This is a genomic window from uncultured Psychrobacillus sp., from assembly GCF_938022135.1.
Classification (GTDB): domain Bacteria; phylum Bacillota; class Bacilli; order Bacillales_A; family Planococcaceae; genus Psychrobacillus.
In genome coordinates this window covers 1-49,808 of record NZ_CALIED010000065.1, presented here as the reverse complement: position 1 = coordinate 49,808, position 49,808 = coordinate 1, and the positions used below count along the sequence as shown (strand labels likewise).

General features: G+C 38.3%; 56 protein-coding genes. 50 read left to right on the top strand and 6 right to left on the bottom strand.

Annotated elements, in window-relative coordinates:
- The first annotated feature begins 193 nt into the window (after positions 1 to 193).
- From Q0371_RS12450 to Q0371_RS12290, 33 genes are all read left to right on the top strand, one after another.
- Positions 194 to 772: a thymidine kinase gene (locus tag Q0371_RS12450; protein ID WP_169359456.1), complete on the top strand. Its 579-nt coding sequence runs from the start codon at positions 194 to 196 to the stop codon at positions 770 to 772.
- Positions 773 to 1,165: 393 nt separating this feature from the next.
- A complete protein-coding gene (gene prfA / locus Q0371_RS12445; RefSeq protein ID WP_169359458.1) occupies positions 1,166 to 2,245 on the top strand; it encodes a peptide chain release factor 1 in 1,080 nt (359 codons plus the stop codon).
- Complete coding sequence (gene prmC, locus Q0371_RS12440; protein WP_366518590.1) at positions 2,238 to 3,095, top strand: peptide chain release factor N(5)-glutamine methyltransferase; 858 nt, start codon at positions 2,238 to 2,240, stop codon at positions 3,093 to 3,095. The genes prfA and prmC overlap by 8 nt, the downstream gene beginning before the upstream one ends.
- A 45-nt stretch (positions 3,096 to 3,140) precedes the next feature.
- On the top strand, positions 3,141 to 3,671 hold the full coding sequence (locus Q0371_RS12435; RefSeq protein WP_298471549.1) for a stage II sporulation protein R: 531 nt from the start codon (positions 3,141 to 3,143) through the stop codon (positions 3,669 to 3,671).
- Between the two features lie 67 nt (positions 3,672 to 3,738).
- Positions 3,739 to 4,770, top strand: coding sequence for an L-threonylcarbamoyladenylate synthase (locus Q0371_RS12430; RefSeq protein WP_298471546.1), 1,032 nt, complete (start codon positions 3,739 to 3,741; stop codon positions 4,768 to 4,770).
- An 88-nt stretch (positions 4,771 to 4,858) separates the two neighbouring features.
- Complete coding sequence (locus Q0371_RS12425; protein ID WP_169359462.1) at positions 4,859 to 5,362, top strand: manganese efflux pump; 504 nt, start codon at positions 4,859 to 4,861, stop codon at positions 5,360 to 5,362.
- 45 nt (positions 5,363 to 5,407) lie between these two features.
- Entirely contained in the window at positions 5,408 to 5,854 is a 447-nt protein-coding gene (locus Q0371_RS12420) for a low molecular weight protein arginine phosphatase (RefSeq protein ID WP_298471542.1), read from the top strand.
- Positions 5,851 to 7,161, top strand: coding sequence for a HAMP domain-containing methyl-accepting chemotaxis protein (locus tag Q0371_RS12415; RefSeq protein ID WP_298471538.1), 1,311 nt, complete (start codon positions 5,851 to 5,853; stop codon positions 7,159 to 7,161). Before Q0371_RS12420 ends, Q0371_RS12415 begins: the two co-directional genes overlap by 4 nt.
- Before the next feature lie 115 nt (positions 7,162 to 7,276).
- Positions 7,277 to 7,714, top strand: a complete 438-nt coding sequence (gene rpiB, locus Q0371_RS12410) for a ribose 5-phosphate isomerase B (RefSeq protein ID WP_298471536.1) — start codon at positions 7,277 to 7,279, stop codon at positions 7,712 to 7,714.
- A gap of 21 nt (positions 7,715 to 7,735) precedes the next feature.
- A complete protein-coding gene (locus tag Q0371_RS12405; protein ID WP_251552366.1) occupies positions 7,736 to 8,281 on the top strand; it encodes a TIGR01440 family protein in 546 nt (181 codons plus the stop codon).
- On the top strand, positions 8,278 to 9,537 hold the full coding sequence (glyA, locus tag Q0371_RS12400) for a serine hydroxymethyltransferase (protein ID WP_205964045.1): 1,260 nt from the start codon (positions 8,278 to 8,280) through the stop codon (positions 9,535 to 9,537). Before Q0371_RS12405 ends, glyA begins: the two co-directional genes overlap by 4 nt.
- A gap of 341 nt (positions 9,538 to 9,878) precedes the next feature.
- Positions 9,879 to 10,508 (top strand): uracil phosphoribosyltransferase, encoded by a 630-nt coding sequence (gene upp, locus Q0371_RS12395; protein WP_169359468.1) that lies wholly within the window; start codon positions 9,879 to 9,881, stop codon positions 10,506 to 10,508.
- Between the two features lie 602 nt (positions 10,509 to 11,110).
- Complete coding sequence (locus Q0371_RS12390; protein ID WP_169359469.1) at positions 11,111 to 11,482, top strand: ATP synthase subunit I; 372 nt, start codon at positions 11,111 to 11,113, stop codon at positions 11,480 to 11,482.
- 26 nt (positions 11,483 to 11,508) lie between these two features.
- Positions 11,509 to 12,222 carry a F0F1 ATP synthase subunit A gene (gene atpB / locus Q0371_RS12385; protein ID WP_298471529.1) on the top strand — a complete coding sequence of 238 codons (714 nt, stop codon included), beginning with the start codon at positions 11,509 to 11,511 and terminating at the stop codon, positions 12,220 to 12,222.
- A 65-nt stretch (positions 12,223 to 12,287) separates the two neighbouring features.
- Positions 12,288 to 12,512 carry a F0F1 ATP synthase subunit C gene (atpE, locus tag Q0371_RS12380; RefSeq protein WP_144540512.1) on the top strand — a complete coding sequence of 75 codons (225 nt, stop codon included), beginning with the start codon at positions 12,288 to 12,290 and terminating at the stop codon, positions 12,510 to 12,512.
- A 142-nt stretch (positions 12,513 to 12,654) separates the two neighbouring features.
- Positions 12,655 to 13,182: a F0F1 ATP synthase subunit B gene (atpF, locus tag Q0371_RS12375; protein WP_298471522.1), complete on the top strand. Its 528-nt coding sequence runs from the start codon at positions 12,655 to 12,657 to the stop codon at positions 13,180 to 13,182.
- On the top strand, positions 13,179 to 13,715 hold the full coding sequence (locus Q0371_RS12370; protein WP_251552381.1) for a F0F1 ATP synthase subunit delta: 537 nt from the start codon (positions 13,179 to 13,181) through the stop codon (positions 13,713 to 13,715). The genes atpF and Q0371_RS12370 overlap by 4 nt, the downstream gene beginning before the upstream one ends.
- Before the next feature lie 27 nt (positions 13,716 to 13,742).
- Entirely contained in the window at positions 13,743 to 15,251 is a 1,509-nt protein-coding gene (gene atpA / locus Q0371_RS12365; protein ID WP_169359473.1) for a F0F1 ATP synthase subunit alpha, read from the top strand.
- A gap of 44 nt (positions 15,252 to 15,295) precedes the next feature.
- Positions 15,296 to 16,162 carry a F0F1 ATP synthase subunit gamma gene (locus Q0371_RS12360; protein WP_169359474.1) on the top strand — a complete coding sequence of 289 codons (867 nt, stop codon included), beginning with the start codon at positions 15,296 to 15,298 and terminating at the stop codon, positions 16,160 to 16,162.
- A 28-nt stretch (positions 16,163 to 16,190) separates the two neighbouring features.
- On the top strand, positions 16,191 to 17,606 hold the full coding sequence (gene atpD / locus Q0371_RS12355) for a F0F1 ATP synthase subunit beta (RefSeq protein WP_169359475.1): 1,416 nt from the start codon (positions 16,191 to 16,193) through the stop codon (positions 17,604 to 17,606).
- A gap of 24 nt (positions 17,607 to 17,630) precedes the next feature.
- On the top strand, positions 17,631 to 18,035 hold the full coding sequence (locus Q0371_RS12350; RefSeq protein ID WP_169359476.1) for a F0F1 ATP synthase subunit epsilon: 405 nt from the start codon (positions 17,631 to 17,633) through the stop codon (positions 18,033 to 18,035).
- Between the two features lie 359 nt (positions 18,036 to 18,394).
- A complete protein-coding gene (locus Q0371_RS12345; protein WP_169359477.1) occupies positions 18,395 to 18,628 on the top strand; it encodes a DUF1146 family protein in 234 nt (77 codons plus the stop codon).
- Between the two features lie 326 nt (positions 18,629 to 18,954).
- Positions 18,955 to 20,250 (top strand): UDP-N-acetylglucosamine 1-carboxyvinyltransferase, encoded by a 1,296-nt coding sequence (gene murA / locus Q0371_RS12340; protein ID WP_251552410.1) that lies wholly within the window; start codon positions 18,955 to 18,957, stop codon positions 20,248 to 20,250.
- 514 nt (positions 20,251 to 20,764) lie between these two features.
- Positions 20,765 to 21,646, top strand: coding sequence for a stage II sporulation protein D (gene spoIID, locus Q0371_RS12335; RefSeq protein ID WP_169359517.1), 882 nt, complete (start codon positions 20,765 to 20,767; stop codon positions 21,644 to 21,646).
- Between the two features lie 31 nt (positions 21,647 to 21,677).
- Positions 21,678 to 22,337, top strand: coding sequence for a M23 family metallopeptidase (locus Q0371_RS12330; RefSeq protein WP_169359479.1), 660 nt, complete (start codon positions 21,678 to 21,680; stop codon positions 22,335 to 22,337).
- 66 nt (positions 22,338 to 22,403) lie between these two features.
- Positions 22,404 to 22,664 carry a sporulation transcriptional regulator SpoIIID gene (locus Q0371_RS12325; RefSeq protein ID WP_169359480.1) on the top strand — a complete coding sequence of 87 codons (261 nt, stop codon included), beginning with the start codon at positions 22,404 to 22,406 and terminating at the stop codon, positions 22,662 to 22,664.
- Positions 22,665 to 22,823: 159 nt separating this feature from the next.
- Complete coding sequence (locus Q0371_RS12320; protein WP_298471511.1) at positions 22,824 to 23,246, top strand: hypothetical protein; 423 nt, start codon at positions 22,824 to 22,826, stop codon at positions 23,244 to 23,246.
- A 531-nt stretch (positions 23,247 to 23,777) separates the two neighbouring features.
- Positions 23,778 to 24,770 (top strand): rod shape-determining protein, encoded by a 993-nt coding sequence (locus Q0371_RS12315; protein ID WP_169359482.1) that lies wholly within the window; start codon positions 23,778 to 23,780, stop codon positions 24,768 to 24,770.
- A 16-nt stretch (positions 24,771 to 24,786) separates the two neighbouring features.
- Entirely contained in the window at positions 24,787 to 25,623 is an 837-nt protein-coding gene (locus Q0371_RS12310) for a flagellar hook-basal body protein (protein WP_298471508.1), read from the top strand.
- A gap of 21 nt (positions 25,624 to 25,644) precedes the next feature.
- The gene (locus Q0371_RS12305; RefSeq protein WP_298471505.1) at positions 25,645 to 26,484 is read left to right on the top strand and encodes a flagellar hook-basal body protein; all 840 of its coding nucleotides are present in this window, start codon (positions 25,645 to 25,647) and stop codon (positions 26,482 to 26,484) included.
- 15 nt (positions 26,485 to 26,499) lie between these two features.
- Positions 26,500 to 26,796, top strand: a complete 297-nt coding sequence (locus Q0371_RS12300; RefSeq protein ID WP_298471502.1) for a DNA-directed RNA polymerase subunit beta — start codon at positions 26,500 to 26,502, stop codon at positions 26,794 to 26,796.
- Positions 26,797 to 26,811: 15 nt separating this feature from the next.
- Positions 26,812 to 27,252 (top strand): 3-hydroxyacyl-ACP dehydratase FabZ, encoded by a 441-nt coding sequence (gene fabZ, locus Q0371_RS12295; RefSeq protein WP_169359486.1) that lies wholly within the window; start codon positions 26,812 to 26,814, stop codon positions 27,250 to 27,252.
- Positions 27,253 to 27,583: 331 nt separating this feature from the next.
- Positions 27,584 to 27,952: a hypothetical protein gene (locus Q0371_RS12290; RefSeq protein ID WP_251552441.1), complete on the top strand. Its 369-nt coding sequence runs from the start codon at positions 27,584 to 27,586 to the stop codon at positions 27,950 to 27,952.
- Positions 27,953 to 27,992: 40 nt separating this feature from the next.
- Here the strand turns inward: Q0371_RS12290 and Q0371_RS12285 are convergent, their stop codons facing one another.
- Positions 27,993 to 28,427: a YwpF family protein gene (locus Q0371_RS12285; protein WP_169359488.1), complete on the bottom strand. Its 435-nt coding sequence runs from the start codon at positions 28,425 to 28,427 to the stop codon at positions 27,993 to 27,995.
- 247 nt (positions 28,428 to 28,674) lie between these two features.
- Between Q0371_RS12285 and ssb the strand changes: the two genes are divergently transcribed.
- Positions 28,675 to 29,073, top strand: coding sequence for a single-stranded DNA-binding protein (gene ssb / locus Q0371_RS12280; RefSeq protein WP_298471496.1), 399 nt, complete (start codon positions 28,675 to 28,677; stop codon positions 29,071 to 29,073).
- An 84-nt stretch (positions 29,074 to 29,157) separates the two neighbouring features.
- On the opposite strand, the gene Q0371_RS12275 is transcribed toward ssb, so the two are convergent.
- The 3 genes from Q0371_RS12275 to Q0371_RS12265 form a co-directional block, all read right to left on the bottom strand.
- Entirely contained in the window at positions 29,158 to 31,869 is a 2,712-nt protein-coding gene (locus Q0371_RS12275; protein ID WP_298471493.1) for a DEAD/DEAH box helicase, read from the bottom strand.
- Positions 31,866 to 33,446: a hypothetical protein gene (locus Q0371_RS12270; protein WP_298471490.1), complete on the bottom strand. Its 1,581-nt coding sequence runs from the start codon at positions 33,444 to 33,446 to the stop codon at positions 31,866 to 31,868. The genes Q0371_RS12275 and Q0371_RS12270 overlap by 4 nt, the downstream gene beginning before the upstream one ends.
- A gap of 142 nt (positions 33,447 to 33,588) precedes the next feature.
- Positions 33,589 to 33,984, bottom strand: coding sequence for a helix-turn-helix transcriptional regulator (locus Q0371_RS12265; RefSeq protein ID WP_298471488.1), 396 nt, complete (start codon positions 33,982 to 33,984; stop codon positions 33,589 to 33,591).
- Positions 33,985 to 34,627: 643 nt separating this feature from the next.
- Here Q0371_RS12265 and Q0371_RS12260 point away from each other — a divergent pair.
- The 4 genes from Q0371_RS12260 (at position 34,628) to Q0371_RS12245 (ending at position 39,414) form a co-directional block, all read left to right on the top strand.
- On the top strand, positions 34,628 to 35,089 hold the full coding sequence (locus tag Q0371_RS12260; protein ID WP_169359493.1) for a transcriptional regulator: 462 nt from the start codon (positions 34,628 to 34,630) through the stop codon (positions 35,087 to 35,089).
- Between the two features lie 568 nt (positions 35,090 to 35,657).
- Positions 35,658 to 36,017 (top strand): metalloregulator ArsR/SmtB family transcription factor, encoded by a 360-nt coding sequence (locus Q0371_RS12255; RefSeq protein ID WP_298471483.1) that lies wholly within the window; start codon positions 35,658 to 35,660, stop codon positions 36,015 to 36,017.
- Positions 36,014 to 38,140 (top strand): heavy metal translocating P-type ATPase, encoded by a 2,127-nt coding sequence (locus tag Q0371_RS12250; RefSeq protein ID WP_298471480.1) that lies wholly within the window; start codon positions 36,014 to 36,016, stop codon positions 38,138 to 38,140. The genes Q0371_RS12255 and Q0371_RS12250 overlap by 4 nt, the downstream gene beginning before the upstream one ends.
- Before the next feature lie 164 nt (positions 38,141 to 38,304).
- The gene (locus Q0371_RS12245) at positions 38,305 to 39,414 is read left to right on the top strand and encodes a GNAT family N-acetyltransferase (RefSeq protein ID WP_298471477.1); all 1,110 of its coding nucleotides are present in this window, start codon (positions 38,305 to 38,307) and stop codon (positions 39,412 to 39,414) included.
- A 27-nt stretch (positions 39,415 to 39,441) separates the two neighbouring features.
- Here Q0371_RS12245 and Q0371_RS12240 read toward each other — a convergent pair whose 3' ends face one another.
- Positions 39,442 to 39,597, bottom strand: a complete 156-nt coding sequence (locus Q0371_RS12240; protein WP_169361363.1) for a lmo0937 family membrane protein — start codon at positions 39,595 to 39,597, stop codon at positions 39,442 to 39,444.
- Between the two features lie 116 nt (positions 39,598 to 39,713).
- Here Q0371_RS12240 and Q0371_RS12235 point away from each other — a divergent pair, with 116 nt between their 5' ends.
- The 7 genes from Q0371_RS12235 (at position 39,714) to Q0371_RS12205 (ending at position 45,380) form a co-directional block, all read left to right on the top strand.
- Entirely contained in the window at positions 39,714 to 39,980 is a 267-nt protein-coding gene (locus Q0371_RS12235) for a late competence development ComFB family protein (RefSeq protein ID WP_340881746.1), read from the top strand.
- Positions 39,981 to 40,517: 537 nt separating this feature from the next.
- A complete protein-coding gene (gene mntR / locus Q0371_RS12230; RefSeq protein WP_169361364.1) occupies positions 40,518 to 40,937 on the top strand; it encodes a transcriptional regulator MntR in 420 nt (139 codons plus the stop codon).
- A gap of 242 nt (positions 40,938 to 41,179) precedes the next feature.
- The gene (locus Q0371_RS12225) at positions 41,180 to 42,040 is read left to right on the top strand and encodes a S1-like domain-containing RNA-binding protein (RefSeq protein WP_298471473.1); all 861 of its coding nucleotides are present in this window, start codon (positions 41,180 to 41,182) and stop codon (positions 42,038 to 42,040) included.
- Between the two features lie 103 nt (positions 42,041 to 42,143).
- A complete protein-coding gene (locus Q0371_RS12220; protein ID WP_169361366.1) occupies positions 42,144 to 43,061 on the top strand; it encodes a DUF1002 domain-containing protein in 918 nt (305 codons plus the stop codon).
- 250 nt (positions 43,062 to 43,311) lie between these two features.
- On the top strand, positions 43,312 to 44,280 hold the full coding sequence (locus Q0371_RS12215) for a ring-cleaving dioxygenase (protein WP_298471470.1): 969 nt from the start codon (positions 43,312 to 43,314) through the stop codon (positions 44,278 to 44,280).
- Between the two features lie 10 nt (positions 44,281 to 44,290).
- Entirely contained in the window at positions 44,291 to 44,596 is a 306-nt protein-coding gene (locus Q0371_RS12210; RefSeq protein WP_251553354.1) for a GNAT family N-acetyltransferase, read from the top strand.
- 316 nt (positions 44,597 to 44,912) lie between these two features.
- Positions 44,913 to 45,380, top strand: a complete 468-nt coding sequence (locus tag Q0371_RS12205) for a DUF4064 domain-containing protein (protein ID WP_205964167.1) — start codon at positions 44,913 to 44,915, stop codon at positions 45,378 to 45,380.
- A 12-nt stretch (positions 45,381 to 45,392) separates the two neighbouring features.
- Here the strand turns inward: Q0371_RS12205 and Q0371_RS12200 are convergent, their stop codons facing one another.
- Positions 45,393 to 45,884 carry a GNAT family N-acetyltransferase gene (locus Q0371_RS12200; RefSeq protein ID WP_169361369.1) on the bottom strand — a complete coding sequence of 164 codons (492 nt, stop codon included), beginning with the start codon at positions 45,882 to 45,884 and terminating at the stop codon, positions 45,393 to 45,395.
- A 107-nt stretch (positions 45,885 to 45,991) separates the two neighbouring features.
- Here Q0371_RS12200 and Q0371_RS12195 point away from each other — a divergent pair, with 107 nt between their 5' ends.
- From Q0371_RS12195 to yidC, 5 genes are all read left to right on the top strand, one after another.
- Positions 45,992 to 46,438, top strand: coding sequence for a GNAT family N-acetyltransferase (locus tag Q0371_RS12195; RefSeq protein WP_169361370.1), 447 nt, complete (start codon positions 45,992 to 45,994; stop codon positions 46,436 to 46,438).
- Positions 46,439 to 46,500: 62 nt separating this feature from the next.
- Positions 46,501 to 46,818, top strand: a complete 318-nt coding sequence (locus Q0371_RS12190) for a hypothetical protein (protein WP_298471460.1) — start codon at positions 46,501 to 46,503, stop codon at positions 46,816 to 46,818.
- A gap of 254 nt (positions 46,819 to 47,072) precedes the next feature.
- The gene (locus tag Q0371_RS12185) at positions 47,073 to 47,972 is read left to right on the top strand and encodes a diacylglycerol kinase family protein (RefSeq protein ID WP_169361372.1); all 900 of its coding nucleotides are present in this window, start codon (positions 47,073 to 47,075) and stop codon (positions 47,970 to 47,972) included.
- A 160-nt stretch (positions 47,973 to 48,132) separates the two neighbouring features.
- The gene (locus tag Q0371_RS12180; RefSeq protein WP_298471556.1) at positions 48,133 to 48,867 is read left to right on the top strand and encodes an AraC family transcriptional regulator; all 735 of its coding nucleotides are present in this window, start codon (positions 48,133 to 48,135) and stop codon (positions 48,865 to 48,867) included.
- Positions 48,868 to 48,945: 78 nt separating this feature from the next.
- On the top strand, positions 48,946 to 49,713 hold the full coding sequence (yidC, locus tag Q0371_RS12175; protein WP_169361374.1) for a membrane protein insertase YidC: 768 nt from the start codon (positions 48,946 to 48,948) through the stop codon (positions 49,711 to 49,713).
- The last annotated feature ends 95 nt before the right edge of the window (positions 49,714 to 49,808 follow it).

Below are 49,808 nucleotides of genomic sequence, written 5' to 3'. Positions count from 1 at the left end.
TCGGGGTCAAATGGATAAAAGCTCCGGTGGCTGAGGAGCTGCCTCCTCGCTTTTCTCCATTTGCCTGTCGGGGCAGGAATAGGCGCTTGCGCTTTTCTTGTGACAATTCCTTTAAAATAGTTTCGGGGAATACACCCGTATGATATAAATAGATAGAAGCAAAATACATAGTCGATAAGTAAGGAGATATATCATGGCTCAACTATTTTTTAAGCATGGTGCGATGAACAGTGGAAAATCAATTGAAATTCTAAAGGTAGCACATAATTATGAAGAACAAAACAAACCAGTCGTTATTTTCACACCTGGTATTGATACTCGTGATGAGGTGGGACACGTCTCTAGCCGAATTGGTTTGAAGAGAAAGGCCACTGCAATTTATGATGAAACAAACCTATATGAAGTAGTAAAAGAAATAGATCCGAAACCATATTGTGTGTTAATCGATGAGGTGCAATTCTTAAAAAAAGAGCACGTTCTTCAGCTTACACAAATTGTAGATGAACTAAATATCCCTGTCATGGGCTTTGGCTTAAAGAATGACTTCCAAAACGAAATGTTCGAGGGCAGTAAATATATGCTGATCTATGCGGATAAAATCGAAGAAATGAAAACGATATGCTGGTTCTGTCATCGCAAAGCAATCATGAACTTACGAGTGGATGAGAGCGGTCAACCAGTATATACAGGAGAACAAATTCAAATTGGTGGAAATGACTCCTATTATCCAGTTTGCCGCAAATGCCACTCCAATCCACCGCTTACTCAGTGAACGAGTAGGTACTTCTAATACAATATAGAGAACCTTGCGGAGACGAAGCCGAACCTTGCGGAGATGGTGATGAACCTTGCAGAGACAAGGACTAACCTTGCGGAAATGAGCGAGAACCTTGCAGAGACGAGGATAAACCTTGCGGAAATAGGTAAGAACCTTGCAGAAAGCCGAAAACTTTGAACAAACGGTTTCCACCTGTGCAGTTGAGCTATCAATCCATAAAGTAGCGGATGGCGAGCGAAATTGTATCTTCGCGAGCGCTTTACTGAATAGAATAGGTATATATTCTTTCATTAGCATAAAGGGTCTTTAAAATAGAAAAAGTAGCAAGGACTCCGCTTTTTCTTTATAATAGTACTATTAGACATATAAATGAACGAGGTGAGCACGATGTTTGATCGATTACAATCGGTAGAAGACCGTTATAATAATTTAAATGAATTGCTTAGTGATCCAGATGTAGTGAATGATACAAATAAGCTAAGAGAGTATTCAAAGGAACAATCGAATCTACAGGCGACAGTGGATGCGTATAGAGAATATAAGGATGTTAAAAGCCAATACCAGGATGCAAAGCAAATGCTTGATGAGAAGCTAGATGCAGATATGCGTGAAATGGTAAAGGAAGAAGTGAACGAGCTAGAAGGTCAGATTGCTGAGCTAGAAGAGCGTTTACGTATTTTGTTGATCCCGAAAGATCCGAATGATGACAAAAACGTTATTATGGAAATTCGTGGAGCTGCGGGTGGAGATGAGGCAGCATTATTTGCAGGAAATCTTTTCCGTATGTACAGCAGATTTGCGGAAACACAAGGCTGGAAAATCGAGGTTATGGAATCGAATCCAACTGGTTTAGGCGGATATAAAGAAATTATCTTTATGATTAATGGGAATAATGCCTATTCGAAGATGAAATACGAAAATGGTGCACACCGCGTGCAGCGAGTTCCAGAAACTGAGTCAGGCGGCCGTATTCATACATCTACTGCAACAGTAGCAGTTCTTCCAGAAGCGGAAGAGGTGGACGTAGAGATTCATGAAAAAGAAGTTCGTGTAGATACTTTTGCATCATCAGGTGCTGGTGGTCAATCGGTTAACACAACTATGTCAGCTGTTCGTATGACCCATTTACCTACAGGTATCACTGTTTCCATGCAGGATGAAAAATCTCAGATTAAAAATAGAGAAAAAGCGATGAAAATTCTTCGTGCACGTGTAGCGGATAAGTTCCGTCAAGAAGCGCAAGCAGAGTATGATGCTGTCCGTAAATCAGCGGTTGGTACTGGTGACCGTTCGGAACGAATTCGCACATACAATTATCCACAAAATCGCGTGACTGACCATCGTATTGGTTTAACTATTCAAAAGCTAGACCAAATTTTAGAAGGTAAGCTAAATGAAGTGGTGGATGCACTGATTTTAGAGGATCAAGCTGAAAAGCTAGAAAGAATGAATGATACAAATGTCTAAGACCATTTATGAGGCCCTGAACCGGGCTTCTTCTTTTTTAGAGGAAAATAACCGTGAAAAAGAAGTAGCTCGTTATATTTTGCAATTTGTCCTAGGAAAAAATTACTCTGAGCTTATGATGACCATGTATGAAGAGATATCAACAGATTCTTTTAATACTTTCTGGAGCTATGTGGAGGAGCATGCAACAGGTAGACCGTATCAATATATTATTGGTCAGGAAACCTTTTATGATCGAGAATTTTTAGTGAACGAGTCTGTTCTAATTCCCCGCCCTGAAACCGAGGAACTAATAGAAGAGGTAAGAAAGCGTGTGCCACTTCTATTTAAGGATAAAAGCCCGTTACATATTGCAGATATCGGTACAGGAAGTGGAGCCATTGCGATTACGATTCAAAAGGAGCTGCCAAATGCAAACGTAACTGCTACAGATATATCTGAGAATGCTTTACAGGTAGCTGCCGGGAATGCAGAAAGACTGTCAGCAACTATCGACTTTAAACAGGGAGATTTGGCAGAGCCTATATCACATGAAAAATGGGATGTTGTTTTATCGAATCCACCTTATATTGCACATTCAGAGGCGCCAAGCTTATCAGATACCGTGATCGATTATGAACCACATTTGGCTTTATTTGCAGATGAGGATGGTCTTTTACTTTATCGTAAATTATCAGAGCAGCTTCCTTCCTTGATGAATTCAACTAGTTTAATAGGTTTTGAGATTGGCTATGAGCAGGGGCCAGCTGTTGCTGGAATGCTTCAAAAAGCCTTTCCTAAAGGGAATGTAGAGGTTATTCAAGACATTAATGGAAAAAATCGTTTTGTTTTTTGTACAAATGCTGAATAAGATATGAATCTATTGGTAACAATGTTCCTAAGGGAGGAATGTTACATGTTACCAGATTACGAGATAAAAAGAGCAGGTAAAGTAGGACAAAAAATAGATGCAGTTATTCTCTTTGTATGGATGCTATTGGTTATTCAAACGATTTTATTTGTTTTCATTCATAATGCGGAACAAACGGAGGCGATGCGCTTTCGATTAGTTGCTAACAGCAACACCGCTTATGATCAGCAAGTGAAAATGGAAGTACAGGAAAAAATAGCGCCAATCTTAGTCAATTATGAAAAGGATCCGGACGCTACAATAAAAGAACTGGAGAAAACAGTTGTGAGTCTATCCAGTAGCTTGCAGGAGAAGATGACAATCACACAAGGTCAAACGATCTTTCCGCCAAAGGAATGGGAAAGTGGAATTGCAGCTCAGACGCAGGTGGAGGCGATTGTAGTTTCGATCGGTAGTGGAAGAGGAGATAATTGGTGGTGCGGTCTATTTCCTAAAGCATGCTATAAAGAAGAAGTAAAAGAAGAAAAGCCTAAATTCTTTGTTTGGGAATGGTTAAAAAAGAAATTTTCCACATAGTTTTCCACAATTGTCTGAAAGTTATTAACATTTTGTGGATAAGGTTCTAAAAAAGGAGAAGTTACGTATGAATACAAAAATTTTATCTGTGGGTAACTTATCCACAGAAGAAATAAGTTATACAGAGGCCGTCCAATTATTACATTCGGGTGAAGTGGTAGCTTTCCCAACGGAAACTGTTTACGGCTTAGGGGCCATCGCAACGAATGAAAAAGCGGTAGCGAAAATTTTTGAAGCAAAAGGCAGACCCCAGGATAATCCTCTTATTGTGCATATTGGATCTAAGGATGAAATGAGTGATTTTATCTCTCACATCCCGGAAAAGGCTCAGCTATGTATGGATGCATTTTGGCCTGGCCCATTAACGTTAATACTTCCGCTGAAGGAAACTGTTTTGGCTTCCAATGTTAGCGCAGGCTTGGATACAGTCGGGGTAAGAATGCCTAATCATCCTGTAGCTTTAAAACTTTTACGTGAACTAAAACTTCCGGTTGCTGCTCCGAGCGCAAACCGAAGTGGAAAACCTAGCCCAACTAAAGCAAGACACGTACACAAGGATTTAAATGGTAGAATCCCTGCTATAATAGATGGCGGAGCAACTGGGATGGGACTTGAATCGACGGTGCTTGACTGTACTATCGAGATTCCAACTATTCTACGACCAGGTGGAGTAACAAAGGAAATGCTTGAACAAGTTATTGGTAAGGTCAATGAAACAAAGCTTGTAGATAAATCAGAAGCTCCAAGAGCACCTGGCATGAAATATGCTCACTATGCCCCGAATGCACCTGTCTATTTAATAGAGGCATCTGTACAATCGATACAAGAAGCTATCGCTAGTATACATAAGGAAGATAAAAAGGTTGCCCTCATTGCAACGGATCAATTGAAAGTAGTAGATGCCAACTATTATTTTTCACTTGGTAACAACGAACAAGTAAAAGAAGCTGCTCATTTGCTATATGAGGCACTTAGAAGCTGCGATGATACAGATGCAGATATCGTGCTTGCCCCTGTTTTCCAAAAGGATGGCGTTGGAGCAGCAATTATGAATCGTTTAGAAAAAGCAGCAGATGGTAAATGGTTTTTCGAAAAGTAAAACAAGTTAAAAAAGGTTGTCTATATTTTGTATTCTCTCCGGTCCATTTGCATACATTTAATTATGCAAATAGACGGGAGAGATTTTTTTGTGGACAGAAATATTAGCAGGATTCTTAATGTCGGTAGATGTACTTATCTTATTTTCTCTTGTATCATATAGAAAACAGGTTTTGACTCTAGCTGCTTGGGTTGCATCCTTACATATGCTCTTCCCCTTAATAGGTTATTATGCAGGTGTTTTGGTACAAACCTATTTACAGCAGGCAAGCCCTTATTTATCAGGAGTTCTGCTAACCTTGGTAGGTCTTCAAATGGTATTATCAAAATCTCCAAAAGAAATACCGATGATGCCACCGTATATCTTGGCTATAGTAGCGAGTCTAGATACCTTCTCCGTAAGTATTTCCTTTGGTATGCTCCAAGTAGAAAAGTTCATTTTTATTCTAAGTGCAGGCATCTTCGCTTTTGTTGGAGTAATTGTTGCACAGAAAATTATATATAAAAACACTGTGATGAACAGAGGTATGATTATGAAACTGGCCGGTGGAGTTTTGCTAGTCATGGGTTTGCTTACTCTTCAAAATATATAACAAAATAAACAGCCTATACACACTAACATAAAGGAATGATCTAGTATGAATATTTTATTTGTCTGTACAGGAAATACTTGTAGAAGTCCAATGGCAGAGGCAATTTTAAAAGCAAAGAAGTTAGATAATGTAAATGTGAAGTCAGCAGGTATTTATGCAATGGATGGAGAAAATATGTCTCTAAATAGTCAAAAAGTTCTAATGGACAACAACATTCCTTTTACCCATAAATCCTCCTCCCTACAGCCGTCTATAGTTGAGTGGGCAGATTTAATTTTAACGATGACTGCTGCCCATAAACAAGCTCTGATTTTTGCTTTTCCAGAAGCAATTTCTAAGATTTATATGTATAAAGAATTCGCAACTCCGGACGATATACAGGATGTAATGGATCCTTTTGGAGGAAACTTAGGTATATATGAACGGACTTATGAAGAGCTTAGTGAACTAACAGAGGGATTAGTGAAGAGACTACAGGGGGAAAAGGGATGAAAGAGAAAAGAAAGAAGCACGCCTTTGGATTTCAAAAGAAGATAGTGCTTTTTGTAACGGTTCTTGCATTAATTACGTATTCAACCAGTGCATTGTTTATCAATTATGTACAACCTTATTTACAGACGATGGATATAAATATAGGAGCCCTTCCATTTGAAATTCTTACATATGCTTTAGGTATATTCTGGTCAGGCCTTCTTGCTTACTTTTTCAGTGGTTTAATCATCAAGCCTCTGTTTAACTTGGAGAAGGTTGCAACACTTGCTTCAGAAGGCAAAATTGGCGTGGATGTAGAAGTTCCAAACTCTAAAGATGAGATTCAATCCGTAGCTATTGCCTTCCAAACGATGTTAGAAAATCTTCGTGAAATGGTCCAAGGAATAGAAGAAAACTTTGATAAAACAAACAACAGTGTACAAAAGCTTGCAGAAGAAGCTTCCGTTGCATCTGATCAGGCAGAGGCAATCGCCTCTACTATAGCTCAAATTTCCGAAGGAGCAGAGCAATCCGCTATGGCTGTGCAAGAAACAGCTGAGTCAGTAGAGGATGTTAGAGTACTTGCTTCGGAGGTAAATAAGCGTGCTGAAAAATCTTCTGTACAGTCAAAAGAAATGATTACCGAGCTATCAGAAACTACTAAGGTCATACAATCTTTAGTGAGTGGCATACAAAAAATTGCCTCTGGCAGTGAATCTGCTTTAGGGAATGTTCATCAGTTAGAAGAGAATGCCAGCAAGGTTGAAAGTATTATTCAGTTAGTTGGAGACATAGCAGCACAAACTAATCTGCTGGCACTGAATGCTTCTATAGAAGCTGCACGTGCAGGAGAGCATGGTAAAGGATTCGCAGTAGTAGCAGAGGAAGTACGTAAACTTGCAGATGAAAGTGCGAAGGCAGTACAAGGTATTTCTACTCTTATTCTAGCGATACAAAGTGATGTTCAAACAGTAGTTCAACAGATGACGAACCAAGTAAGCTTTGCCGTTGGGGAAGCCAAACGTGTATCTGAAACGAATGCAGCAGTAGAAGGTATGTCGACAAAAGTTCATGAAATGGCTGAATCAGTAGTGGAAATTTCTTCTCTTGTTGAAAAACAGCTTTCTAATATAGAAAGCACCGCTCGACAATCTCAGGATGTGGCAGCAATTGCAGAGGAAACGTCAGCAGGAGCAGAGGAAGTAAGAAGTGCTACGGATGAACAAGCTCGCTCTATTGAACAAGTTGATATTTTAACAGAAGACTTGAAACGTCAGTCCGAAGATTTGTTCCAGGTCATCTCTCAGTTTGACCGTACTGCCCGATAATGTTATAAAATGAATATGTCACAAACGGATACAGCTCAAACGATTTGAGTTGTATTTTTTTGCTCAAAAAGGTGGTATGATGGATTTGAGTACTAAACAGAAAAGAGGGAACAAGATGAAAATTGCAATTTCTTCTGATCACGGAGGCAATAACCTTCGTAAAGAAATTATTCAACAGCTTGAAGAACTCGGACTTTCCTATAAGGACTTTGGTCCACAGACAAATGATTCTGTCGATTATCCTGACTATGCAGCACCGGTAACAGAAGGTGTAGCAAGTGGAGAGTATGATCGCGGGATTTTAATTTGTGGGACAGGTATTGGAATGTCCATCGCTGCCAACAAGATTAAAGGAATTCGTTGTGCTTTAGTGCATGATGTTTTTTCTGCTAAAGCAACACGTTGTCATAATGACTCTAACGTTCTTGCAATGGGAGAGCGAGTAATTGGTCCAGGCCTTGCACGAGAAATCGTGGCAACTTGGTTAGCTCAAGAATTTGAAGGCGGTCGTCACGAACGCCGTATTGAAAAAATTTCAGCTTTAGAAAAATAACATGGAATAGAGGGATTTCAGATGGAAGCAAAAAATTTGTGGCAACAGCAAATGGAACAGCTTCTCCTGGAAGTGGAGCAGCAAATAACGTTTCATGAAAATGATTTGTTCGTTGTAGGATGCTCTACCTCTGAAGTAATAGGGAAAAAGATAGGAACTGCCGGTGGGTTAGAGGTAGCAGAGGTTTTATTTGAACCGATTCGAGCATTTGCCGAGCGCAATAAAATACTTCTGGCCTTTCAAGGCTGTGAACATATCAATCGTGCATTAACAATGGAAAGAGCCACACAGCAGCTATATAGACTGCCGGAGGTTTCAGTTATTCCAGTTGTTCGTGCAGGAGGCTCTATGTCTGCCTACGCATATACCCAATTCCAGGAGCCTGTAGTGGTGGAACATGTGCAGGCTAAAGCAGGACTTGATATTGGTCAAACCATGATTGGCATGCAGCTGCAACCAGTTGCTGTACCGATACGTGTATCCACCAAAATGGTAGGGGAAGCGATTATAACAATCGCTAATACTCGACCGAAACTTATTGGCGGGGTACGAGCATTTTACGGATGAATTTAGAGGAGGAACTAGAAGTGAAAAAGATTCAATCACAAGATCCAGCAGTATTTGAGGCAATGTTATCAGAGAAAAAACGTCAACAATCAAACATCGAACTTATTGCATCAGAAAACTTTGTTTCAGAAGCTGTAATGGAAGCACAGGGTTCTGTTCTGACAAATAAATATGCAGAGGGCTATCCTGGTAAACGCTATTACGGTGGCTGTGAGCATGTAGACGTAGTAGAGAATATTGCTCGCGATCGCTTAAAAGAAATTTTTGGAGCAGAGCATGCAAATGTGCAACCACATTCTGGTTCTCAGGCTAATATGGCCGTTTATATGACAGCTTTACAGCCTGGTGACACTATTTTAGGGATGAACTTGTCACACGGCGGGCATTTAACGCATGGTTCTCCTGTAAACTTTAGTGGAATTCAATATAATTTCATTGAGTATGGTGTAAACAAAGAAACAGAAATGATAGATTACGAGGAAATTCGCTCTATCGCTCTAGAACACAAGCCTAAAATGATTGTTGCTGGTGCAAGTGCATATTCACGTACAATTGACTTCGCTAAATTCCGTGAAATTGCGGATGAAATTGGAGCATACTTATTCGTAGATATGGCTCATATAGCAGGTTTAGTAGCTGCAGGTCTTCATCCAAACCCAGTACCACACGCTCATTTTGTGACTTCTACAACGCACAAAACGTTACGTGGACCACGTGGTGGATTGATTTTAACTACTGAGGAATTCGCTAAGAAAATTGATAAAACTATTTTCCCAGGTATCCAAGGCGGTCCATTAATGCATGTAATTGCTGCAAAAGCGGTTGCGTTCGGTGAAGCACTTCAACCTGAGTTTAAAGAATATCAACAGCAAGTAGTTGCAAATGCTAAGGTACTAGCTGACAGCTTAACAGCAGAAGGAGTTCGTATTGTTTCTGGCGGTACGGATAACCACGTTATGCTATTAGATGTTTCTGCACTAGGCTTAACTGGTAAAGTTGCAGAGCATGTACTAGATGAAGTAGGAATTACTGCTAACAAAAATACAATTCCTTTCGATACTTCTAGCCCATTCATTACTTCAGGAGTTCGTGTAGGAACACCAGCGGTAACTTCACGTGGCTTCAAAGAAGAAGAAATGAAAGAAATTGCTTCTATTATTGCTAAGCTATTAAAGAATCATGAGGATGCTACAGTAATTGCTGAAGCAAAAGAAAGAGTGCAAGCTCTAACTGATCAATTCCCTCTATATAACTAACTGTTGTGTGGGAGGCCTATGACTGTGTCATAAGCCTCCTTTCATTATGGCATTCAGCTTTATTGGAACTTAATAAATGAAGGCAGAACAAATAATGTCTCTTTTTAACTGAAGATCTCACTGGAAGTCGGACATACTATTCAAAGTAACTGTCTTGACGGTAGCCTCAGTCTGTAAACGGATGTATTTGTGTAAAGTATCGCTTATCTTAATGTAACCAACAGAAATCGTTCGTTTAAATGAAATAGACGCAATATTAAGTCCCTGTGATTACTAGTATGATTACTACCGTTTTTGTTATAATGGCAAAGATGAAAAAAAACAAGAAGGAGAGATGTAATATGGCAAAAGTATACGTATTTGATCATCCACTGATTCAACATAAACTTACATATATCCGTGATGTGAAAACTGGTACGAAAGAGTTCCGCGAATTAGTAGATGAGGTAGCGACATTAATGGCCTTTGAAATTACACGTGACTTACCTTTAGAAGAGGTGGAAGTAGAAACTCCTGTTCAGGTTACAAAATCGAAAGTAATTGCAGGAAAGAAATTAGGTCTAGTTCCAATTCTTCGTGCGGGTATAGGGATGATCGATGGTATGTTAAATCTTATTCCAGCTGCAAAAGTGGGACATATCGGACTTTATCGTGATCCAGAAACATTAAAACCGGTTGAATATTACGTTAAGCTTCCTGCAGACGTTGCTGATCGTGACTTTATCCTAGTAGATCCAATGCTTGCAACTGGCGGATCTGCCATAGAAGCAGTTAACTCTCTGAAAAAGCGTGGTGCAATGAGCATTAAGTTTATGTGTCTAATCGCTGCTCCTGAAGGGGTAAAAGCACTTCAAGATGCTCACCCAGACGTTGATATTTATATTGCTGCATTAGATGAAAAGCTAAACGACCACGGTTATATAGTTCCTGGTCTTGGAGATGCTGGAGACCGTTTATTCGGAACAAAGTAAAATACGGCATTTTCTCTATCGAGAGTAAAATTAGGATAATTAGGTAATGCTTGCAGTATGTTGGCTTTCCAGTTCCAGATGGAGGGTCAACCTGCTGCATAAATGTATGGTAAGATGGTAACGTGTGCTAAATAAGAGAAGTATTTTTGCGGTGAAAACTCTTGTTTTGAAAAAGTTGCGAAATTTTCTTTTAAATTTGTCGATAAATTGTCAATCTAGTCATCTACGTGAAGTTTTTCACTGATAGCAATTGACATCAAATAGCCCCTATTGTATGCTTACAAAGGATAAATCATGATAGGGGTTTCATGCGTGAAACACTTGATGTATCAACTTTCTACTAGATTCACAGTTTTTACTTATATTAGGGGAAACGTGAGTACACTTTTATGCGTCATTTGACGTCCGTTACAAGAGATAGCTCTATTTTCAGCGATTCTCTCACAGCTTGTAGGTTCTATAGAAGATACGTTCACGTTTTAGTGAATTGATCATACTTTTGGAACCACTCCAATCTTTTAGTGATTTGTCTATGCCAGGTCTTATGACTAGAGCAGCGAGAATCGCTACCATTCGAAAATATGATTCAGGAGATTAGACCAATGCTAGAAATGCAACGTATTTTTACGAGGCAAAAAAAGTACATATTTTTTTTGCTTGCGATATGTGTTCTTGGATGGGCATTTACGCCATATCCTGCTATTTTTGCGGGCTTAGCAGTAGGTTCCTTATTCGGTCTGTATAATTTCTGGATACTAGTACGAAGAATGGAAAAATTTGATCGTGTGATGTTAGGTGAAAAGGGACGAGCAGGCTTAGGGACAAGCTTTCGATTTGCCTCAGGTATTGCTGCAGTTGCAATTGCACTTATTTTCCCAGATGATATTCATCTAATTAGTACGGTTATCGGATTAATGATTCCCTATGTTCTACTTATTGTAGAACGAATTTTGTTAGTTAGAAATCAGCCATGAGTATGTGAAAGAGAGGTGAAAGAATCGTGGGACACTCAAATCCAGAATTTGTGCTTTGGGGTATGACGGGGAACTGGTCAAACATCCTTATGTTGTTTGTAACTTCTCTGATCGTTTTCTTAATTGCATTTTTTGCAACAAGAAACTTAAAGCTTAAACCAACTGGGATGCAAAATTTCATGGAGTGGATAATGGACTTCGTGAAAGGAATTATTAAAAGTAATTTCGACTGGAAAACAGGCGGAAGATTCCATATTCTAGGAATTACATTAATCATGTTTATCGCAATAGCCAACTTACTAGGTCTTCCGTTTGCAATTACGTATGACGGAGTACTTTGGTGGAAATCTCCAACAGCAGATCCAACAGTTGCAATGACACTATCAGTAATGATTATCGTCTTGACACACTATTACGGTATTAAGATGAAAGGTTTCAAACAGTACAATGTAGATACTTACTTGAAGCCGATGCCACTTTTATTCCCACTTAAAGTTATAGAGGAATTCGCAAATACGTTGACACTCGGTCTACGTCTTTACGGTAATATCTATGCAGGTGAGGTATTATTAGGCTTAATCGCAGGTTTAGCAACATCGGGTATTTTTGGCTTTTTCGGAGCAATCGTTCCGGCAATGGCTTGGCAAGGGTTCTCTATCTTTATCGGTGGAATCCAAGCATTCATTTTCGTTATGTTAACAATGGTTTATATGTCACATAAAGTGTCAGCAGACCATTAATATAACTGTTTAGGAAACTAGGCAGAAAATAAAAAAAAACAACATTCCAAGGAGGAAATTAAACAATGGTAGGTTCAGTTGGTCTTTTAGCAGCAGCTATAGCAGTTGGTTTAGGTGCACTTGGTGCAGGTATTGGTAATGGTCTAATCGTTTCAAAAACAGTAGAAGGTATCGCTCGTCAACCAGAAGCACGTGGAGCTTTACAAACAGTTATGTTCATCGGGGTAGCGTTAGTTGAAGCCGTGCCGATTATCGCAGTAGTTATCGCGTTTATCGTATTAAACCAATAGTATTTATATTTAAGTCTATAATGGCGGAAACTAACTCCGCCATTCTCTTTATGAAAAAACATGAATTAGAAAATAATAAACACAAGTTTAAACATTATAGAAGCAAGATCTCTTAATAGCGTTTGAAAGGAGTGAAACAATCGTGTCTTTTGAATACCTAGTACTTGGTGCTGGTGATACTCATAATGGGTTAAATGTTTTGGATATCGCAGCTACATTATTCTTCTTCATCTTATTGATGATCCTATTGAAGAAAGTGGCTTGGGGTCCTTTAATGGGAATCATGACACAGCGTGAAGAGTTGATCGCGAGCGAAATCGAAGCAGCTGAAACTAGCCGTCAAGAATCTCAGCGTCTACTTGAAGAACAACGTGACTTACTAAAAGAAGCACGCACAGAAGCGTTAGCGATTGTAGAAAATGCGAAGAAGCAAGGGGAAGCATCACGTGAAGAAATTATCACAACTGCTCGCTCTGAAGCTGCGCGTTTGAAAGAATCTGCTATCCGTGAAATCGATACAGAAAAAGAAAGAGCGATTGCAGCGGTACGACAAGAAGTCGTTTCACTATCTGTACTTGCAGCAGCTAAAGTTCTTGAAAAAGAAGTGTCGGAAGAAGATAACCGTGCGCTAATCGAGGCAACGATTGCGAAGGCAGGCGAAGTTAATTGAGTAATTCAACTGTAGCAAAACGCTATGCCATCGCATTGTTCGATCTAGCACAACAAAAAAACGAAATTCAAGCAGTAGAAAATGATTTACGTGAGCTTAACGTTGTCTGGAAAGGCAATAAAGATTTGAAAACATTGTTTACATCTCCTAAGCTTTCTATAGATAAGAAAAAAGAGCTAGTACGTCAAATTTTCTCAAACGCTAATCCAATCGTCATTAATACACTTCTAGTACTTATTGACAAGAAAAGATTAAGCGAAGTTACAAACATCATTGAAGAGTTTATGACCCTTTCTAATGAAGCACAAGGTGTTGCAGATGCAAAGGTTTATACAACTCGTGAGCTAACAGAGGTAGAACGTGCAAACGTTTCTTCTGTATTTGCTAAAAACGTAGGTAAACAATCATTACGTATTCAAAACATCGTTGATCCATCTATTATTGGTGGTATCCGCGTTCAAATCGGAAACCGCATTTACGACAGCACTCTAAGTACAAAATTAGATCGCTTAAAACGTAACTTGATCGGTTAATATTATGAATTATGAGAGGTGACATACATGAGCATCAAAGCTGAAGAAATCAGTGTCTTGATTAAACAGCAGATTGAGAATTATGAATCTGAGATGAAAGTTAGCGACGTTGGTACGGTTATTACAATTGGTGACGGTATCGCGCGTGCTCATGGCCTCGACAACGTCATGGCTGGAGAGCTTTTAGAATTCTCGACTGGTGTATTAGGTATGGCACAAAACTTGGAAGCGAATAACGTTGGTATCGTTATCCTTGGGCCATACACAGACATCAAAGAAGGCGATGAAGTACGTCGTACAGGCCGTATTATGGAAGTTCCTGTTGGTAAAGAATTGATTGGCCGTGTAGTAAATCCACTTGGTCAACCACTTGACGGACAAGGCCCTATTGCAACAACAAAATCACGTCCAATCGAAAGTCCTGCACAAGGGGTTATGGCACGTAAATCTGTACATGAACCACTTCAAACAGGTATTAAAGCGATTGACGCTCTTGTACCAATCGGACGTGGTCAACGTGAGTTAATCATCGGTGACCGCCAAACAGGTAAAACATCTGTTGCGATTGATACTATCCTTAACCAAGCAGACCAAGATATGATTTGTATCTATGTTGCTATCGGTCAAAAAGAATCGACTGTTCGTAACGTAGTAGAAACACTTCGTAAAAAAGGTGCTTTAGATTACACAATCGTTGTAACTGCATCTGCATCTGCTCCAGCTCCATTATTATACTTAGCTCCTTATGCTGGTGTAACTATGGCAGAAGAATTTATGTTCGATGGTAAGCACGTATTAATCGTTTATGATGATTTATCTAAACAAGCTGCTGCATACCGTGAGCTTTCATTACTTCTTAAACGTCCTCCAGGTCGTGAAGCATATCCAGGGGATGTATTCTACTTACACAGCCGTCTACTTGAGCGTGCTGCGAAGTTAAACGAAACATTAGGTGCAGGTTCAATCACTGCATTACCATTCGTTGAAACACAAGCTGGGGATATCTCTGCTTACATTCCAACAAACGTAATCTCAATTACGGATGGTCAAATTTTCTTACAATCTGATTTATTCTTCTCTGGTGTACGTCCAGCTATCAACGCTGGTTTATCAGTATCCCGTGTTGGTGGATCAGCTCAAATTAAAGCAATGAAAAAAGTTGCGGGTACACTTCGTCTTGACTTAGCTGCATACCGTGAGCTTGAAGCATTCTCTCAATTTGGCTCAGATTTAGATGCTGCAACACAAGCGAAACTTAATCGTGGTGTTCGTACAGTAGAAGTACTAAAACAAGACTTGAACTCTCCTATTAAAGTAGAAAAACAAGTTATTATTTTATATGCTCTTACTCGCGGTCATTTAGATGATGTTCCAGTTAAAGATATCTCTCGCTTCGAAGCAGAGCTTAGCAGCTGGTTAGATACAAACCACACAAACGTTTTAGATCATATTCGCACGACAAAAGATCTTCCTTCAGAAGAGGATTTAAACAATGCAATTTCTGCATTCAAAAAAACTTTTGCTAAATCTGAATAATATCTTTGTCTAAGTGAAAAAAACAATAAGGTGGTGAAATACCAGTGGCATCTTTACGCGACATTAAAAATAAAATTACGTCAACTAAGAAAACGAGTCAAATCACAAAAGCTATGCAAATGGTTTCTGCTTCTAAGTTGAACCGTGCGGAGGAAAATGCGAAAGCATATGTTCCTTACATGGGTAAAATTCAAGAGGTAGTAGGTGCAATTGCTTCAGGTACGAGTGACAGTGGACATCCAATGTTAATAAACCGTCCTGTAAAAAAGACTGCATATCTTGTAATCACTTCTGATCGTGGGTTAGCAGGAGCATACAACAGTAACGTTATACGTGCCGTTGCAAATGCAATCGCTAGTCGTCATGCATCAAAGGATGAGTATGTTGTTTTAGCAATTGGTCGTATGGGACGTGACTTCTTCGTAAAACGTGGTTCTAATGTAATCGGAGAAGTTATCGGTTTACCTGACCAACCAGCTTTTTCTGATATTAAAGAAATTGCTCGCAAAGCTGTTGGTATGTTCACGGATGGTACATATGATGAACTTTATATGTACTATAACCACTTTGTCAGTGCCATCTCTAGTGAAGTTACAGAGAAAAAGGTACTGCCACTTACGGATATTGCACAAGAAACTGGCGCAGCTACAACTGCTTCATATGAGTTCGAGCCTTCAAGTGAAGCAATCCTTGAAGTGTTACTTCCTCAATATGCAGAAAGCCTAATTTTCGGTGCATTACTCGACGGTAAAGCAAGTGAACATGCTTCGCGTATGTCTGCGATGAAATCTGCAACAGATAACGCATCTGATTTGATTAGTAACTTAACATTAGTATACAACCGAGCACGTCAAGCAGCGATTACGCAAGAGATTACGGAAATCGTCGGCGGAGCATCGGCTCTAGAATAGGAAGAAAGTAAGACAGGAGGGAACAGTAGTGAACAAAGGACAAGTACTACAAGTAATGGGTCCAGTTGTTGACGTAAAGTTTGACAACGGCCACTTACCAGCTATCTATAATGCATTAACTGTAGCTATTGAACGTCCAAACGAAGCTCCTACTACGTTAACGTTAGAAGTAGCTTTACACTTAGGTGATGATTCTGTTCGCACAATTGCGATGTCATCTACTGATGGACTTAAACGTGGTGCAGAGGTAATAGATGCGGGTGCAGCAATTTCTGTTCCAGTTGGTAATGTAACTCTAGGACGTGTATTCAACGTTCTTGGTGATATTATTGACTTAGGAGAAGAAATTCCTACTACAGAGCGTCGTGATCCAATTCACCGTCAAGCACCAACATTTGAAAACCTTTCAACAGAAGTTGAAATTCTTGAAACAGGTATTAAAGTAGTAGACCTTTTAGCTCCATATATCAAAGGTGGTAAAATCGGTCTATTCGGTGGTGCCGGAGTAGGGAAAACAGTTCTTATCCAAGAACTTATCAATAACATTGCTCAAGAGCATGGCGGTATCTCGGTATTCGCTGGTGTTGGAGAGCGTACGCGTGAAGGAAATGACTTATTCCATGAGATGAGCGATTCAGGCGTTATCAAGAAAACAGCAATGGTATTCGGACAAATGAACGAGCCACCTGGAGCACGTATGCGTGTTGCCTTGACTGGTTTAACAATGGCTGAATATTTCCGTGATGAGCAAGGTGCAGACGTACTTCTATTCATCGATAATATCTTCCGTTTCACACAAGCAGGTTCTGAGGTATCAGCCCTTTTAGGTCGTATGCCATCAGCAGCTGGTTACCAACCAACACTTGCTACAGAAATGGGTCAATTACAAGAGCGTATCACGTCAACTAACACTGGTTCTGTAACATCTATCCAAGCGATTTATGTACCAGCCGATGACTATACGGATCCAGCTCCAGCTACAACTTTCGCTCACTTAGATGCGACAACAAACTTAGAGCGTAAATTATCTGAGATGGGTATCTACCCAGCGGTTGATCCTTTAGCTTCTTCTTCACGTGCACTTTCACCAGAAGTAGTTGGTCAAGAGCATTACGAAGTAGCACGTCAAGTGCAATATACGTTACAACGTTATAGAGAGCTTCAAGATATCATCGCAATCTTAGGTATGGATGAATTAGGAGACGAAGACAAGCTTGTAGTTAACCGTGCTCGTCGTATTCAGTTCTACCTATCTCAAAACTTCCATGTTGCAGAACAATTTACAGGTCAAAAAGGTTCTTACGTTCCAGTTAAAGAAACTGTTGCAGGATTCAAACAGATTCTTGAAGGGAAATATGACCATTTACCAGAGGATGCATTCCGTCTAGTTGGACGCATTGAAGAAGTTGTTGAAAAAGCGAAAAGCATGGGCGTAGAAGTATAATAAATCGGACCAGGAGGTAAAAATATGAAGACACTTATAGTCAATATTGTCACTCCCGACGGCCCGGTATACGATTCTGAAGTAGACATGATTATCGCTAATACAGCATCGGGTGAAATTGGTATTTTACCTGGCCATATTCCAATGGTTGCACCTCTTCGTATTGGTGCAGTTAAATTGAAAAAAGATGGTAAATCTCAATATGTATCAGTAAGTGGTGGATTTGTTGAAGTACGTCCTGAAAAGGTAACGATTTTAGCTCAATCTGCTGAGGTTGCCGATACAATTGATGTAGCTCGTGCAAAAGAAGCGATGAAACGTGCAGAATCACTACTTCAAAGTAAACAAGACACGACAGACTATGTTCGTGCTGAACTTGCTTTGAAGCGTGCGATGAATCGTATCAACGTTTATGAGGGTAACATTTAATTTGGACGAAACATAAAACGGGCAGATTTATTTCTGTCCGTTTTTTTTCTTGCAAATCAGCTATAATTTACGAACTCCAGTGGATAATACAGATTATTCGTCATAAAATAAGGTATAAAAAGAAATGTTTATTTAGAAGGCAGGATAGTATTTCAGTAAGAATTTTGATTGACTAATTGGAACTGTAATCTTTCTCGGCTATTAAATGAACAGGTAGTTAGTCTTTTGATCATTTATACTTTTTTATAGACTATACATGTATTATTTACATTTTGATCAAATGAAAACATGGAAGAATTTGATGAACATTCTTCTTAAAAGTATAAAAAAGAAAGATTTAGCTAAAGTGGAGGGGAAATATGGGTCTTTTAAATTCAGAGCAAGCATTAATTGCCATTCTTGCAAATATCTTTTTTATTGGTATTTCGTTTTATGCTTTACAAGCTCTTATGGTGGACAAATTTATTAAAAAGAATCATGTATTTCAAGCCCAGCTTTTCTTTATTTTGGCAAGCATTATGTTAGGTTCGACAGTAGCAAACTTTTTCTTAAATTTAACTTCCTGGTCTAACCAGTTACAGTACTTATTTTAGTAGAAGATCCTACATGCTCATGCAAATTATGGACAAGTTTGTATGAGCATGTAGAATCTCCTCATATTTCCTGGGAAATATGCTGTCGAAGATGTTTATTACAAAACATGTAGGGTAATTTATAAATATCTACACGAAAAGACTGGGTACTACGTATAATAGACTAAGAAAATTTACCAAAAGAGGACATGAAAATAGGGTTTTCGGTGCTTGTATATAGTCGAAATACGTTGTATGATGATATTGTTTTGAAATAATAAACAACACCATACATATTTTTCTTTTATATATCAGCTAAAGAGGATTATGAACGCGGAGGGAACTAAGTGGATAAAATTGTTGTTAAAGGCGGCCAAAGGTTAACAGGTAACGTACGGGTCGAAGGTGCTAAAAATGCAGTATTACCTGTATTAGCAGCAGCTCTACTCGCGACAAAGGGTAAGAACGTAATTAAAGATGTACCAACACTTGCAGATGTTTTGACGATAAATGAAGTACTAAAAAGTTTAAATACAGAAATTTCATATAGCCCCGAACTAAACGAAGTAATAATTGACTCTCAACAAAAATTATCAAGTGAGGCACAGTTTGAGTATGTGCGTAAAATGAGAGCATCCATTCTTGTAATGGGACCAATTCTTGCTCGTAATGGTTTTGCTCGAGTTGCATTACCAGGTGGTTGTGCTATTGGCTCTAGACCAATTGACCAACATTTAAAAGGCTTTGAAGCAATGGGTGCAGAAATTTCATTTGGACATGGATTTGTCGAAGCTAAAACAACTGGACGTTTAAAAGGTGCTAAAATCTATCTAGACGTACCAAGTGTTGGAGCGACAGAAAACATTATGACAGCAGCAGCTCTAGCTGAAGGAATTACAGTTATTGAAAACGCTGCGAAAGAACCAGAAATTGTTGATTTAGCAAACTTTATCAATGAAATGGGCGGTAAAGTTAAAGGTGCAGGTACAGATACAATCCGTATCGAGGGTGTAGAAGAATTGCACGGTACTGAGCATCACATTATTCCGGACCGTATTGAAGCAGGAACTTTTATGGTTGCTGCAGCAATTACAAAAGGCGATGTATTAATTGAAAATGCTGTACCAGAGCATATGACAGCTCTTATTTCTAAAATGCAGGAAATGGGCATTGAGATTAAAGAAGAGGGCCAAGGTCTTCGTGTGCGCTCTAATGGAAACTTAAAATCAGTGGATGTTAAAACAATGCCACACCCTGGATTCCCAACAGATATGCAATCACAAATGATGGCATTGATGATGACAGCTCACGGTACAGGTATTATTACGGAAACAGTTTTTGAAAACCGTTTTATGCACGTAGAAGAATTTAGACGTATGAATGGTAATATGAAAATCGAGGGACGTTCTGTGATGATGGATTCTCCATCTAACCTACAAGGTGCAGAGGTGGCGGCTACGGATCTTCGTGCAGCTGCAGCTCTAATTATTGCAGGTTTAGTGGCTGAGGGCGTAACTCGAGTAACACAGCTTTATCATTTAGATCGCGGTTATGTTAATTTTGACAAGAAGTTAGCTGCTTTAGGCGCTGACATTGAGCGTATTGGAACAGAAAATACCGAAAAAGCGGCTCAGCTCGTTTAATCATATGAAAGGCACAATGCATTTATTCCTGCATTGTGCTTTTTTTTGTGGATTTTTTTACATTAAATCAGGAGTGGTTTTAATGAGTCTAAGTTTTACGGGGCAATAGAAAGTAAGCAAGGATTTCACTAACGAATAGCGGGTAGCTCGCGAAATTGTATCTTCGCGAGCTTTTTTATGAATAGAAGAGCAATCTATTCCTTCATTAGCTAAAATGCTTTTAAGTGTATAAAGCATAAGGAAAACTTGTTTAATTTCCTAATTAGTATTTTAAGCCGTTTTGAGAAGAGTAATACTTTTAAGATATTTTGCCTCAACTATTTATAAAAAATGGGTTCTATACCCCTTAAAATGCATTTAAATGGGTATTTATCTTGTAGACTACTATTCTTTTAGGAAGATGCATAGAAGCTTGTCCGTCATGAGATAGTTTTGTACTGCATATAGTAATCCTATGAAACAATACATTCTCTTAATAATCCTTTGCATCGGTCTAATGATTTTGCCTTTTCTTATGATTAAAGACAAAGTGAAAGAAAAGGCTGTACCAGAAGTCGTACCTGAAATTGAAGTTGACTGTCCAATACTAATTGAGGTGAAAGGGGTAAAGGAGAAAATTCCTCTTGAAACGTATGTGTTAGGGGTAGTTGCTGCAGAAATGCCAATCACATTCCATGAAGAAGCATTAAAAGCACAGTCGATTGCTGCGAGAACCTACGTTTTAAGAGAAACTGATTATGGATCAAAGTCAATTGATAAGACAGTACAAAAGCAAGTGTATGTAGGTCCAGAAGAAAGGAAAAAACGCTGGGGGGACTCCTTTAAGGAATACGAGGACAAGCTTCAACGAGTCGTAGCTTCTACAGAAGGTGAAATTATTGTCTATCAGGATCAGCTAATAACTGCGATGTTCTTTTCTACGAGCAATGGTCAAACAGAAAGCGCCGAAAACTATAGTGGATATGCAATACCTTATTTGGTATCCGTACCAAGTCAGAAGGAAGAAGAGTATTCAAAGAAGGTGCAACAAACGTTTGAGTTCACTCATAAAGAGTGGGCGGACGCGTTTAAGATCAAATGGTCTAATAATATCGTAGGCAATGTGAAAATAGCACATACTGATTCAAATCGAGTAAAGACTATCGAAATGAACGGTAAAAGCTGGACAGGCAGAGAGGTTAGAACATTACTTGGCTTGCCTTCTACTGATTTCGAGATAGCTTTTCAAAATGATAAAGTGATAGTGGAAACTACTGGTTACGGGCACGGAGTAGGGATGAGCCAATATGGTGCAGAGGTTTTAGCAAACGATTCCAAAAAAGCACATGACATATTATTGCATTACTATACAGGAACAAAAATAAAAAGTTTTTCTCCATGTTTAAAATCTCCTTAATATGCCAACAATGCAATTAGAGGTGATGAAAATGAGAGAAGAACAATCTAAAAAGCCTTCTCAGCAGAAGAGTAAGAACCCGAAAAAACCTTGGTTTTGGCCACTAGTATATGCAGGTTTTTCGGTAGCGTTTGTCGGAATGATTTGGGGTTATAATGTGTATGTCAGCGATGATTCTGCAGAAGAATCAGAATGGACAGACGCAAGTAATCCAGACAAAGTTGCAATTGAAACGAATGCAAAAGCGGAATCTATGAAATATCCTTTTAAGGAAGCTATGCTAGATAACGTGGAAATTGTACAGCACTATTATGATTTAGAGGCAGACGAAGCAACTCGTGAGAAATCATTGCTTGTGTTTGACCAAACTTACGTAGCGAGCACTGGTGTATCTTTAACGATGAACAATGAGCCATTTGAAGTTGTAGCAGCATTAAGCGGTAAAGTGGAAGCAGTAAACGTAGACCCATTCCTAGGAGACGAAATCGTAATCTCTCATGCAAATGGTATGCAAACAAAATATCGTTCTGTCGCTGGCATTCTAGTAAAAGCAGGAGACGAGGTTGAACAAGGCCAAGCTCTTGGAACTGCAGCTGAAAATGAATGGAATCCTACTGCAGGTATCCACCTTCAATTTGAAGTACTTGAAAATGGAGTCCTTGTTAACCCGGAATCATTACTAGCATTTTAATTCATAATAGCCCACCCGTATGCATAAAATGGTGAAAAGTTCCTTTACTAACGAAAGGAAGAGTTGGTGCACGAAACGATTCGTCATAGATGCATACGATTGGGTGAAATGGTAATTGAAACAAAGAAAACAGTTCGCGCCATCGCGAGCAAAACAGGTCATTCCAAAAGCACCGTACACAAAGATTTAACGGAAAGACTCCATCTAGTAGATCCAGTACTGGCAAGGGAGGTAAAGGAAATCCTTGCCTACCACAAGTCAGTCAGGCATCTACGTGGTGGAGAAGCTACGAAGCAAAAATGGAAGACCAAAAAAGATGATAGGTAAGGTCGTGAAATGAACTATTTCACGGCCTTTTCTTATGGATTAAAGTGTTCTATGTATCGGTAGTATGGATGGATAAAAAAAGATTATACATACGTAAAAGGAAAATATACTTTCCAAAATTAGTAAGTGAAAGTTAAGATATTTGAAAGGGGTGTGGAGTTGAAAAGGAATAATATTTTTATTGGTGGCGTGATATTGATATTGTTAGTCGCAGGCCTTCTTCTATACAATTATTTTTCCAAGGAACTTACAGTAGGAGACGTTTTAGAAGAAAATTACTTTAGTAAAGAGGCAGCAATATCCGTTCAAAAGATAAGAGACGGAAAAGTAATACCCATTCAAATTTCAGATGATAAACAGAATGATTTAGTGAGGTTATTCGAGGATATAAAGCTAATTAAATCAGACGAAAGATATCCCGTCCTCGATGCGGATTATATAAATGCTCCTAAATCAAATTACTCGCAAAAAGTATACGTATTCCTAGATGAAAATATAATAGTTTTCAGTGAAAAAACAAGTGATAGTTATGTAATCCAAAGTAAAGATTTTACGAAAACGATCAAACTATTACTGGATTAATCACGTATTTTCGAAAGTACTTCAGTAGCTAGCTAATTGAGGTGCTTTTTATTTTGCTCAATTGACGAATATAACATATTCATATGCAAACTTACGCATACTACAATTACGTTGCAGAGCAGTTTCCGCAACTGCAACACTTTGATCAAAAGGCGCAACACTTTCGGGATTCCCGCAACACTTCAGGATATAAGCGCAACACTTTCCAATTTTCCTGCAACACTCTCAAAAAATCCAATTCAAGCCATCCCCGTGTATATAAAACACCCCTCTGTGTAACTTTTTTATAAATAAAGAGCCCCCTATTTAATTTAAACCTAAAGTCCCGATATAAGAGTAAGAATACTTACCTAGACAGGAATAGTGATAATAGTTTCTAATTCGTCAAAAATTTCTATTTTTTTATACTTTTTTGTCCAAAATGCTATTTAAAAAAACTGTTATTCTGACAAAACTATGATAAAATTAGATGTTAGATACATTACGGAGTTTACATATAAAAGTTTTAGTGAGGAAGGGGAAACACTAGTAATGTTTGCAAAAGATATAGGAATTGATTTAGGGACAGCAAATGTGTTAATTCACGTGAAGGGCAAAGGAATTGTTTTAAACGAGCCTTCCGTGGTTGCTTTAGATAGAAATACGAATAAAGTACTAGCAGTTGGAGAAGAAGCTCGACAAATGCTAGGTAGGACCCCAGGGAATATTGTAGCGATTCGTCCATTAAAAGATGGAGTAATTGCTGATTTTGATGTGACAGAAGCGATGCTTAAGCATTTTATCAATAAATTAAATGTAAAAGGCTTTTTATCGAAGCCTCGTATTTTAATATGCTGTCCTACAAACATTACAAGTGTTGAACAAAAGGCAATTCGCGAAGCAGCAGAAAAGTCTGGCGGGAAAAAGGTTTATTTAGAAGAGGAGCCAAAAGTCGCGGCGATTGGAGCAGGCATGGATATCTTCCAACCTAGCGGGAATATGGTTGTGGATATTGGTGGTGGAACTACTGATATCGCGGTACTTTCTATGGGTGATATTGTTACTTCTGAATCCATCAAGGTTGCTGGAGACGTTTTTGATAATGATATTCTTCAATATATTAAAAAAGAGTACAAGCTGCTGATCGGAGAACGAACTGCAGAAAATATTAAAATTGCGGTTGGAACAGTTTTTCCAGACAGTCGTCATGAGGAAATGGATATTCGCGGACGGGACATGGTAAGTGGTTTACCAAGAACGATTATGATCAAGTCCGATGAAATTGAACATGCACTTAGAGAGTCTGTATCGGTTATTGTACAATCGGCTAAAAATGTGCTAGAAAAGACTCCACCAGAGTTATCTGCAGATATTATTGACCGTGGCGTAATTATTACTGGTGGTGGAGCATTATTGCATGGAATGGATACTTTATTGATGGAAGAATTGAAGGTTCCTGTGTTTACTGCAGAAAGACCGATGGATTGTGTTGCTATTGGCACTGGAATTATGCTTGATAATATCGATAAAATAAGTAGAAGATAAGAGTGGAGGCTTCATCATGTTTCGAGGATTTAATACAGTAGCATCCGGAATGATTGCCCAACAGCGAAGAACCGAGCTATTAACCAATAATATGGCAAATGCGAATACACCAGGCTTTAAAGCAGACCAATCAACTATTCGTTCGTTTCCTGATATGTTAATGTCACGTTTAGGGCCGACTAAAATTCCAACAGAGAATCCGATAAGTGGAAAATCTCTTTCTACAGTTGGTGGAATTAGTACAGGCGTGTATATGTCTGAGATTGTTGCCTTGCAAACACAAGGACAACTAAAGCAAACAGACTTAAATACAGATCTTGCTTTAATAGATGGTGGGCTTCCAGTGGATGCTGAATCAGGAAAAGCAGGTGCATTATTTTTCCGACTCGAGCATACTGCAGGTGGAGAGGCATACACTAGAAACGGTAACTTTACATTAGACGCAGCAGGCTTTCTGACGAATGCTCAAGGGTTATATGTATTAAATTCTTCCGGACAACGCATTCAAATGCAAAATGATGACTTCCGCGTAGGCGATGATGGACAGATTTATGTGGATAACGAGTCAGTTTCTCAAATTGGTGTTTCATTTGCAGCAACACCTGATCGTTTAGTTAAACAAGACAATGGTTTATTTAGAACCAAAGATGGCAATGAGCTACCTTCCGCATATGACAATGGAGAAGTAAGCTTTGCGATGCAGCAGGGCTATATTGAAGGATCTAACGTGGACACTGCAAAGACCATGACAGAACTCATGTCTGCGTATAGAACGTTTGAGGCAAATCAAAAAATACTTCAAGCATATGATCAAAGTATGCAAAAAACAGTCAACGAGGTTGGCCGAGTTTAACTAATGAAGGAGGTGCGGTAAATGCTACGTACTATGATTACAGCAACCAACACGATGTCCCAATTACAAAACCAATTAGATATTATAGGGAATAACCTTTCCAATTCTAATACGCATGGTTATAAATCAAAAGAAGTTAAGTTTCAGGAATTACTGTATCAGCAATTTAACAATGATAAGTTAGATAAAGCCGACAGACAGTCACCTGTAGGTATTCGTTACGGGGTGGGAGCAGCGCTTGCTCAGTCGCAGATGAATTGGAAGCAAGGGAGTATCCAATCTACTGGTAGAGACCTAGATTTTGCTTTCCAGGAGCCTAAGCAATATTTTCAGGTAATTATGCCAGACGGTCAGAATGGTGAAAAAACAGCTTATACTCGTCAAGGAGCGTTTTATGTTTCTCCGGTAGAGAATGGTCAGCTGATGCTCGTTAACGGGGAAGGATATCCAGTTGCCGACGCACAAGGACAAGCGATTACCTTACGAGAAGGTGTTTCCAGATTCTCTGTCAATGAATCCGGAGTCTTAGTAGCAGAGTATCCAGATGGCACAACTGATCAAAGAGAATTAGCGGTTTCTGTACTGCAAAAGCCTCAATTCATGGAACACTTGTCTGCTGCGTATATTGTTATACCAGAGAATTTAGATGAGTTAGGTGCAAATGCTGAGGATGTTATGGTAGATTTACAAGGAGCGGCCAGAGGAGAAATTTCCTTGAGCAACCAAGTGTTAGAAATGTCTAATGTGGATGTTTCCAAAGAGATGACAGACTTAATGACCACTCAACGGCAGTATCAGTTTAGTGCACGTTCCATTTCCATTGCAGATCAAATGATGGGCTTAATTAATGGGATACGCTAGTAAGGAGTAATTTGTATGACAGAAGAAGTAAAATCTTCTAGCAGACAACAACGTAGGCTAGAAAAAGCACAAGGGCAAGCAAATAAGAAAGAACCAGTAAATGAATCAACAGAACAAACGAAACAAACTAAATGGGTTCAAATTCGTATGTTTCCAATTTGGTTGCGTATCCTAATTGTTGCGGCTCTTATAGCAGTGGCAGTAGCTGCTGGACTTATGGTCGGCTACGGAGTAATAGGCGAAGGCGAGCCAAAGGATGCGCTCAAATGGGAAACGTACCAGCATATATTTGACATTAAAGACGGTAAATAATTGGAGGGCGATTCCATGCTAACAACGGAGCAAATACAAGCTATTCTACCTCATCGATATCCATTTTTAATGGTAGATCGTATTTTAGAAATAGAAGAAGGTAAACGGGCGGTAGGATTAAAAAATGTAACGATTAATGAAGAATTCTTTAATGGTCACTTTCCTGGATATCCGGTAATGCCAGGCGTTCTTATTGTGGAAGCGCTAGCCCAAGTTGGAGCAGTGGCAGTATTACAAATTCCTGAAAACAAGGGAAGACTCGCTTTCTTTACAGGAATAGATAACTGTCGTTTCAAACGCCAAGTGAAGCCAGGCGATCAACTGAAACTTGAAGTGGAGCTGACTAAGCTTCGCGGGCCGATGGGTAAAGGACACGGTATTGCGACAGTAGATGGGGAGCTTGTTTGTGAAACGGACATTCTTTTTGCCCTGGGACCTGTACAAGAAAAGAACTAAACATAGTCTTCCGCGTTTAACTATTTATATGAGTTAATTTTAATTTTTCCAAGTAATTGATTGTAGCGGCAGGCGGCGACTCCTGTGGGGAATGATACAGATAAGACGACATCACAACTGTGAGCGTTAGCGACGGGTGATGGCTTATCGCGTCCGCCGAGAGCAGAGATCAATTGCACTTTATCTTTTGAAAAAGCTTAAACTATTACTCATGTTTTTCATTGAAAAAAGAGGTAATAATACCATAGGATAGTTCCTTCTTCTCTTGGATAACCTATCGTAAGTCACATGAAGATTGTGATGACGATATCAAGAAAGGAGGAATTTTTTTATGTGGAAAAAAGCTGTTCCTACTATTGCATTATGTTCGTTTTTATTAGTTGGGTGTAATAACGATGAAGCAGTACCTTCAAACAACGAAACACCGATGGGAGAGTTAAACAACGGTAATCGTGTCATTACTCCTTCTCCGGGTGGAGATACTGGCAATGGTGTTGGAGGTAATGGCGGTGGAGCTGGTACTGGTACTACTGATGGTATGAACGGTGGTATGGGTGGCCAAGATGACGGTAACCGTGGTATAAATCATGGTGATGACAACGGTACAATGGGTGGAAACAATGGTAATGGTAATTCAACTCTAGACAGAGATAAAGGAACATGGGTAGAAGAACCTACTGTTGATGGCAATGACCGATAAAGAAATTCTTCACATAAAGAAAAGCTGATTCCAATTGGAGTCAGCTTTCTTTATCTTTCTTTAAGGAAGGTCTAGTTTTCATGTCCTTTTCGAATTGGGTTAATAATTCTTCCCCGATTAACCCATCCTCAATTAGCTCTGCCAGTAATGATTCGGCATATTTTCTACGTACACGCTTTAACGTTCCACGAAGCAGGACGGAAAGGTGATCACCAATTTTTTTCACGGAGTATGTCGCTACTTCAAAATGAGCTGGTTCATTTTCCGGGTAAGAGATGACAACCTTTGCGTTAAACAATTCGTTCGATGCTTTTAATTCATTAAAGAAATCCTCATGTTTTTGGTCGATAAATAACTCTAAAATCCAAGATCGACTGGTATTCTCTTGGTTAATCACAATACCATCCTCTAATAGAATCGGCAGTTCTTCATTATTACGAATAAGGGATACGGAAATCATTTTAAAAGTTTTCATAGACAATCCACCTTTAGTCTGGCTAATTATTCTCCATTATAGCATAGCGATTCTATGGAAAAAAATAATTATGAAACTAGCAAATTTCTATTTTTGATTTTTAGGAATGAGAGGGAGAAAGGGGTTGTCGAAAAAGAGGTTTTCAATTTTAAATTTTAGTCTGGAATAACGCCCCAAAACGCTAAAATGCGACTTTGCCAATTATGCTTGTAAAGCTTATGATATGGCTAATAAAGGAGGTGACAGATTGAATACAGTTTCGATAATTGGAAGAATGACGAAGGCTCCACAGCTGAAACACTTATCCGAGGGGAGAGTACAAACAGGATTTGTAGTTGCTGTAAGCAAGGGCTATAAGAGCGAAGAAGCAAATTTTGTCCTTTGCACGATTTGGGGGAAACTAGCTGAAACAACTGTGAAGTACTGTGGAAAGGGCTCCTTGGTAGGAATTACTGGCCGCTTAAATACGAGATCTTATGAAAAAGGAGAGGGCATAAGAGTATTCGTTACGGAGGTTATAGTGGAGGATATCCGATTTTTAGCTACCAAAAATCGTGACGGAACAGAACAAAGTAAAGAAGAAAATAAGCAAGTAGAAAGTGATTTTGAATTTCCAGCAGAACAAATAAAAAAACTTCCAGTGTAAAAATTTGAATGGCCGCAACCAAATCAAATGATACAAGAGAGAAAAAACCTGACCAATCGCTGGCCAGGTTTTTGCTAAAAAATTTTAAATGGAAAGGGTGAGTAAATCCTTCAAGTCTGCGTCAGACATTTCCGTGATCCATTGACTAGAATGAATCAGTTCCTCAGACAATGCCTGCTTCTCTTCAAGTAGCTTATCAATTTTTTCTTCAATTGTACCAATTGTTATAAACTTATGAACATGAACAAAATTCGTTTGTCCGATTCGATAAGCTCTATCTGTCGCTTGGTTTTCAACCGCAGGATTCCACCAGCGATCGGCATGAAGGACATGGCTAGCAGCTGTAAGATTCAGTCCTGTTCCACCTGCCTTCAATGATAGAAGGAAAACTGGGAACTCCTTGGCCTGAAATGCTTCAACCAAATGGTCACGCTGATTTTTTGGCATACTTCCTGTTAGGAAAGGAGCGTCAATTTGGAACAGCTCCGTCAAGCAATGCTGTAGTAAATGGCCCATGCCAATGTATTGGGTGAAGATTAGACATTGCTCGCCTCGAGCAGCGATTTCACCAGCCAGCGTCACAATTCGTGCTAGCTTTTCAGAGCGTTCAAGCATGTCATCTGCGTCATCAAAAGGCTCCTTCAAGTATAGTGCAGGGTGGTTACATAGTTGCTTTAACTTACTAAGCATTTTTAAGATGAGTCCTTTTTTCTCAAAGCCGGAAAGCGTATCCAACTTACTGACCGTTTCTTGTATGAGAGACTCATACAAAGCCGCTTGCTCGGTTGTGAGGCCACAGTATTCTCGCTGCTCCAGCTTTTCTGGTAGGTTAAGCAATAATTCAGGATCCTGCTTCGTTCTTCTAAGTAGGAAGGGCTGGATTTTGACACGTAGCTTATGCTTCACAGAGTCCGAATTATCTCGCTCAATTGGTGCTATATAGTTTTCCTGGAACTTACGGAAAGAGCCTAAATATCCCTTATGGATAAAGTCGAAGATGGACCATAGCTCGGATAGTCTGTTTTCAACCGGTGTTCCAGTTAAAGCGATATGATGCTTACCAATTAGCTTACGAATGGCACGTGATTGTTTGGTATGCATGTTCTTTATATTCTGAGCCTCATCGAGTGTAATACTAGACCATTCGATTTCCTGTAATGCTTCAATGTCCTGCATTGCAGTACCGAAAGTGGTAATGACAACATCTGCTTCTTTGTCTATTTCCCGTGTTCGTGCTGTCCCATAATGAGTTTGAACAGTTAACGATGGAGCAAATTTAGCAAGCTCCTTCTGCCAGTTTCCAAGAACAGAGGTCGGACAAATAATTAAAGATGGTGTCTTTTGTTCACCGCTTTCATGAACATGGAGCAGATAGGCGATTAATTGAACAGTTTTTCCAAGCCCCATGTCATCTGCAAGACAGGCACCAAACTTTTCATTGCGCATAAAGACAAGCCAGTCTAATCCTAGCTGCTGATATGGGCGTAGTGAGGTTAATAGGTTGGATGAGACATCAACCGTAGGATAACCTTTTTTCTCTGAAAGTTGTTCCATTAACACCTTAAGAGATTGCTGCATTTCAAATTGAAATAGTGGATCCTCATCGGACTGCTCGTCATCATCAATGGCTAAAGCAATTTCTTCAGGAATCTCACGGAACAATAGCTCCTTAACCGTCCAATTTTCATCCTCGGACTGCTTCATCAACTTTCGGATTTGTTGCATCCAAGCAGCATCAATTCGGAACCATTCGTTTCCTGCTTGAATATAAGAACGGTTTTCATTGACCATTTTTTGAAATTCATCTGCAGAAATTTCGTGACCGTTTAAAGAAAAGTTCCAGTTAAACTGAAGAATTTCATTTAAACCTGCAGCTGTCTTATACGTATTAGCAGTCTTTGCGATTGTTTTTACCTTCATTTTGGATTCCTTGAGGCTCTTCAGCCAGCTCGGAAGGACAACCTCAAACCCAAGAGCCTGTAATTTGATCAAGTCATCACGTAAAAAAACACGCACTTCTTCATCAGTTAACGGTGAAGAGAAAAAGGTAGATAATTCTACAGCATCAATGGAGGAAACAAGGGAAAATATTTTATCCTGAGTTTCCTCGATATAGGTGCTATGATCTCTCCATTTGTCTGGCAGTGCTTCCTTAATAGGTGATGTCTTTTTACGATAGGCAGGCGTCCAATAGACACTGCTTTTCTTACCGCGAACAACTGTCTCTATTAACCAAGTGTCATCTGTTTCATCTGGCTCAGATAGACGTAAGGCAACCAATAGATTCGGATGTGTCGATTGGGACTTTATCGGCCAGCCGCCCTGCTGGAAGAAAGGTATTAAGGCAGGTAAATCCTCCATCGTCAGCCCGGCCTGGAACAGCTTCTGCTGAATGGCATGCTGGACAAGCTGCTTTCCTCGTTCTTCAAGCGGAGCCGAAACCTCTAAGTTATTCTCCTTTAGCTCGACTGTGTTCCAAAGGTCAGGTGAACTCCAAACGCCTCCAGCTTCTTTAAACGTCGTTAGCCATTCTTGAGCAGACTCATTTGCCGCAGAAAAGGTGATAAAGGGATGCCCTTCGGATGAGAAAATCTCCATTACCTCTACTGGAGAAGCTACTAATACGTTATCCTCAATTTGTGCATTGAGTCCAAAAAAGCTTTCACGATGATTTAAGTAGAGAGCCTCGACCCATTCTTGAATGGAAGCTGTATTTGTAGATAAAAGAAAGCTTCCATTTGCTGCTTGTTCGATATATAGAGAAAATTCTTTTGTAATAGATAAAGGCTTATTCATAATGGCAGGTTTCCTTTCTCTATTTCTTGTTGCAAGGCGCGAAGTCGGCGATACTTTTCACGAACACTTTCTACGTAAGCATTCCAATAGTCAATTTCGTTTGCTTTCTTCGCCACCTGTTTCATTTTCTTCCAAACGCGAACAGCTTGCTTGTAGCTGTATCTGTTTTTTTCTTGGATATAACGCATGGCATAATGATGATAAAGTGGAAGAAGTACTTCAGGAGCCTCCTCTCTTACAACCGCTAAACCACAGGACTCCGTATACTCTAGTGAAGAGTTGGTAGCCTGGTGAAGCGCCATCCATTCTTTATACCGCTTCTGTTCGATTAGTAAACCGGAGTATGCCTGGATCCCGTATAAACCAAAAGATAAATATAGCTTTTCCAGTTCCTCTGTTGTTAAGTCCACTTGGTTGAATAGTATTTGCAGTCTTCTAATGAGCATAACCTTTGCTGGATGTTGAATGACTTCTGTTAAATAATAGGAGATATGAGGCAATAGCTTTCTGCTCAGCTCATTTACTAAATCCTTGTTGGACGCATGAAGAGCCTTTTCACTAACCTCTACCCACTCTAGTAGCTGGTTTCTATCCATATTCTCCGCTGCTTCCAAAAGCTCATCAATCATAGATAGGGTAAGATAGAAATATGGCAGCACCATATTTAACATGAGTCCATCTTCTTCTATAGTAAGCTCCTGCAGGTATTTAACCTCTTGCATACGAGTAGCCTTATCTGTTACTAGGGCATCCCAAAAAGCCAAGTATATGTGCTTTCGGTAATAGATAAGCCCTTCCTCCTCATAGTAAAAGGAACGTATAATTTCCATCATTCGATCGTAAAACGGATCCGCTGCGAACATTCTAGGTTTTGCAGCTAGTTGGGACAGACTCTCATCTAAATCCTCCGTATAGTTTGTTAAAAACTGATACACTCGGTTGCGCATATTAGTTTCGGCATATTCATTAAAATAAAACCAGGCACGTTGCAGAATACCTAGCTTGACATACACATCAAAAATAGGTTGCCATTCTCGCTCAAATGGTCGAGATTTTCGAACCTGAGCTTCTAGATCATGGATTGCAAATTCTAACAAATAGAAGCTCGTTGGCGGGTAACTTGAGATAAACTTTCGGAAAAAATTATCGATAATTAAATCCCAGTTTTTCGGATTTCTTTCATTGGAAAGTAACGATAGTTGTAAATGCTCCGAGTTAGATTTCCAATTAGAAACCCAATCCGATAAGGAAAAGTTTTGTTGATATAGGTAAAAAACCGCTGCAACAATATGTCTACATGGCTTTTGCATTTGGCAAGGGCAATGAATGAGGTCTACCATTGGCAAATATTTAACCTCAATATTTGTTACGTCTCGGATAACAAAATCTACCCGGTTTTCGGATAGGGAATAATTTGATATGGATACCGCACCATTACGTACAAAAAAGGTTGCTCTTCTTACGAGTTCCTCATCTTCTGTGACTGTCGGATTTAATTTCTCTTCTATATTTCTCATCGATGTATCTATATATTCTTTATAATGACGAGCTAATTTTTGATACGAAGTTAGGTTCAAACAAATCTCTCCTAATAAAAAAGGCTTTCCTTCCATTATACGTTTAAACCTGCTCGAATAAAAGCCAAAGGGAGAGCAAAACTGTTTCCGTGAAAAAAAAGCAAAATAAAAAGCCTCACTAATATTGAAAAAAGTGAGGACCTTACTCTGTTTTTAATTTCTTTATATACCGCTTGAGCTCTTTGTCGTCGTTAGAATGTGATTTAATATCCATCACTAACTCACGGAACTCTTTCAGGTGTTGTAGTGGTGCTATGTTTTCCTCATAAAAGGACTCTAAGTATCTCGCTCGGCTTTCTCGAGCCTCCAGCCCAGGGTTCTTACTTTTAGAAGGCTTGCCCATCAGCATATGTAAAAAATCATCTTTTGGTATGGCATAAACCTCCTGGATTGTCCCCAGTAAGCTAATAGGGATTGCTAAATCACCTTTTTCATACTTAGACAATGCAGAATGATCAATACCCATTCTTTTAGCAGCTTCCATTTGAGTAATATCTAATTGTTCACGGTACGCCCGGATATGCTCGTAAAAGGCCATATAATCCCTCCTCTACAATGCCACAAGAATAACGAAAAGAGAGAAGGTTAGATTGAAAATCGCCAAATTGGAGATTAATGTAATTATTTTGGTGTAATGCAGTATAAAAGTATTATAGGACAATTTACTTAAGAGAGGAGAGGAAAGTAGTAGAAAGAATCCAAGTATTTATCCCTTTGTTGTTTGATTCTTTAGATGGTTATTCGAAGAATAGTTTAAATCATGTGAAGCTAATTGGAGTAAAAAAGCAAAATGTACAATACATTGTAGAAAGTCCTAAAAAAGATATGAGGCATATACCTTTAATCGTATCGGAATATTTCAGCATCTATGATCTTCAGCTAGACTTTAACCGAAATATGCTTCTGTTCTATATAAATTGTGTGAAAGAGGTATCAAGAGAGGAAATCCTACAAAGGATTTTTGATGCTATTTTAGTAGAATATAGTGCGGAAAGATATGGTTTTTTTATATGCCCTAGAGGAAAAAGGAAGATAGAGAGTGCATTGTAAATTAAATAGAAATATTTTAATAGCGAATGCATTTAGCGTTCGCTTTTTTGGCTAAATACACTACACGAAAAAAAGATATTATGATATACTACAATAAATCAGAAAATTCAAAAAGGATAGGAGGGGATGGAATGTTACTTGTACAATTAATGAAGCCTTTTTATACTCAGCTGGAAGGGGATAGGATCAAGCTGGTCTTCGCCTATCAATACTTTTCCTTGCGTAAGGACGATGAGCTTTTTGACTTCATACCTGTAGAAGGAAAAGAGATCATAGTTAACGCTAACTCGTTACAAGTCGAGAACCTGTCCGAAGTATTTGTCTTCCAAAAAGGAAATCGTTTTATTCGACTTCCTCTATACCAACTCCTATTAGTCTCTGATATTCATGTACACCTTCAAACCATTATTAATGCAAACAATGTAGACGAGTCTAGCTCGATGCTATTAGAAGGAACACAGGAAATTATAGACCATTTAGAAAAAGAAAATTTTGATAGAATGATAGATTATGCCTTACTCCATAAAGATGCAACTCTATTTAGAGAACTACAACAATACAAAGACACGTACGGAGGACATCATGTCGACTAATTTCATACCTTGAAAACACCTTGCAAAAGTTTATCTGCTGCTAAGGTGTTTTTTTTATGGCTAAATTACTGAAAGGATGAAAACAAATGAAAAAGAATAACAAATGTACTTGAACCTACTATTCCAAACAAAATATCCTCCCAATTAAAACCCAACTTAGCCATATACATAAACCTCCCACGCTTTGTGTGTTACGGGTGCCTGGCACCTGCAATAAATCTGTAATGCATGTGTAATATATACCCAATGTTTAGGAGGTTAGACAGTGTTTTAAAAATATTTTTGTTGTTTAGGAAGGCGTTAATTTCATAGTATCAATTGTTGGCTAGCTACACCGCCTTGCCCCTCGGGGTCAAATGGATAAAAGCTCCGGTGGCTGAGGAACCGCCTCCTCGCTTTTCTCCATTTGCCTGTCGGGGCAGAGATAGGCGGTTGCGCTTTTCTTGTTTGTCATTGTGGAACAAAACATTTATTCATTCAAATATATATTTGAATGATGGTTGATTTTAGAATTATCCGAACATATAATAGAGGAACAATCAAACAACTATTTGAATGAGGTGCTCAAATGCAGTCTAATGATGTATGTGAAGTAACAAAAGTTAATGAAACAATAGTAGAAGAGGTAAAACAACAGATTCCAGATTTAACAAAGTTAGTCATGCTTTTTAAAGCATTAGCGGACGAAACAAGACTTAAAATTGCCTATGCCTTAACGGTTGAAGAGGAGTTATGTGTTTGTGACGTAAGCGAAATAATTGGCTCATCAGTGGCAACTGCATCCCATCATCTTCGTTTTCTTAAGGACTTGTCTTTAGCGAAATCTCGACGTAAGGGAAAACTCGTTTATTACTCTTTAGCAGATGATCATGTTAATGAGCTTGTTAAGATCGCATATGAGCATTCTCTAGAAGAGGTGGGAACATGAATAACGTAGAAAAAAAGGAATATCGTTTAGAAAACTTATCCTGCGCCAATTGTGCGAGGAAGTTTGAAAATAATATAAAAAGTCTTCCAACTGTACAGGAAGCAACCGTTAACTTTGGAGCAGCTAAAGTTTCTGTCATAGGTGACGTAACTGTCGAGGAAATAGAAAAGGCTGGTGCATTTGATGGCATCAAGGTTGTACCTGTTTCGCAACGAAAAATAGAAAAGACCCCTTTTTTAAAACGTAAAGAGAATGTTGTGACATTGATATCTTTAATTTTTTTAATAGGAGGAGTCATTGCTTCTTTTGTTTATGAGGAATCTCATCCTGTAGCTCTTTCCTTATTTGTATTATCCATCGCAATCGGTGGATTTGACTTATTTAAGGGAGGGTTTATCAACTTAACACGCTTTTACTTCGATATGAAGACACTAATGACAATTGCAATAATTGGTGCTGCCATCATTGGGGAATGGCGCGAGGGAGCGGTTGTTGTCTTCTTGTTTGCGTTAAGTGAAGCTTTAGAGGCATATTCCATGAATAAGGCTAGGCAATCGATTAGTGAATTAATGGATATCGCTCCACCGACAGCAATTGTACGTCGGAACAATGAGTTAATCGAATTAGATACCGAGTTTATACAAATTGGTGATGTGCTGATCGTGAAACCCGGACAAAAAATTGCAATGGACGGGATTGTATTAAAAGGAAGCTCAACAGTAAACCAGGCATCCATTACGGGGGAATCTGTTCCTGTAGTCAAAACAAAAGGGGAAGATGTTTTTGCAGGTACGCTAAATGAAGAGGGCTCATTAGAAATCGAAGTAACGAAACGTGTAGAAGATACCACCATAGCCAAAATTATTCATTTAGTGGAAGAAGCGCAAGCAGAAAAAGCTCCTTCTCAACGTTTTGTAGATAAGTTTGCAAAGTACTACACCCCTGCGATAATTGGTATCGCATTTTTGGTGGCGATTATTCCTCCACTTCTAGGTGGCGACTGGAAGCTGTGGATTTACCAAGGTCTTGCTGTTTTAGTTGTAGGCTGTCCTTGTGCCTTAGTAGTATCAACGCCAGTAGCAATTGTTACAGCAATTGGAAATGCGGCAAAGCATGGCGTGTTGATAAAGGGTGGGGTTCATTTAGAGGAGATTGGACGAATCGAGGCAATTGCATTCGATAAAACGGGTACTCTTACGAAAGGCTATCCAGAAGTAACATATGTGGAAGCAGCCTCTTCAAAGGATTTTATCCAAAATATAATGTCTATTGAAGCGTACTCTCAACACCCACTAGCTAAAGCCATTGTGGAGTATGGTGCTAATAACAGTATCCATCCAATTGAAGTGGACGAATTTAAATCGCTAACAGGGAAAGGTGCGGAAGCAGTCGTAAATGGTATAAAATGGTCAGTAGGTAGCGTTGCTTGGATAAAAACGATAAGTTTAATTTCAGAGGATGTTCTTCGAAAGGTTGAGAAACTTCAAATGGAAGGAAATACGGTAATCCTTGCAACAGAGGAAGGGACTTATAGAGGCTTCGTTGCCATTGCAGACCCAATACGTTCTACCAGCAGTAAGGTGTTACAAGATTTAAAGGACATTGGGATAAAGCATACTGTTATGCTAACTGGTGACGATCCAAATACGGCAAATGCTATTGCTGCTCAACTGGGTATAACCGATGTGAATGCAGGGTTAATGCCTGATCAAAAACTAATGGCTATTGAGAGATTAAAAGAAAAGTATGGAGCAGTAGCTATGATTGGAGATGGAGTAAATGATTCCCCTGCTCTAGCCGCTGCCAATGTCGGCATAGCTATGGGTGGAGCAGGAACGGACGCTGCGTTGGAAACGGCGGACGTTGCCTTAATGGCCGATGACTTAGAAAAATTACCTTATACTATTAGCTTGAGTAGAAAAGCATTGCATATTATTAAAGAAAATATTATGTTTGCATTAGGGTTAAAGATTATAGCTCTTCTTCTTATTATTCCTGGTTGGTTAACGCTATGGATTGCCATATTTGCAGATATGGGGGCTACATTGCTAGTAGTCTTAAACTCTTTACGATTATTAAATAAGTTTAGCAATGGTCAAGAGCTTGAAAAAGTAAAGAAGTAATAAGACAGTACAAATAGGCTCTTTGGTGCTCGCTTATCGCTCACTCATGCGGAAAGCGTCCACCGAGGCCGAAAGTCAATTCTACTTTATTTTTTAAAATATATAAATTTCATTGTTTAAAAGAGGACGAGATATATTATTACTAGGTTTGGAGGGTTATCAATATGAAGCTTACAGAATGGACGATGGAAGAGCAAGAGCAACTGATACATTTTATGACAACGAATACATGGCCATATCATGGGAATTCTCATCCTGTACGAGAGTTGATTGAAAAGACAATTGAAGAGGGTGGATATCAATCTGATGAAGTAAAAACTTTTTGGGTGGAGAACGATCAAGATGAAAAAGTTGGAATTGTAAAAATCTATGATTTACAGGATGAAATTCCTCTCTTTGACTTAAGAATAGCGGATGAAGCCAGAGGAAGAGGATATGGGCCACTTGCTTTAAAAAAGATTACTGAATATGTATTTAATCTTCCAGAAGGGAAAATTCGCTTAGAGGGTCATACGCGCCAAGACAATTTTGCTATGAGAAAAACGTTTGAGCGTGCAGGCTTTGTTAAAGAAGCACAGCTGCGTCAGGCATGGTTTTCACCTAAAGAAGGATCGTACTATGATGCAGTTACATACGGAATGACGAGAGACGATTTTATAAAAGGAACTTCGACTCCAGTAAAGTGGGACGATGACTTTCATATTATCGAAAAGGTAAAAGAAGAATTGGTCTTCCCAGAAGAATTTTATACGGAAAGATTAATCATCCGAGCACCTAAAGTCGCGGATGCAGAGGCAGTTCAAAAAGCAGTGCTAGCTTCCCAGCATGCATTAAAGGACTGGATGCCTTGGGCGCAAGAAAAGGAGTCGCTTGAGCAAAGAGTTCAAAATCTTCGACAGGCAGTAGCAGATTTTATCACTCGCAAGGATCTTCGACTGCATTTGTTTTTAAAGGAAACAGGAGAATTCGTCGGGTGTTCTGGACTTCATCGAATTGATTGGGATGTTAGAAAGTTTGAGATTGGCTATTGGATTGATAGTAAATTTGAAGGTAAGGGCTTGATGACTGAAGCAGTTGAACGTATTACTACGTTTGCCTTTGAGGAGTTAAAAGCTAATCGAGTTGAAATCCGTTGTGACAGTGAAAATGTAAGAAGTCGTTCAGTTGCGGAAAGATTAAATTATACACTAGAAGGGACTCTTCACCATGATTCCTTATCTGCTGATGGTAAGAGATTAAGAGATACTTGTATTTATGCAAAGACAAAAAGATAAGGGGTTGCCTAATGGCAACCCCTTTTGTCAGACGGCTCGTCTACCAGTGACAAGTTGAATTACGAAAATAATACCTGCAATAATTAACAGCGTATGGATTAATCCTCCGCCAAAGTCTAAAAGTAGGCCTAACAACCATAGTACAATAAGTACTACGACAATGCCCCATAAAATTCTACCCATTATAAGTCATCCTTTCTTCTTAAAATTATTAATACGTGTTATTATTAATTAGATACCCCGGGGTATTACAGGTTAAACATAAATAATAATTTTTGAATAATGAAAGAAGGATAGAATTGTTAACAAACGTTATGGAAGAAATCGTTCAGAGCCTTGTGAGAGTATTGATGAGAGGGTCAGAATATCAAACGTTTTGTAAGTGTCCTCAATGTGAATTAGACATTATTGCATTAAGCTTAAATACACTTCCGACCCATTATGTAACAACCGAAAAAGGGAGAAAGGCTGTTTTTGAACGGATGAATACATTAGAAAACTTAGAGTGGATTAATAAAAGAATTATCCATTCTATTCATGTCGTTGGAAAATATCCTCATAGATAAAAAGAGCCTTGTCTTATGATAAGGTTCTTTTATACTTTAGTCCGAGGATTGAGTTATTCTATGTGAGAGTATAATAAAAGAAGTGAACTAGTTATACTAACGGTAGTAATTTTATTTACTTAAAAGCTATGTTAAAGTTATTGGTTGATTTTAACTAAACATTTCTTTTGATTCCGACTGTACAATTTAAATGACTATTCATAAATAATTTTTGAAGTGTGTTGGAGTTATTTTTACGGCTTTGTTTATACGAGTGATTTATAAATAGAACTATATAAATTAAAGCCGTTCTCCATTTATTGATTGGAGCGCCAGACGGCGACTCCTGCGGGATGGGTGATGGCTTATCGCTCACCCCGCGAAAAAGCGTCCGGTTGGCGCGGAAATTAATTCTACTTGCCTTGCCGATTTAGAGCACATCATAAATCAACCCTAGCCTTTAACATAGCCTACTTAAAAAGGTAAGAACCTAACTTAAATTGAGAAGGCCAGCCTATTGTAGTAAAATAAGTAAGAACGGATGAAAGGAAGATTAATATGCCAACACCAAGCATGGAAGACCATATAGAACAAATTTATATACTTATTGAACAGAAGGGTTATGCTCGTGTGTCTGACATTGCAGAAGCATTATCAGTACTACCATCTTCAGTAACCAAAATGGTTCAGAAATTAGATAAAGATGGGTTTTTAATATATGAAAAATATCGTGGACTTACTCTAACAAACAAAGGGATGAAGCTAGGGAAAAAGCTAGTAAAGCGTCATGAATTGTTAGAGGATTTTTTACGTTTAATCGGTGTAGAAGAAGAGAATATTTATGCAGACGTGGAAGGAATCGAACATCATTTAAGCTGGAACTCTATAGACCGGATTTCAGACTTAGTTCTTATATTAGAGGATGATACTTCTATTCAAACAAAGCTACTAGAGCTAAGAAGAGACTTAAACGACTAAATGGAATGACTATAAAAGTTTATCTTGCAATTGAATAGGTTATAAGGAAATTAAGAAAAGGTACATACACTCACAACTTAAGCGAATTCAAATTATATATTTGGAAAAGAATATAAGTAAGCTACACTAAATCTCCTTGAACTAGGAGAACAATCTAATTTTACGGAATTAACAAAACTATAGATTTATAAATAGTAGGTAAAGACCAACTAAAAAGTATGGTCAGAAGGAGAGCGGTAACTTTGACAGAATTATTATCAGGTGAAATTTTAAAATTACAAGTAAAATCCAAGGAAGGATCCAAATGGATTCTTCAACATAAAGACACGGAAATAGCTTTAAATGCTTCGGAGGCGCCAGAAGAACTCAAAGAGGATGACACACTTGAAGTTTTTCTATTTGTGGATAGAAGAGGTAATCTATCTGCAACTACTCAGCTACCTTCCATTCAAAAAGGAACATATGGCTGGGCAAGAGTGATTAAGGTTTCAGAAAAAGAAGGTGCATTCGTCGATATTGGTACTTCAAAAGAGGTTCAGGTAAAGGCGGAGGATCTACCTAAGTTAAAAGAGTTATGGCCTGCTCAAGGAGATCATCTCTATATGACCCTACGAACGGATAGAGAAGGGGAGCTTTTTGGTCGACTGGCAACAGAGGACCGAGTAGAGGAGTTGTACATTGATGCACCAACAACTCTTTTAAATAGCAACCTGCAAGCTAGACCATATCGACTCCTACCTGTAGGCACATTTTTGCTAAGTGTCCCGGAAAACTATCGCGTTTTTGTTCATGAATCTGAACGTGTAGAAGAACCAAGATTAGGACAAGACCTAACTGTTCGTATCATAGATACTAAGGACGATGGCTCGCTAAATGGATCATTATTGCCTAGAAAGCATGAACGTTTGGGTGACGATGCGGAGTCAATCTACCGTTATTTAAAGGATGTTGGTGGTAAGATGCCATTTACGGATAAATCATCACCTGAGGAAATTAAAGAAATGTTTTCGATGAGTAAGGCAGCCTTTAAACGTTCCCTAGGTAAACTAATGAAAGAAAAGAAAATTATTCAACAGGACGGTTGGACTGAATTGAAGCAATAGGATTAGATAATAAGGAGGAAAAAGCATCGATAATTATCGGAACTTTTTACTCCTTTTTACGTACTAATGATAGTACCAACCAAGAGAAAGGGGTTTTAGGGGAATGAAAAAAATGGTACAAGTATGGTTAGCTATTTTTCTTGTTGTAGGAGTTTTAGCCAATTCCAATGTAGCGTTGGCAGATACAAATGGAGAAACAGGAACCGAAGTAGTCAATGAAAAATTTGGTGCACCGATTGTTGTATACGGAGGTAACCTGACTGACGACCAAAAGAAAAGTGTAAGAGAAAGCTTGAAAATTACAGATAAATCAGATGTACAAGAAATTGTTGTGACAGGAAAAGATTTAGCCACCTATTTAAAAGATGGTGATGCCTCAGCAAGAATGTTTTCATCTGCAAAAATAACTAGAAAAGATTCAGGTTCGGGTCTTGTTATTAACATAGTGACACCTGATGACATTACAGAAGTAACTGCTGATATGTATGCCAATGCAATGCTTACAGCAGGAATTGAGGATGCGGTGGTAGATATTGCAGCTCCAAAGCCGGTAACAGGACATTCTGCTCTAGTTGGTATTTATAAAGCCTATGAAGTTACTGGGGGAGAGCTTGACCCAGAACGGACAGATGTAGCAAATGAAGAGTTATCAGTGGCAACGATTCTTTCTAAGGATGCTGGAGTAAACGAAGAAGAGGTTACAGAGCTTTTAACAGAAATTAAAAAGCAAATTGCTGAACAAAACCCTGCCTCTCGTGAAGAAGTAGAGAAAATAGTTTCGGAACAGCTTTCCAAATTGAAGATTGAGCTATCTGATAAAGATCGCCAATTGTTAATTGACCTGATGGACCGTATACGTCAGTTGGACATCGATTTTAGTAAATGGTCAGATCAGTTAAATGACTTTAGTAAAACTATTGAAGAGAAGTTTAATCAAATAAAAGATAACGAAGGATTTTGGCAAAGTGTAAAAGACTTTTTCAATAATCTAATCGATTCTATTCGTTCTGTTTTTAGTTAAATGGAACCCTAGTAGTCGCCGGCTCCTCTCTAAACAATGAGAATAGAGAAATTTTTAATTAGAAATTAGTTACCTTTAAAAGAATGAAAGACGTGAAATCAAGTTGTTGCTGATTTCACGTCTTTTAATTTATCTATTAGTTAGTCCGATTCTCTTACTATAAATAAGTTGGAAATTTGCATTAAAAAATTGTATTTGATAAAATAGGTATAATAAATATCTCGAATTCGAGATAAATGGAGGTTATCATATGAAATTGGCTGGAATTCACCATGTTTCTGCTATAAGCGCCGATATAAGTAAAAATCATGATTTTTTTACAAGAATATTGGGGATGCGTTTAGTTAAAAAAAGTGTAAACCAGGATAATCCGTCATCGTATCATTTGTTTTATGCTGATGCAGTAGGGACTCCTGGAACGGATATGACGTATTTTGACATACCAATGGCAGGAAGAACATATCCTGGAGTGTCAAGCATTAGTAACACGGGGCTTCGTGTAAAAAGTGAGGCAGCTTTGCAATTTTGGAAAAAGAGATTACATGATCTTGAAGTTCCTCATGATGAAATTTCCGAAATGTTCGGTAGAAAAACTCTATATTTTGAGGATTTTGAAGGATCAAGGATGAGACTAGTTGTAGATGACGGCAATGGAATTCCATTTGGGGAGCCATGGATAAAGGAAGAGATAAGCGGAGAAAATGCTATAGTAGGCTTAGGTCCGGTTACACTTACTTTAAAAAATCCAGAGCCTACAAAGAAAGTTTTAGAGCAAGTATTAGGATTCACTTTAATTGGTTCTTACCGCTCTGCTATTACCGATGCACCTGATATTCAAGTGTACTCTGTAGGAAAAGGTGGCCCAGCAGGAGAAGTTCATATTGAAACAAGAGAAGATTTACCAAGAGAGAGACCAGGAAGAGGAAGTGTTCATCATGTGGCATTTCGTATTCCTCATATGGATGATTACCCTAGATGGGAAGAACTCCTTCGAGCAAAAGGCTATACAACTTCGGGCCTTGTAGATCGGCATTATTTTAAAGCAATCTATTTTAGAGAACCTAACGGAATCTTATTTGAGCTTTCTACAGATGAACCTGGATTTGATACAGATGAAAAGTTGGAAACGCTAGGTGAAACTTTGGCTTTACCTCCTTTTTTAGAGACACGACGTACAGAAATTGAGGCAAAGTTACGTCCGTTGTCAATTAATAAATAGTTGTGTTAAGATTCATAAAAAGGAGTGTGTGATAATGGATTTTCAATATAAAGAACTTGGCAATGATGTATTTGCCTATCAAGTAATAGAAGATGGGGAAAGACTTGGTGAAATTACGTGGACCCTGCTAGGAGACGTGATGGTTATGGACCATACTTTCGTTTCAAGTAAGCTTAGAGGCCAAGGAATTGCAAAAAAACTATTAGACAACGCCGCTTCCTATGCACGAGAAAACGATTTGAAAATGGAGCCTGTTTGCTCATACGTAGTAGATGCATTCGCTAAATCTGATGAATACGACGACTTAAAGGCATAATAAAAGGCAATCCTCTTTAACTTAGTTTAAAGTGGATTGCCTTTTACGTTTTCACAATTAAATGGAAGTGAATAGAACTAGAATACCAGTTAATGCGGATGCACCTGCCAATGTATATAAGAAGTCTGTTTGATTAAAGATCAATTTCTTTTCCATGTTAATCTTCCTTTCTATTTGGTGTTAATAATAAAATACCCGTTTTTAGTAGAGTGAAACAGGTTTATTAAAAATAACTCAGGGAAATTGATGATTAATGAAACTTTTTTAATTTACTTTCGTACAATAGCTATGTCAATTAATAATAGGGGGTAGGAAAATGATATCAAGAACAGGAGAAGTAGTATTAGGAATTATCGGAGCAGTTTTTAATGTAATTGCAATCATACTAGTTTCTTTACTTGTCATTAACGGCAGTACAGCACTACAAGATGAGGAATTTTCAACTATCATGGAACAAGAAATGCTTAATGATCCGCAACTAACTGCAGAAGAAGCAGAACAAGCTTTAGGTTTTGTTGAAGTATTTGTAGACTTATTTGGGGTTATTGGCTGGGCAGCTGTTGTTGCATTCGTAATCAGTTTAATCTTTAACATTTTAGGAATTGTATTTGTTTCTAAAAATAAAAAACCAAAGCTAGCAGGTATCATGTTCATTTTAGGTGGAATTTTTGCAGGAATTATTTCCTTAACATCTATCATTTTATATGTAGCTGCAATCATGTGTTTCGTCAGAAAATCACCAGTTAAATTTGAAGACGAATATACTACGGAACAAACATACTAAAAAAACACCGGCTTAATAAGCCGGTGTTTTTAATGGAAATAAATATTTAGCTGTAGACAATGGGTGGCCTTCAAAGTATTCATCAAACTCTTCGAGACATTCAAAGCCATAGTGTTCGTAAAAAATACGAGCACGTTCATTTTTACTTTCTACATAAACAAATAATTGTTTTCCAATAGACATATGGTTAACGCCAGCTTCTAATAGCTTCCTACCGTACCCCATTTTTTGAAACTCTGGAAGTACGTAAATAGCTGTAAGCTCAGCATCACCATCTTCGTCCACATAAGTAAAGTTAGCAAAGCCTATAGCCTCACCTTTATATTCAGCAATCAAAAATATTGTTTTTTCTATACGTTTGGCTATCATCATCGGAGAATAAGCTTTTTCTAAAAATAGTTTCTGAATGTTTTCTGGTATTATATCTTTATAAGTATCATTCCAACTGACCTGTGCGATCTGTTGTATAGTAGGAATATCATTTAACGTAGTCGCCCTTATCATTTGAAACACCTCTTTTAGCTTTTTGTAATCATAACAAAATATCGATCAATCTTCTATACGTAATAACAAAATAATTGAAAATAAACATTTTTACATAGGAGGCAAACATGTCCTGGGAGTTAAAGAAATTTAGTGAATTAGATACGCATAATCTTTATGAAATACTAAAACTTCGAGTAGAGGTTTTTGTTGTTGAGCAAAACTGTCCATATCCAGAACTAGACGACTGTGATCAACAAGCTCTTCATCTTTATCTTAAAGAAAATAACGAAATTCTTGCTTATTGTCGTATTCTACCTGCAGGTCTCAAGTATGACGATTGCTCAATTGGAAGGGTAATTGTTAGGGAACAGGCAAGAGGAAAAGGTTACGCACGGGTGCTTATGCAAAAAGCTATAAACATAATTGAAACTTCTTGGAACGTTCCGTGTATAAAGCTATGCGCTCAAAGTCACTTACAACATTTTTATCAGTCCGTCGGCTTCGAAACAATTAGTGATGAATTTGATGAGGATGGTATACCTCATGTCTATATGATTAGGTCAAAAAATTAATAAGTGTTATATTGTCCTTATTAGGGTATACAAATCTTATAAATATATAGGAGGTAATAAATATGGCGAAAAATAGATCACTCTTATTGGCGGGACTTGCAGCTGGGGCTTATGCCTATTTCAGGAAAAAAGAAAATCGTGACAAGGCAATGGAAGCATTTAATAATACGAAAGATAAAGTAAATTCTTTCATGGAAGCTCAAAAGCAAGGCACGAGTGAGGAAGAAACAGGAAATCCTAATCCTTACTATGAAGAAGATAATAATATGGTGAATGAGGGAGCCATGACAAGCGTCCAGTATTACAATGAGGAAGAAGCTGAAGCTACTCCAAACTCAGTTTCTGACAAGGATATAAAACCAGAAGACAATAAACTTTAAAAAAAGGTGCCTAATAGGTGCCTTTTTTATTTTACATATATAGATATTACTGTATAATTTCTAAAAAATACCTTTAAAATTAATATGGTGAATAATGGTACTTAGGCTCTATCTAATTTCTCCTCAAAGGAATTTCTCATTTCTATATTGTTCCTTTGGTTGAATTAGCATTTATCTATCACTGCCGCAGTTTCAAGATAGGATATTTAGGGTACGAAAAAGAAACGAGTATATTTTAAAGGAGGAAGCAAAAAATGAAAAGGGCAATGTTAATTTATAATCCTTCTGCTGGGCGAGAAGAAGCAAAACAATTTAAAGATAGAGCAATTGAAGTATTAACGAATTTAGGTTTTGATGTGACGGTAAAAGAAACACAAAAACAGGATGATGCTACACATTTTGCGGAAATGGCTTGTACTGAAAAAATGGACTTTTTGTTAGCCATGGGTGGAGACGGAACGATAAGCGAGGTAGTGAATGGTCTTGCTGAACGAGAAGACCGACCTTTATTCTCTTTTGTCCCCCTCGGTACAGTGAATGATTTTGCAAGGGCTCTTGGCATTCCGCTTGAACCAGACATTGCAATAGAAGCACTTAAGATGACCAATACGGAACAAGTTGACGTAGGAAGAATCGGTGATAAGTACTTTGTTAATGTAGTGGCAATAGGGGATATTGCTAGTAGTGTGGCAGATACTCCTGTGGAACAAAAAACGAGGTATGGATCTATGGCATACTTAATGGCTGGGGCAAAGGCAATCATCTCCAATGAAGAGGTAGAGATGACAATTACCCATGATCACGGTTCATGGAAAGGGACATCTATATTAGTTTTAGTTGCCCTAACCAATTCTGTAGGTGGATTTGAGAACTTGGTTAAATCTGCTAAAATTGATGATGGGAAAATGCATGTCTTTATCATAAAACAAGCAGGATTAGCGGCAATCGCGCGCATGGGAACAAAAGTAATGCTAGGAACACTAGGGAAGGATGAGGGAGTAGAGACATTTACTACCGAGAAGCTCCGAATAGAATCGAATCGCCCATTATTTTGCAACGTAGATGGTGATCAAGGAGACTGTACTCCTCTTGATATACACATTCTTCCTAGGCATTTGGAAATGCTTTTACCTAAAAAAACAGAAAGCAATTAAAAGTCTAGTTTTTTACTATAAAATGCTATAAAATGATTCTACATCCCTATTTAAAAGATAGGTACAAATGGACTATAAAATTGACTGGAAAGATGAGGTACTTATGGATAATACAGAAAAAATATTCTTAGATTACTTCACAAAAGCCTATGCCAAAGAAATGGGTATTACTAATAGAGTAGAAGGTCTTGATAAATTTTTTGAATTAGAAAAGAAACTATTCTTAGATATGTATTCTTTTGAAATTGAGAGAGCGAAAAAGGTATTAAGAGAAATCATTGACTTAATTATCGCTACTAATAACAAGCAAATGATTCAAAATGTAAAGTACTATTACATACAATTATCCGCTGTAATGGCTAGAAAGTTGTATGAGAGCCAGGTTCCGCTTGATAAGGTAATGGCCTTTAATAATGCTAGCGTGGAAATTATAGATACGAAGATGAGTGATGCACAGTTTTTGCAGTGTGCAGATGAGCTAGTAGAATTCTTTGTTATGGTAATTACGGAGAGGAAAAAACCTTCCTTTGGGCACCAGACAGTAAATAAGGTAATTCTTTATATTAATGATGAAATTGAAACAAATCTAACAGTAGAAGATATCGCCAAACAATTTAATATTAGTACTAGTCATCTCTCTAGAATTTTTAGAGAACATACTGGAGTAACGCTGGTAGAATACTTAAATATTAGAAAGGTAGAAGAGTGTCAATACTTTTTACGCCATACAAACAAATCAATATCAGAAATCTCTAATTCATTCCACTTTTGTAATCAGAGTTATTTCACGCGTATTTTCAAAAAATACACGAGTCTTACTCCTAAGCAGTTTAGAGACCATCAAGAACATCCTAATTTTAAGTATAATTTTCCAAAAGAGCCCAAAACTTATTAAAGGTTTGTTTAAGTAATATTTGAAAAATAGCTTCATAGAGGGTATACTCGATATAGTTTGAAAAATGAAGGTGAAGCGATGAAGAAGAAAATCAGTTTATTCACTATCCTTATTTTTGCAACAGTCCTACTAAGTGGCTGTTCAGGAATAGAAAACAAAGAAGGCACTTTTTACAATATATTTGTTCGACCTTTTGAGTTTTTAATTGAATTTTTTGGAGACATTTTTAACGGTAGTTACGGGATGGCAATCATTGCTATTACTATTCTTATTCGTTTAGCCTTAATGCCCTTGATGCTTAAAAATTATAAGAATCAACAAGGTATGAAAGAAAAAATGGACAAGCTCAAACCAGAGATGGATGAGATCCAAAAGAAGCTAAAAGAAACAAAATCAAAAGAAGAACAAATGGTACTACAACAAGAAATGATGGGCTTATACCGTAAGCATAATGTGAATCCATTAAACATGGGTTGCTTACCAATGTTGATTCAGATGCCAATTGTTATGGGATTATATTTTGCAATCTTATATTCAGCTGATATAAAATCACACGAATTTTTATGGTATAACTTGGGGTCACCTGATATCGCTATGACACTTATTGCTGGGGCTGTATATTTTGCACAAGCAAAAGTTTCTCTATGGACAGTGCCTGAGCAACAGCAACAACAAATGAAGCTGATGGTTTATATTTCACCGATCATGATTATGTTCATCTCGTTCAGTTCTATGGCAGCATTACCGCTATATTGGGCTGTAGGTGGTATCTTGTTAATATTCCAAACATATTTAGGTCGTAAGTTTTATTCGAACCATCCAGAAAAAGCAGAAGAATCTGTATAATAGAGAGAGGAGCTTTTTGTAAAAAGAGCTTCTTTTTTTTATGTCTAGCTCCACCGCCTTGCCCCTCGGGGTCAAATGGATAAAAGCTCCGGTGG

Excerpts from the sequence above, each read along its gene's own strand:
- Q0371_RS12250 (WP_298471480.1), top strand. The coding sequence starts at position 36,014 with ATGAATAACGTAGAAAAAAAGGAATATCGTTTAGAAAACTTATCCTGC.
- Q0371_RS12190 (WP_298471460.1), top strand. The coding sequence starts at position 46,501 with ATGGCGAAAAATAGATCACTCTTATTGGCGGGACTTGCAGCTGGGGCT.
- Q0371_RS12185 (WP_169361372.1), top strand. The coding sequence starts at position 47,073 with ATGAAAAGGGCAATGTTAATTTATAATCCTTCTGCTGGGCGAGAAGAA.
- Q0371_RS12220 (WP_169361366.1), top strand. The coding sequence starts at position 42,144 with ATGAAAAAAATGGTACAAGTATGGTTAGCTATTTTTCTTGTTGTAGGA.
- spoIID (WP_169359517.1), top strand. The coding sequence starts at position 20,765 with ATGATTAAAGACAAAGTGAAAGAAAAGGCTGTACCAGAAGTCGTACCT.
- atpE (WP_144540512.1), top strand. The coding sequence starts at position 12,288 with ATGGTAGGTTCAGTTGGTCTTTTAGCAGCAGCTATAGCAGTTGGTTTA.
- Q0371_RS12215 (WP_298471470.1), top strand. The coding sequence starts at position 43,312 with ATGAAATTGGCTGGAATTCACCATGTTTCTGCTATAAGCGCCGATATA.
- rpiB (WP_298471536.1), top strand. The coding sequence starts at position 7,277 with ATGAAAATTGCAATTTCTTCTGATCACGGAGGCAATAACCTTCGTAAA.
- Q0371_RS12290 (WP_251552441.1), top strand. The coding sequence starts at position 27,584 with ATGTGGAAAAAAGCTGTTCCTACTATTGCATTATGTTCGTTTTTATTA.
- Q0371_RS12200 (WP_169361369.1), bottom strand. The coding sequence starts at position 45,884 with ATGATAAGGGCGACTACGTTAAATGATATTCCTACTATACAACAGATC.
- Q0371_RS12330 (WP_169359479.1), top strand. The coding sequence starts at position 21,678 with ATGAGAGAAGAACAATCTAAAAAGCCTTCTCAGCAGAAGAGTAAGAAC.
- Q0371_RS12390 (WP_169359469.1), top strand. The coding sequence starts at position 11,111 with ATGCTAGAAATGCAACGTATTTTTACGAGGCAAAAAAAGTACATATTT.
- Q0371_RS12350 (WP_169359476.1), top strand. The coding sequence starts at position 17,631 with ATGAAGACACTTATAGTCAATATTGTCACTCCCGACGGCCCGGTATAC.
- Q0371_RS12180 (WP_298471556.1), top strand. The coding sequence starts at position 48,133 with ATGGGTATTACTAATAGAGTAGAAGGTCTTGATAAATTTTTTGAATTA.
- prmC (WP_366518590.1), top strand. The coding sequence starts at position 2,238 with ATGTCTAAGACCATTTATGAGGCCCTGAACCGGGCTTCTTCTTTTTTA.
- fabZ (WP_169359486.1), top strand. The coding sequence starts at position 26,812 with ATGCTAACAACGGAGCAAATACAAGCTATTCTACCTCATCGATATCCA.
- Q0371_RS12205 (WP_205964167.1), top strand. The coding sequence starts at position 44,913 with ATGATATCAAGAACAGGAGAAGTAGTATTAGGAATTATCGGAGCAGTT.
- mntR (WP_169361364.1), top strand. The coding sequence starts at position 40,518 with ATGCCAACACCAAGCATGGAAGACCATATAGAACAAATTTATATACTT.
- Q0371_RS12315 (WP_169359482.1), top strand. The coding sequence starts at position 23,778 with ATGTTTGCAAAAGATATAGGAATTGATTTAGGGACAGCAAATGTGTTA.
- Q0371_RS12415 (WP_298471538.1), top strand. The coding sequence starts at position 5,851 with ATGAAAGAGAAAAGAAAGAAGCACGCCTTTGGATTTCAAAAGAAGATA.
- Q0371_RS12275 (WP_298471493.1), bottom strand. The coding sequence starts at position 31,869 with ATGAATAAGCCTTTATCTATTACAAAAGAATTTTCTCTATATATCGAA.
- Q0371_RS12285 (WP_169359488.1), bottom strand. The coding sequence starts at position 28,427 with ATGAAAACTTTTAAAATGATTTCCGTATCCCTTATTCGTAATAATGAA.
- glyA (WP_205964045.1), top strand. The coding sequence starts at position 8,278 with ATGAATTTAGAGGAGGAACTAGAAGTGAAAAAGATTCAATCACAAGAT.
- atpA (WP_169359473.1), top strand. The coding sequence starts at position 13,743 with ATGAGCATCAAAGCTGAAGAAATCAGTGTCTTGATTAAACAGCAGATT.
- Q0371_RS12405 (WP_251552366.1), top strand. The coding sequence starts at position 7,736 with ATGGAAGCAAAAAATTTGTGGCAACAGCAAATGGAACAGCTTCTCCTG.
- Q0371_RS12450 (WP_169359456.1), top strand. The coding sequence starts at position 194 with ATGGCTCAACTATTTTTTAAGCATGGTGCGATGAACAGTGGAAAATCA.
- Q0371_RS12260 (WP_169359493.1), top strand. The coding sequence starts at position 34,628 with ATGTTACTTGTACAATTAATGAAGCCTTTTTATACTCAGCTGGAAGGG.
- Q0371_RS12435 (WP_298471549.1), top strand. The coding sequence starts at position 3,141 with ATGTTACCAGATTACGAGATAAAAAGAGCAGGTAAAGTAGGACAAAAA.
- Q0371_RS12345 (WP_169359477.1), top strand. The coding sequence starts at position 18,395 with ATGGGTCTTTTAAATTCAGAGCAAGCATTAATTGCCATTCTTGCAAAT.
- prfA (WP_169359458.1), top strand. The coding sequence starts at position 1,166 with ATGTTTGATCGATTACAATCGGTAGAAGACCGTTATAATAATTTAAAT.
- Q0371_RS12300 (WP_298471502.1), top strand. The coding sequence starts at position 26,500 with ATGACAGAAGAAGTAAAATCTTCTAGCAGACAACAACGTAGGCTAGAA.
- Q0371_RS12305 (WP_298471505.1), top strand. The coding sequence starts at position 25,645 with ATGCTACGTACTATGATTACAGCAACCAACACGATGTCCCAATTACAA.
- yidC (WP_169361374.1), top strand. The coding sequence starts at position 48,946 with ATGAAGAAGAAAATCAGTTTATTCACTATCCTTATTTTTGCAACAGTC.
- upp (WP_169359468.1), top strand. The coding sequence starts at position 9,879 with ATGGCAAAAGTATACGTATTTGATCATCCACTGATTCAACATAAACTT.
- Q0371_RS12310 (WP_298471508.1), top strand. The coding sequence starts at position 24,787 with ATGTTTCGAGGATTTAATACAGTAGCATCCGGAATGATTGCCCAACAG.
- Q0371_RS12240 (WP_169361363.1), bottom strand. The coding sequence starts at position 39,597 with ATGGGTAGAATTTTATGGGGCATTGTCGTAGTACTTATTGTACTATGG.
- Q0371_RS12265 (WP_298471488.1), bottom strand. The coding sequence starts at position 33,984 with ATGGCCTTTTACGAGCATATCCGGGCGTACCGTGAACAATTAGATATT.
- Q0371_RS12245 (WP_298471477.1), top strand. The coding sequence starts at position 38,305 with ATGAAGCTTACAGAATGGACGATGGAAGAGCAAGAGCAACTGATACAT.
- Q0371_RS12430 (WP_298471546.1), top strand. The coding sequence starts at position 3,739 with ATGAATACAAAAATTTTATCTGTGGGTAACTTATCCACAGAAGAAATA.
- Q0371_RS12420 (WP_298471542.1), top strand. The coding sequence starts at position 5,408 with ATGAATATTTTATTTGTCTGTACAGGAAATACTTGTAGAAGTCCAATG.
- Q0371_RS12195 (WP_169361370.1), top strand. The coding sequence starts at position 45,992 with ATGTCCTGGGAGTTAAAGAAATTTAGTGAATTAGATACGCATAATCTT.
- Q0371_RS12255 (WP_298471483.1), top strand. The coding sequence starts at position 35,658 with ATGCAGTCTAATGATGTATGTGAAGTAACAAAAGTTAATGAAACAATA.